Here is a 52,982-nt window from a genome sequence, read left to right as displayed (position 1 = left end):
CAACCTCTCCATACTTTGAAGCCGATGGATGCGCCGTAAAGCGGCATCCCTTGTGTTGGCGTGGAACCGCTTGGGCCTTCCAAAAAAGCCGCATCCATGGTAGTAGCCCGAGCTTCCCGCTCAGCGAAGGTCAGTGCGCTCGCCTTCCGGACGCAAGCTACAACCCCATTGCGACACGATCGCTCAGACCCTGAGTTGACGCGCACAACGCAATGTCGGCTATGGCATCGCGCCGAGGCTTCTTCATGTCGGAGTCATCGGTCCATCGCTTGAGTCGGATTGCCAGAACTTCCACCAGGGTCGCCTGGGGGTCGGAACCAGCGGGGCACGCAGGGTGATCATCTGGCTCGCGCGAATGCGCCCTCGCCTTTCGACTTCGAGCACGTGGGCGACTCCGAACGCGCCAGACTCACCACGCGCAGCGCGAGCCCGCCAGGCGTGCGCCAACTCGTCAAGCTCGGCATCTTCGAGCTGGGCCAGTTGAGATGGCGTTGGAACGGCAGTCATGTCCTCTTGAAGTGAGCCGAGTAGATCTTGGACGGGCGCAAGGCACCACCGAACGCTGTGGCAGTCGGCACGACCATTATCTACATAATTAGTAATTATGACGTGGCATCTGTCACGGCACTTTGAGTTGGGAAGCGCGGCGACGACAAGAATTTCTCCTTCTAGCCCCAGGCGCGGGTTATCAATTCGTCCATGGCATCGGTGATCTGTTGCCCGTGATCCGCGAGCGATTCGACGACAGCACCCAGCTGGTCACGGGCCACAGAGACGGTTTGAAGTGGATTGAGTACCACCTCGACGCCACCGACACTGAAGATCGGGTTCATTCGAGACCCGGATATGGACGCGCCGCTCGGGGCGTTCTGGCGGAGAACCAGCGGGACTACAGCGCGGCGACGATAGGCGTCAAATCGCGCGGACTGGATGACCACAACGAAGGGAATGCTGTCCTTCTGGCTGCCTTTGTTGCGATGGACGTCGAATTGCGCCATGGGCGGGTTAGAGCGTCGAGTGTTCGTCAGCGAACGAACCGAACTTGTTGTCGAATTCGTTCCAGGCTTCCGCGCTGGCTGTTGCCCAGTCACGTTGAGCCTTCTGTTGGGTGTCACCGCGCGCTCGCGCCTCCTGAAGCTCTTTCATGTCTTGAGGGGAGATCATGTATGCAGCTGGTCGCCCATGGCGCGTGATGATGATTGGCTCACGCTGTGCCTTGTCAAGAAGCTGTCCGAATCTGTTTTGCGCATCAACGGACGTGACAGTAATCATGGTTCAATCCCAATGAAAATAGCTAACCTGTACAGTTTAGCGCGGTCAGCTGCCCGACGTCCAGATGTGCCACGGACCGGAGCCGCCAACTGGTAGCTATGCGCTCGATCTGGCGCTCAAGCGAACAGCGCCGTCACCTGTGTCCGAGCGCTCACAATTCCACCTGGCTGGCCCGCAGGTGCGCCGGCGCGCTCTACTTCCGGCGCTGCGATGCCGAAGGCTTCCCGCTTGCCAAGATCGGCTGGAGAGCAAAACCCCGACGAGACGCTCGAGCTCGCGGCATCGCGTGGGAGAGCTGCGATGGCCTCGGAAGGGGCGATCCATGGCGTTGTATTGAGCCGATTAAAAGCTGGACAGTTGGCGGTCAGGCGTGTGGGAAAAACCGAGCGGCCCCTGCTCCTATCTGCCCGGTGAGTCCGCGAAGGCGAACGTCCGTCAAATGGAACGAAGTCGGAATTGCGGACGCAAGGCAAGCTTCCCTGGCCTGCAGGCGCGACTTGCACCTCAAGGTCGAATCCGTAGTCGTTCGGTCCCTCCCTCGAATCGATCTCCCAAGTCGAAGGGTGGCAGAGATCGACCAGATGCTTGGAAGCTGTGCTGATCCGATGATTGCGGTCAACGATTGGGAAGTCTGCGGACATGCCGAGTGTTGGTACAGGGTTCCCCCGCGGCGGCGCGATGACGTTGGAGCGGGAAGTTGCTTTTTGTCAGATGAGCTTGGAGGCTTTCGCGAGGTAGGCCGCCGTCTGCGGCAAGCCGCGCAGCTCGAGCGCCTTGACAAACTCCTCAGCGGAGCGCGCTGGATTTGTCCAACTCGCTCGCATCTCCTTGATGGCGCCAAGCGCCGTCAGGTCGTGGAGTTCGAGCTGGTTCATGATGAATTCGTCCGGATGCTGTGCCTCGATGTGGTGGATCGCCAGCACTTCGGCGGGGAAATCCTTCAGGTTGTACGTCACGATGGCATCTGCGTGCCCCGCGATGGCCGCGGCCAGAACATGGCGATCGTCTGATCCGGCAAGTCGAGCCCGGCGACCAGCTTTTCGTACCCGACGACCAGGCAGTCCGGCACCGCATCGCGCATGAGGCTGACGGTCCGTTCGATGGCTTGCGCCTGCTCGGGCCGCTTCTCAAGCAGGTTGCGCGTCCACTCTTCTTCAATGGTGGCGCTCCAGCGCGCGTGATAGAGGCCGGCGAACGTGAGCCGCATCAGCACGTCTCGTACGAGTTGCGGGTGCAGCACGCACGCGTCGAGGATCGCGGTGAACCGCGCGGAGCCCGCCATCGCCTAGAACTCGAACCCTGCCTCTTGGGATACGCGCGCCAGCTCGTCGAGCGCGGCGCGAGACTTCTCGCGCGACGCCGCCTGGTAGGCCAGCAGATCCTCGAACGCGATGCGCCGATGGCGGCCCACCTTCCAGTGCTTCAGCCTCCCCTCCTCAATCTCCTTGATCACGAACGGGCGCGAGACGTTCAGAATCGCGGCCGCCTCCTGCGTGGTCAACTCCGCCTGCTGCGGCACCAGCATCAGCGGCTGGCGCGCTGCCATGGTGCGCAGCACATGCGCGAGCAGATGCAGCGCCCGCGGCGGCAGCTTCAGAACTGGCGCCGCTTGGGTCGCATCGTCGAGGTCAAGGGTGACATCGATATGGTCAGCCTTGGAATGATCCAACGCCATCACCAGGCGCTGATGCGCAGCCGCCGCCATCTCCGCCTCGGCTTGCGTGGCAGGTTCCAGCACTTCGCTCGTCATTTCGCTTTCTCCTTGCAGTTGCTTCAACACGGCTTCCAGCCTCTTAAGGGGCCGTGGGGTGATGACGAGACCTAACGCAGTAGACGCAATATTCGTAATAATCGAAAAAACTATCACGTGTGGAAATCCGTTCGGCGCTGCCAGATAGCCAGCGCTCACTCTGGCGACGCCCCGGGCGTCTCAGGGACAGCAGGGCGTGCGACGCCGAGAGCGAATTGAGGCGGCGCCTCGAGCCGTTGTCATACACGCGCGCCACGCGTCGGTAGGGTTGAACGTCCTCCCGCGCTCTCCCCTTCAACCCCACCGGGCGGGCGTCTTCACGGGCCTCGAACTGCTCGGCCCGCGGGAGATTCTCCATGCTCTGCGGTCTGAATTTCTATTCCCGCCGCGCGGCCGCGCCCTGCGAACTCGGCGTCATCGACACGGGCGAGCTGCGGCGACGTCGGAAAGGAGGTCATGGCTTGTTGAAGTTGCTCGATCAAAAGCTGGACACTTCCGGCCATGGCGGCAAGACGTGTGAAAGAACCGCATGGCCCCTGCTGCCCTTCGCCAATGGCATGACGCCGAGTGGGCCAAGGATGATGGCGGCCGCAGCAATGCTCAGCATTCTTGGTGACAGCATGCCCATGCTTTGGGCGTTTTGAACGGATTCAGCACCCTGAGCCGAACGGCCGGTCCGGTCCTGACCATTCCGGTTGCGGCGGTTGAGCCCAATGAAGTGTCCGTCGTCGAAGACATCACGAGTCTCTCCATCCCGGGCCGTCCGTTGGCCTATTTCAGGATGCGGGAACTGTCAAAGGAATAGTGTCGCATCGGCTCAACTACTGTGTCGCGCATGACAGAAGGTTGTCGCGCGACAATAAAGGCCGATCTGCCGCGCTGAGCACGACGCGGACTTGCGCATCTTTCATGTCGCATGCTCTTGCCGGTTGCGACACCATTACCCGCTCGCGCTCCGATTTGCGTCACCTTTCCTGGTCCGACCTGGATTGGTGACGTCCGTGCTCAAACCAGCCTCGAGCGTCGGCTTTCCGGCACCATCGGCGTCCGCTGACCGGCAGGAGTGGGCCCGAAGCCGACGTACGGCTTCGCCCCGCTAGGGCTTGCCGAAGATTCAAACATAAGTGGAAACCGCACCCGAGAATCTGGCCCTCGAGCAACGGGCCTGATTCCCCGGCAGCCAGGGAGGCGACCGCCTCAGCGCGCCCCGATGTGCCCGTGCTCCAGCCGGCTCAGCCAGCGCACCAGCGGCCACAGCAGTGCGAGATACATCAACGCCGCCAGCACGATCGGCGCGTAGGCGTTGCGCTTGAGGTGGCTGGCCTGCACCTTCTGATGCGGATCGTTCATCATGCGATGACCTCCTGACGGGCGAACAGAGCCATGTTGGCCAAGATCGTCGCCACCTCTCTATGCAGTTCCACAGGGCAAGTCTGCTGGTCATCCGGCACCTGCGTCGGGACAGGCGGCGGCGCCGCCGCGCACTGGCTCCACGCCTGCATCCAGGCACTCATGCCGCGACGCATGAGCAGCGCCAAGCCATGCCCGTGCGCGCCATAGCGCCCGAGGACTTGACGTCGCAGTTCTTCGTAGCGACCGATCAGGCCATCGTTGCGTGGCGCGCGCGCCGGCGAAGTGCACGCTGAATTCAGCGCCGTTTTTTTTTGCGCAGCAACTGCCGTTCGATGCTGCGCGGATGGACCCGTGCCCCGAAGCGCTCGCGCACCCACTCGGCCAGGTCGACCGCGCGCACGCCGGGGTCGGCGGTACGCGCCTCGGTCACGAACTGCATGACTACCGGCGTGAGCTTGTGGGCGCCATGCGGTCCGGGCTTGTTCCGGATCAGGCCCGCCAGGCCGCCTTGCTCGAAGGCCGCCTGAGCCTGGTAGAACGCCGGGCGCGAAAAACCGCAGGCCTTGGCCGCCTCGCTGATCGGGCGCTTGTCGACACTGACCAGCCGCAGCATCTCGTACTTGACCTGCAGCAGGTCGTGGGGATCGAAGAATTCGACGGTCGCGAACAACGTGTGCGTGACGCCGTCCGGACGGGCGTTGAGCGTGGCGTGTTGTTGCAGGGCGGCCAGCTTGTCTTGCTTGCTTCGATCTTCCGGCATGGATATCCTGGGGTCGGGCAAAATGTGTAAGTACGATTATGTGACATATTGGGCCAATGTCAAGGAGCTTGAGCGCATTGCATAGCGAAAACGCGCCACGAAATAGCAGACGAATCCTTGCACGCCTCCAGCCAAGCAGCGCGGAGAACATAAACAAACTTACACTCTGAACACAATTGGCTTTACATCTGGCGCATCGACTCATGACTTCAGTCTCCTGATCATCTGTGCAAGATCGAGCAGTTCCCGGACTCGAAACGCGGCTCGACCGGCGGCCATCGCGTTGAAGGGATCCTCGGAGATCAAGTCGGTCCAGACCGCCGGCACCGAGCGCAAACGGCCCGTGGCGTCATGGAAGGTGGCCCTGTCCTCGTGCCAGTTCAAACCATGCATGACCAGGTCGAACTCCTGGCCGAACAATGGATGATGCGGGTGCGTTACCCGTACGGTTTGGTGTTCAACTGCACCATCGGGCGCGGTTGTCTGCTCACGCCAAGGCGGAGACGCAGTCGCCGATCCGGGCCTCGGCCTTGTCGGCCAGTTTCTCCCAGCGTTGGCCGACATCCACACCCAGGCGCTGCAGGCGAAAGAGCATCGACGCCGCGTTCTGCCCGTCGATGTAGACATCCGGCGAAGCGACTGTGAGCGGCGCGGCGAGGTTGCGAAAGCGCGTGTCGTCGAGCTCGAGCGTGGCGGCGGGGTCGCCGTGCTCGAGCTTGAACAGGGCACAGTGCCACCAGAGATGATGCTGCAGGTTGTGGCTGCCCTCCCAGTGGGGTGAGAGCGTGGTGAGCCAGTCAATGCCTTCGCTGCGGCGTGCCTGACTCTCCATCACACGAGCGATGGCATGTGCGGCCCAGAGGTCGCCGGGATCGAGCTCGATGGCGCGGCGCCCGACGGGCTCGGCCGCGAGGTAGTCGCCGGCTTCCTCGTGGGCAAAGGACTGGCAGGCGAGCATCGATGAGTAGCCGGGGGATGTCTTCCGACCAGGCCGGAATCACGCGCTCGACAGAGGAGACCATGTGCTGCGGGCGGCCGAGCCAGAAGTTGACGAAATGGGCCAGACGGAAAGCGACCGCATCCAGCGAATGGGTGCGCAGGATAATGACAGGTATCTGGCAAACGCGCGTAGTGCGCGGATCAGCATGCGCCTCTTGAGGCTATCCGATATTGACCAGCCTGCGCAGGCCTTGCTCGCCGAAGATCTCCACGTCGCCCAGCGATTGCGGAAGATGATCGTGACGTCCAGATCATCAAGGTGCTTGCTGTCATACGTGGTGTTGTCGGGCGGCCTCAAGTCTGAAAAGACGACCTTCAGGCGAGACTTTTGGCCATCAGCAACGCTGTCGACGAATCGTCGAATAAGCGCTCGAACCATGGCGAAGTCCGCTCCATGAGCGGTTCGTGAGTCCGGCGACGAAGCTCAGCCTCGCCCGGTGATCGACGCGTGCATTCAGACCACCGACTGGCGGGCGTTAGCGTGGTTCGACGGATCGGGCGCCGCATCATGGGTATTCTCCGGTCTGACTTACCGCACGGAATGTGCTGGCGCCTGTGTCGGGGCCCTGCTTGCGATCGACCCACCGACAGCACTGCACCATGACATCGTTTCGCCGCCACACTGAACGTCACCGCACTGACCGCCTCGGCTGGCTGCGCGCGGCCGTGCTGGGCGCCAACGATGGCATCGTCTCGACCGCCAGTCTCGTGGTCGGCGTCGCGGCTGCCGGTTCGAGCCACGGCAACATTCTGGTGACCGGCGTCGCGGGGCTGGTGGCCGGGGCCATGTCGATGGCCGCTGGTGAATATGTCTCGGTCCATTCGCAGGCGGACACTGAGAATGCCGACCTGTCACGCGAGCGAGCCGAGCTCGAAAAGGATCCTGCCGCGGAACGGCGTGAGCTGACGGCCATCTATGTCGGCCGAGGGCTCGAGCCGGGCCTGGCGCAGCAGGTGGCCGAGCAACTGATGACGCACGACGCCATCGGTGCCCATGGGCGCGACGAGCTCGGCATCTTCGAAGCCCGGATCGCGCGGCCGGTCACGGCCGCGCTGGCGTCGGCCGCCAGCTTCGCGGTCGGTGCGGCGCTGCCGCTGGCGGTGACGGCGTTGTCGCCCGCACAGAGCCTGATTCCATGGATATCAGGGACGGCACTCTTCTTCCTGGCCTTGTTGGGTGCCGTCGCCGCGCGCGCTGGCGGCGCCGGCGTTCTGATGGGCGCATGGCGGGTGACCTTCTGGGGCGCGCTCGCGATGGCGATCACCGCGGGTGTGGGCGCACTGTTCGGTGCGGTCGTTTGATGCCTGGTGCGCAAGCTTCTTGGACAGCAGCGGTTCGTACTCTTGACCGCTTGATAACACTCGCAGGTGCGTTTCTCCAGCCCCTTGCGGTCCGGCACCGAGATGTGGCCGCGCAGTAGCGAATCAGCCCGAGCTTCTGCAGCTTGAGCGCGCCCACTGTCACGCCTTCGCGGCGCAAGCCGAGTGTGTTGGCGATCACTTCCTGCGTCATCACGAGCTCATTGCCCCGCAGACGGTCCAGGCGCATCAGCAGCCAGCGGCACAGTTGCTGGTCGAGGGAATGATGTCGGTTGCGCACCGCCGTTTGCGCGATCTGCGTTACCAGCGCCTGACCGTAGCGCAGGAGCAGATGCAGCGCCGGACCGGCTCGCTCGACCTCGTTCTCTAGCGTCTGCGCCTTCATCAGAAGACCCCGGCCAGCGCTTTGCACCACCGCCCGGCCGGGCGTGGACCCGGCCTCCTTCCGGGGTGTGTTCGTTCTCAGCAGGGGCATTCGCCAGCCTATACTCGACCAAAGGCTCATCGTGCCTGCGATGGGCGACGTGTGGAGTTCGTTCATGGCGCGCATGGTCAGATGCATCAAGGTCGGGCGCGAGGCCGAGGGGCTTGATTTCCCGCCTTATCCGGGCGAACTCGGCAAGCGCGTCTTCGAGAACGTGTCGAAGGAAGCCTGGAAGCAGTGGCTCGAGCACCAGAAGATGCTGGTCAATGAGAACCAGCTCAACCTCGCCGACAAGAAGGCGCGCGACTACCTCGCGCAGCAGATGGAGAAATACTTCTTTGGCAGCGGCGCCGACGTTGCCGCCGGCTATACCCCGCCGTCGCAGAAGTAGGCCGCAGCGCCGCGCGAACAGACCCCTGATTCGCTCCATGGACACCAATACGCCACAACCGACCGAAATCAAGCTGCACCAAAAGTCGCGGCTCATGGAACTCGTGTTTTCCGACGGCAGCCGGTTCGAGTTGAGCTACGAGTTGCTGCGCGTGTATTCGCCTTCAGCCGAAGTGCGCGGGCACGGACCCGGCCAGGAAGTGCTGCAGGTCGGCAAAGGCGAGGTGGATATCTCGAATCTCGAGCCGGTCGGCAACTACGCAGTGCAGCCGACGTTTTCCGACGGGCACAGCACGGGCATCTACTCCTGGGACTATCTGTTCTGGCTGGGCACCAACCGCGATACGCTGTGGCGGCAATACCTTGAGCGCCTCGAAGAGGCCGGGGCTAGCCGCGAGCCGGGCCCCGCGCCTTTCGAGCAACGGCCGAAATCAAAATAGCTGAACCCCCCTCAGCTTTCGCCGTCCATGTTGTCCCAGGTTGCGCCATTGCCCGCAGCGACTGCCCCCTTCGAGGTCGTCCTCATAAGTCCCTATGAACTGGGGCGGCAGCCGTTTGCCCTGGCGGAGCCTGCCGCCTTGCTGAAGCGCGAGGGCTTTGCGGTGACTTGCCTCGATTTTTCGCTGCAGAAGCTCGATCCCGACATCCTGAAAAATGCGGGCCTGGTGGCCCTCTATGTGGGCATGCATACCGCCACCCGCATCGCGGTGGAGGCCCTGCCCCACATCGGACGGCTCGCGCCGAAGGCCCACCTCTGCGTCTACGGGCTCTACGCCCCCATGAATGAGGCGCTGCTGCGCGGACTGGGCGTGGGCACCGTGCTGGGCGGGGAGCTGGAGCTCGCGCTGGTGTCCCTTGGCCAGCGACTCCGGGCGAATGGAAGGGCGGTGACCCAAAGGGGGACGACGATGACCCAGAGCGAGCCGGTCATCAGCCTGGGCAGGATCCCGTTCGAAGTGCCGGACCGCAGCGGCCTGCCCAAGCTCTCTCGCTACGCCCACCTGGTGCTGCCGGACGGATCCGCCCGGGTCGCCGGGTTTGCCGAGGGAAGCCGGGGCTGCAAGCATCTCTGCAGGCACTGCCCGGTGGTCCCGGTGTATCAGGGAACATTCCGCATCGTCCCGGCAGACGTGGTGATGGAAGACATCCGGCAGCAGGTCCGGGAAGGGGCGACGCACATTTCCTTCGGCGACCCGGACTTCTTCAACGGTCCCACCCATGGCCTGAGGCTGGCGCGGGCGTTGCACGACGCGTTTCCCGAAGTCACGTTCGATGCCACCATCAAGATCCAGCACCTCATCGATCACGCCAAACTGCTGCCTGAGTTGCGGCGAAGCGGGTGCCTGTTCATCACCTCCGCTGTGGAGGCTGTGGACGACGACATCCTGCGCCTTCTCGCCAAGAACCATACGAGCCGCGACTTTGACCGGGCGGTGGCGCTCACCCGCGAAGCCGGCATTGCGCTCGCCCCGACCTTTGTAGCCTTCACCCCGTGGACGAGATTGGAAGGCTACATCGCCCTGCTGGAGCGGCTGCTGGAGCTGCAACTCGTGGAGAGCGTGCCCCCGGTGCAGCTCACCATCCGGCTGCTCGTTCCCAAAGGCTCGTATCTTCTGAAGCTCCCCGGCTTCAACGAGCACCTGAAGGCCTTCGATGCGAGGCTCCTGGGCTATCCGTGGGAGCATCCCGATCCCCGCGTCGACCAATTGCAGCGCGGCCTGCAGGCGCTGGTAGCCCGATGTGAGCGGCAGGGTCGATCACGCCGCGAAGTGTTCGCCGCCGTATGGCGCATGGCCCACGAGGCTGCGGAGCGCCCCGCGCCGAACGTCGCAGGGAACCTGGGATCTCCAATCCCCCGTCTATCGGAGCCGTGGTACTGCTGCGCCGAGCCCACCGACCAACAGCTCCAGTCTTTCTGAACCAGTCGATTCATGAAGCGCGTCCTCCTGCTTCTGCCCACCACCGGCTACCGTAACAACGACTTTGTTGCCGCTGCGAGAACGCTGGGCGTCGAGATCGTGGCTGCGGCCAACTACTGCCACCGACTGGCGCCATCCTGGGGCCTGCCTCCCATCATGGCGCTCCATTTCGACCAGCCGGAGCAGGCGGCGGACACCGTTCTCCGGGAGATCGATGGCACCCTGGATGCCGTGCTGGCGGTGGACGATTCGGGAGTCGAGCTTGCAGCGCTGCTCTCGGAACGTCTGGGCCTGCCGGGCAATCCCGCCCACGCGGTGCGCCGGGTGCGCGACAAGCTGGCGTTCCGCCGGCTGCTCCGGGAGCGGGAGTTCCCGTGTCCCGAGTTCCATCACCTGCCGACCGGCGAAGACCCCCGGAAGCTGGTTCCCGACTTGAAGTTCCCGGTGGTGGTGAAGGCCCGACGTTTATCGGGGAGCCGCGGCGTGATCCGTGCCGATGATCCCGAAGAGCTGTTTCGAGCCGTGAACCGGGTGCGGGCCATCCAGTCCCGGGCCGACCGGGACGCCCAGGAGCTGGGCTTGATCATCGAGGCCTTCATTCCCGGACGGGAGTACGCGCTGGAAGGCACCTTGGACCGTGGCGAGCTCACGACCCTCGCCCTGTTCGACAAGCCCGATCCCCTGGACGGGCCGTATTTCGAGGAAACCCTTTATGTCACGCCCTCCCGGCTGCCGGGGGCGCTCCAGGAACGCATCCATCACGAGGTGGCACGTGCCTGCTGCGTGGCCGGGCTCACAGCAGGGCCGGTCCACGCCGAAGTGCGGGTCAATAAGCAAGGCATCTGGCTGCTGGAGATCGCGGCCCGCTCCATCGGGGGCTTGTGCGGGCGGGTGCTTACCCATTCCCTGGGCATGAGCCTGGAGGAGCTGATCCTGCGCCCGTTGGTGGGCAAACCGCTGGCAAAACCGCTCGCCCTCGCCGGCAAGGGCGGCGCCGCGGGGGTCATGATGATCCCCATTCCGCGGCGCGGCATTTACCACGGCCTCGAAGGCCTGGCCGCCGCGCAGGCGGTACCCGGGGTCACGGGGGTCACCATTACGGCGGAGCCCGGCCAGATCGTCGCTCCGCCTCCCGACGGGGCGAGCTACCTTGGGTTCATCTTCGCCCGGGCTCTGATCCCCGCGGATGCTGAAACGGCGCTGCGAATCGCCCATCGCAGTTTGAACTTCGATATCCGCCCCGAGTATCCGGCGGTGGACGCGAGACGGGCACCTCACTGAGCTAGCCGTTTCTCTGCCGGTCCTCTCGAGCAAATGCCGTCATCAGGAACAAATCAGTACCAAATTGGTACTAATCGTCATGGGGTGATGCCAATGCTGAGACTAAGCAAGTTGACCGACTACGGCACCGTGGCGATGGCCCATATCGCGCGCGAGCCGGATCGGATTCACGCCGCGGCCGAACTGGCGGGGACGATTGGCGTGGCTGTGCCCACAGCCAGCAAGGTCCTGAAGATGCTGGCACGGGTCAACTTGCTGCGATCGGTGCGTGGCGTGAAGGGCGGGTACATGCTGTCGCGGCCCGCCGGCGAGATCTCGATTGCCGAGCTCATCGACGCCATGGAAGGCCCGATCGGCCTGACCGAATGCAGTGCCGTCGCCGGCCTCTGTGCGCTCGAAGGGTCGTGCTCGATCCGGACGAATTGGCAACGTATCAATCGCATGGTTCTGGATGCCCTGGGCCAGATGACGCTGGCGGACTTGGCGCAACCGACGTTCAAGCCCGTCCAACTGGACGCTCGGCGTGCACCGCGGCCGCGCGCGCTCGCATGAAGGAGCTCCACATGACTGCGCCGGCACACCAACTCGATGCTCTGATCAGCCGCGACTACCAGCACGGCTTCTTCACCGCCGTGGACACGGACACCGTGCCGCGCGGGCTGAGCGAGGCCGTGATCCGCGTGATTTCCGCCAAGAAGAACGAGCCGGAATTCATGCTGGCGTGGCGGCTGAACGCCTATCGCCATTGGCTGACCATGACCGAGCCGCAGTGGGCGACGGTCGAGCATCCGCCCATCGACTACCAGAACATCGCCTACTACTCCGCGCCGAAATCGCAGAAGAGCGGACCGCAGAGCCTGGACGAGGTCGATCCCGAGTTGCTGCGGATGTATGAAAAGCTCGGTGTGCCGCTCCAGGAGCGAGAACTGCTCGCGGGCGTCGCGGTGGATGCAGTGTTCGACAGCGTTTCAGTGGCCACGACCTACAAGGCGAAGCTGGCCGAACTCGGCATCGTGTTCTGTTCGTTCTCGGAGGCCGTGCAGAACCACCCCGATCTGGTCCGGCAATACCTCGGCTCGGTGGTGCCCTACACCGACAACTTCTTCGCGACGCTGAACTCGGCGGTCTTCACCGACGGTTCGTTCTGCTACATCCCGCCCGGCGTACGCTGCCCGATGGAGCTGTCGACGTACTTTCGCATCAACGCCAGCAACACCGGCCAGTTCGAGCGCACCCTGATCATCGCCGACCGCGGCGCGTACGTGAGCTACCTCGAAGGCTGCACGGCGCCGATGCGGGACGAGAACCAATTGCATGCCGCCGTCGTCGAGTTGATTGCGCTCGACGACGCGCAGATCAAGTACGCGACAGTGCAGAACTGGTATCCGGGTGACAAGGACGGCAAGGGCGGCATCTACAACTTCGTCACCAAGCGCGGCGACTGCCGCGGCGCGAACTCGAAAATTTCCTGGACCCAGGTGGAAACCGGCTCGGCGATCACCTGGAAGTATCCGAGCGTCATCTTGCAGGGCGACAACGCCGTGGGCGAGTTCCATTCGGTGGCGCTGACCAACCACTACCAGCAAGCGGATACCGGCACCAAGATGATCCACCTCGGCAGGAACACAAAAAGCACGATCCTCTCCAAGGGCATCTCGGCCGGCCATGGACGCAACGCCTACCGGGGGCAGGTGAAGGTCGCGAAGAGCGCCGTCGGCGCGCGCAACTACACGCAGTGCGACTCCTTGCTGCTGGGCGACAAGTGCGCCGCTCACACCTTCCCCTACATCGAGGTGAAGAACCCCACCGCCCGGGTCGAGCACGAGGCCTCCACGTCGCGCATCGGCGAAGACCAGCTCTATTACTGCCAGAGCCGCGGACTCTCGGCGGAGGACGCGGTGTCGATGATCGTGAACGGCTTCTGCAAGGAGGTGTTCAAGGAACTGCCGATGGAGTTCGCGGTGGAAGCGCAGAAGCTGCTCGGCGTAAGTCTCGAAGGGAGCATAGGTTGATGCTGTCCATCAAGAATCTGCACGTTTCGGTCGACGGCAAACCCATTCTCCGTGGCATCGACCTCACGGTGCATGCCGGCGAGGTCCACGCCATCATGGGGCCCAACGGTTCGGGCAAGAGCACGCTGGCGCATGTGCTGGCCGGGCGGGAGGACTATGTCGTGACGGCCGGAGAGGTGCTCTACGCCGGGAAGAACCTGCTCGACATGCCGCCCGAGGCGCGCGCTCGGGAAGGGATCTTCCTCGCCTTCCAGTACCCGGTGGAGATCCCCGGCGTGGCGAACATCTATCTGCTCAAGGCGGCACTCAATGCGATCCGCAAGCACCGCGGCGAGCAGGAACTGGATGCGATCGACTTCCTCGCCCTGGTGAAAGGCAAGTTGAAGTTGATGGACATGGACCAGGGCCTGCTTTACCGCTCGGTGAACGAAGGCTTCTCGGGCGGCGAGAAGAAGCGCAACGAGATCCTGCAGATGGCGGTGCTGGAGCCGAAGCTCGCGATCCTCGACGAGACCGACTCCGGCCTCGACATCGATGCGCTCAAGGTCGTCGCCCATGGTGTTGAAGCCATGCGCAGCCCGCAGCGCGCAATCATCCTGGTGACGCACTACCAGCGGCTGCTCAACTACATCGTGCCGGACCAGGTGCACGTCCTGGCGCAGGGGCGCATCGTCAAGTCCGGTGGTCCGGAGCTGGCATTGGAGCTGGAAAGCCGCGGCTATGGCTGGGTTGAGGCGCAGGCTCAGGCGCTGAATGAAACGGCACGGCCATGATGAATAAAGATCTCTACCACGCGCAATTCGCGCAGCTAGAGCCTCGCCTCGTGGGCGCACGGCTGCCGTGGTTGCAGCGCACGCGCGCGGTCGCGTTCGAGCGCTTCGCCGAGCTGGGCTTTCCGACCCTTCGAGACGAAGACTGGAAGTACACCAGCGTGGCAACCCTCGAAAAGCGCGCCTTCAAGTTCATGCCCGAATCGTTTGACGGCGTCGGCGCGGATCAGGTCGATGAGCTGGCCCTGGCCACAAGCCGCCTGCTGGTGTTCATCAACGGACGTCATGCGCCAGGGTTGTCGCGCCCAGGTTCCCTGCCGCGCGACGCCGAAGTCGGCAGCCTCGCAACGGCGATCGCGGACCGCCCGGATCGGTTCGAAGCCGTGTTCACCCGCGATGCCGTAGCGCTCGTCAACGGCTTCACGGCGCTCAATGCCGCGTTCTGGGCCGATGGGGCGCACATCGATCTCGCCGCAGGATGTGCGGTTGATGAGCCAATCCATCTGCTGTTCATCACGACGGACGCCGATCTTGCCGTTCACGCGCGCAACATCATCCGCGCCGGCGCCGGATCGCGGGCCGAGATCATCGAGCACTACGTCGGCACCAACGATGCCGCGTACCTCACCAACGCGGTCACGCACATCCAGGCCGACGCGGGCGCAACCATCATCCATACCAAGCTGCAGCAGGAGGGCCTGCGCGGCCATCACATCGCCGATATTCGCGCCGAGCAGGGGCCCGACACCCGCTTCACGTCGCAGTCCTTTGCGCTGGGCGGGCTGCTCTCGCGCAACGACATCGCCACTCGACTCGACGCGCCGCGCTGCGAAGCCACGCTGATCGGCCTGTACATGGCGAACGGCAGGCAGCACATGGACCATCACACCCGCATCGACCACCTGCGACCGCGCGGCACCAGCCGCGAGTTCTACAAGGGCGTGCTAGACGGCGCTTCGCGCGCGGTGTTCAACGGCAAGGTGATCGTGCATCCCGACGCGCAGCGCACCGACGCACAGCAATCCAACCGCAATCTGCTGCTGTCGGACAACGCCGAGGTCGATACCAAGCCGCAACTGGAGATCTATGCCGACGACGTGAAGTGCAGCCATGGCGCCACCGTCGGCCAGCTCGACGCCGAGCAGATTTACTACTTGCGTTCGCGCGGGATGGATGACGCGTCGGCGCGCGCGCTGCTGACCTTCGCCTTTGCCGAGGACGTCGCGACACGGGTGAGCTGCGTGCCCTTGCGCTCGCGCCTGGAGCAACTGCTGCGCGGCCGGCTGCCCGAGCAGGTGAAGGAGCTGCTGTGAAGAGCGCAGCGAGCGAACTGAGCACATTGCGCGGCGCGGCGCCGATTTTGGCCTTCGACGTGGCGCGGCTGCGCGAGGATTTCCCGATCCTGCACCGCAGCGTGCACGGTAAGCCCCTCGTCTACCTCGACAACGCCGCCACCAGCCAGAAGCCGCAGTGCGTGATCGATGCCGAGGCGCGCTACTACGCAGAGCTCAATGCCAACATTCACCGTGGCGTGCATGCCTTGAGCCAGCAGGCGACCGACGCCTACGAGGCCGCGCGCGATACCGTGAGGCGCGTCATCAACGCGGCACGGCGCGAGGAAATCGTGTTCGTGCGCGGCACCACGGAGGCCATCAACCTCGTAGCGGCGAGTTGGGGGCAGCGCTTGCAGCCGGGCGACGAGATTCTCATCACGGAGATGGAGCACCACTCGAACATCGTGCCATGGCAGATGCTGTGCGAGCGCAGCGGCGCCGTGCTGCGGGTTGCGCCGATCGACGACGACGGCGAACTGGTGCCGCGCGAGTTGGAGCGCTTGCTCGGTGCGCGCACCCGGTTCGTCGCGGTGACGCATTTGTCGAACGCGCTGGGAACCATCAATGCGGTGAAGCGCATCGTCGATCTTGCCCACGCCAAAGGCGCTGCGGTGCTCATCGACGGCGCCCAGGCGGCGCCCCACATCAAGATCGATGTGCAGGCGCTCGACTGCGATTTCTACGCCTTCTCGGGCCACAAGCTGTATGGCCCCACCGGCGTCGGCGTGCTCTACGGCAAGGCGGCGTTGCTGGAGGCGATGCCTCCGTACCAAGGTGGCGGCGACATGATTCGCGAGGTGACCTTCGCCAAGACCACCTTCAACGACCTGCCCTACAAGTTCGAGGCGGGTACTCCCCATATCGCCGGGGTGATCGGTCTGGGCACGGCGATCGATTACGTGAGCGAAATCGGACTCGACGCCATCGCTGCGCACGAGCACCAACTGCTCGCCTACGCCACCGAGCAGGCGCGCGCAGTTTCCGGCCTGCGCCTCATCGGCACCGCGAAGGACAAGGCGAGCATCCTGTCGTTCGTGCTCGACGGCGTGCATCCGCACGATGTCGGCACGATTCTCGATGGCGAGGGCGTGGCTGTGCGCACGGGACACCATTGCGCCATGCCGGTGATGGAGCACTTCCATGTGCCGGCCACGGTGCGCGCCTCGTTCGCCCTCTACAACACGCGCGCCGAAGTGGACGCGCTGTTCCGTGCCGTACGCAAGGTGCAGGAGGTCTTTGGCCATGCCCGCCCCACGTGATCTCTACCAGGAGGTCATCCTCGACCACAACCGCAGGCCCCGGAATTTCGGGCGCCTGGCGGGTGCGAACCGCAGCGCCGAAGGCTTCAATCCCTTGTGCGGCGACAAGCTGACGCTGTACCTGAAGCTGGTCGACGGAGTGATCGAGGACGTGAGCTTCGAGGGGGCAGGCTGCGCCATCTCCACCGCCTCGGCCTCGCTGATGACGGAAGCGCTGAAGGGCAAGACCGAGCAAGAGGCGCAGGCGCTGTTCGAGGGATTCCTTGCGCTGTTGACCACGGGCCATGGCGCGGACTCCGCAGTGCAGCTGGGCAAGCTGGAGGTGCTGTCCGGCGTGCACGAATTTCCGGTGCGGGTGAAGTGCGCCACGCTGGCCTGGCACACCTTGCACGCGGCGCTGCATGACGAGACCCGGCCGGTGTCCACGGAGTGAAGCAATGAGCATCGTCGATTGGTTGCACAAGGCCCAGCAACACGAGGCCACGCGCGAGGCCGAGCCGGAAGGGCTGGAGGGCCGCGTGATCGCCGCGCTGCGCACGGTGTACGACCCGGAGTTGCCGGTCAACATCTACGATCTGGGCCTGGTCTACAGGCTCGATGTCGATGAGGCTGCGGGAAAGGTGCAGGTCCGGATGACCTTGACCGCCCCGGGCTGTCCGGTGGCGCAGACCTTCCCCGCGACCGTGGAGGGCGCGGTGGAGGCGGTGCAGGGCGTCAACGAAGCACGGGTGGAACTGGTCTGGGATCCGCCCTGGTCGCGCGACCGGATGAGCGAAGCGGCGCGTTTGGATCTGGGGATGATCTGACATGGCCGAATGGGTCGCCGTCGCCCGGGTGGAGGACTTTTCGCCCGGCACCGTGCGCACACTGGAGATCGAAGGCACGCCGATCGCCGTGTTCAACCTGAACGGCCGCTACTACGCCATCGAGGACATCTGCAGCCACGAGGCCGAGACACTTTCGGGCGGGGAGGTGGCGGGCGAGGAGATCATTTGCCCGCGCCACGGCGCGCACTTTTCGATTCTTACCGGCGCGGCGCGCTCACCGCCCGCGTATGAACCGGTGGCAACATTCCCGGTCCGCGTCGAGGGCGGCATGGTCAGGGTGAAGGACGACCGCTGGGGCTGACTGTTGATGAGATGACGACCAGTCCCTCGATTCGCCGGAGACCACTCGACAGCGCGTTTCAGGCCTTCGCCAGGACTGCCATCGCCTTATTGGCGTCGTCCAATGAGTCCACCGCCACGTAGACCGCGCTCCGGGACACGGACGTCAGTTCTTCAGTGTGTTGAAGTACTCGACAGGTCTTTCCAAGACAACCTACTGCTGGGTCGTCCAATCCTTGTGGGTCTGTTGAACGACCGCGGCGCTCAATCGCGGGTGCTGTATGGCAGCAGTGGGCCCTGAGCGGCTGTACGCGAGTCCGAACTCGCCGCCAAATAGCGGTCGCTCAAACCCCGGCCGCACGACTTGAGTGCGGCTCAAGCGGAAGGTTACGTTGGACGGTCAACCGGCTTGATCTTCTGCTTTCCTGGGGTTCCCATTGGTCACTCTATCCGTTAGGTGAAAGTGTCAACTAAAACGAGGCAAGCTCCGGCGTGTCGATTGACCAGTTAGACCGGTCAACATTGGCGAATCGCATGCCTAGCGCTCCTCGGTCCAGCCCCAAACATTTTGCTCCGCGAAGATGAGCCCGCCGAGCGACCTGATTTGGGTGCTAGCCTCCTCAGTGAAGTCGTAGCCGATCGCGGCGAGCCGCATCGACGGTCTCTCGATGCCACTCAGCGCCTTCGCCAGGTCCTCTAAGGTCACCACGTGCCCCTCACCCGTCTCGAAAACGAGAAAGTCGATAAGGTCAGCACCCAATGCAGAGATGTCGACGATAGTGCGATAACGCCGCGGCAACCGCGACCAGACGGCAGCTGAATCCACACCGGGGTGAAGCGAAGCCTTTGTTCCCATCGCGAGTGGTCTAACCATTGAAGGTAACCGGCGCGCCGGCAAGATGCTAACCGAAGATCAAGCCCCGCATCAGCGCGACCGGTTGACCGTAGGGTTAGGCCACGATGGGCGTTAGAGTCCAACGTTAGGGACCGGTCCAGTCGAAGGGGATGTGTTTGCTCGAATTCGTCGTCCACTGGAATTTGTAGCCGAACGCGTCCACGGAGCAGATTGTGGACTTGCCCCAGGTAACGAGCTGCGGTCCAGGTCCGGTCTCGCAACCTGGCGCATTCATGAGTTGGGGATACTTCCCCGGTCGGCTCGTGGGTCCCGTCAACGCCTTCGCCCAAGCCTTCACCTTTCCAGCGATCTCGGTTCCCCAGTGCGCGCGGTCGGGCGCGATCTCGAACGTAATCTGTGCTCGCTCCACGCCACGAATCTGCCGGCCTCCAGTGAATAATGCAGCGAGTTGGGCGGGGAATCCTCCAGCACGGCCCCCGAGAATAAGTGGAAGCGCTTCGCTCTGGCGCTCGTCGGCTCGCTCATCGATAAATACGCCGGCAGCGCCGCTTGCCTTCCCCGCCCAGAGATCGCCTTCCCATCGGGAGACCCGGACGAAGCTGAGACCGTCAAGGTTGACATCGCCGTAGTGGCCGCGCTCTATGTGCCAGAAGAGAACCGACTCACAGAAGCCGTTGTCCGGTGGCTGACTGAACGTGCAGGGACAAGCGACTGCGCAGCTGCAGTTGTCGAACCAGTCCCCCACGATATGCCAAGAGGGAATTCCATTCATAAGACCTCCATTCACGGGCGAGACCGCAATGCTGTCGGTGGCCTAACTTGATGTCGGCGACGAAATATCCTGGCGATTCCAGGATATTTGACCGAATATCATCGTTGGCGGCCTGCCGCTCGGACGGCACACGCCAGCGAAGAACACGCTCTGGCGAACCAAAACGTCTTTGGAATACGGCGCGCGATAAGCTGGCGCGCAGCGCTGGGCTGGCATCTTCCTCTCCCAGGTCCGCGTCACTGCGAATCTCATCGCGATCCTACCGCTTCGTAGCAGATACGTACAAGTCAACAGCGCCAGGCGAGAATTGAGCTTGCCCCTAAGCGGTCCTTCGTGTGGGGCCGTTCATGGCCGATTGTGGCCTTCGCGGTTCAGGCGCCGTCTACAAGGTGCGCTACGTCACCGCTTGGAACGAATCCCGCCTCCGCGACGAGGCGTCCAACGCACCGAACCAGGTGATGGGAGATGTTGCTGTCCATGGTCTCCCCGTCGAGCGGCAGGCGAAGGAGGCTCTCAAGGTCGGGCGCGACCGCTCCAAGCGAGCCGATGGGCGCGAGGGAAACATAGTACGCGGCCTCCATGCGCGGGTCGTTCGTGTAGTCGTCGAACGGCTTGCAGACCTCGACGAGGTCGCGAACAAACGCCTGGTCGCCAAGCCGGCCGCTGATTCTTGACGCTACGGTCTGGTCGGAATGGAGCGACGCAATCAGTTCGTCACGGAGGCTGTTGAGGCTGCTACTCATTTGGCTTCAAAGTCGAATTGGACGTCATCGTCGAACGTCCGGTGCTGGCCGGCTGTTGCCTGTCATGCGGCTCGCCAACCTGTCGGTACTGTGAATATCTCCCATGGCTCGGAGAGTACCTGAGGGCGTAGGAAAAGGTCTTCCAGTCGCTCAATTTCCGGCAGCAAGAATTGCTTGCTGGCGCGAACCCTTCCGACCACTACCACGTCCCCAGGAACAACGACCGAACGTAGGTACGAATTCGTCCTTGCCAATCCTGGCAGGAAGGCTTCCAGCCTCAGATTTGATGTGATGTGCTTGTCGAAGGAACTCATCACTATTCCGTCGACCCACCCGTGCTCGAGCGCCGGCGCAACGTCACCCAACATAGACTGAACCCACCCCGGCGTGTCTGCTTCGCCTACAACCTCCCGCGTGAAAGCGGCGAACCACACCTCCGCCACTGCGTTGTGCATCCAGAAACTCTTGCCTCGAAAGGTCATCAACGAGCTTGACACATTGAGCCTCCACCTCTTTTGTATCAGAACCAAGAATTGGAGACCGGGCCGTCAACCGATTTGAAGGGCTGAGAAGCCGACGCGTGCTCTCCGCGCACCTTCTTCAAGGATGGCTCCCAGCCCATGGCCGCCTCAACCTCAACGACGCATCCCCAGCAATCGCCGCCGCAGTCAGGTCATCGTCTCGGTCGAGCAAGCGCCCACAAATCTGACAGTTCATACCTAGATTCGCGGTTGGATTGAAGGTCCGGTCCTGGCCGACTGTAGCCGCGAGGAGGTCATGCGCCGAAGTTAGCCGCGGGTCACCACGTCGTCAAATTCTTGGCCGTTTTCGAGGATCGATGACCTCGATGACAGGCGTCCCCGGCGTGGCCGGCCGGGCTGCTCCTGGTTCGCGCTGCATCTCCCTGTCCACGCCATCAAGGAGAGCCTCGCATGCCTACGCAGCCGGACATCCGCTACGTCAGCAGTCTCGACGGCACACGGCTCGCAATGGCGACGTGGGGCAGCGGGCCGGTGACGGTCTGCGTCTCGATGCACTTGGGCGACTGGATGGACGCACCGACCGTCGGCACCGAGCATTGGATCCGCCTGTTCGCACAGCACGGCCGTTTCGTTCGCTACGACGTGCGTGGGTGCGGCCTGTCGGCGCGCGAACCCGAGCGATTGAGCTTCGATGCCTGCATCGAGGACCTCGAAGCTGTGGTCGCTGCGCAGCCCTCTGCACCGGTGTCACTGTGTGCACTGACGCACGGTGCGCCGCTGGCGATCGCCTATGCGGCACGTCACCCGGAGCGCGTCAGCCGGCTGTTCGTCTACGGCGGCTACCTCCACGGCCGTCTGCGGCGCAATGAAGATGCCGCGCACCTCAAGGAAACACAGGCCGTGCTCGACGCGATCGAGGTCGTCTTCGGCGAACGGGTGCCCTACAGCACGGCTTTCCTTCGCGCTATGACCTCGCGCATCTATCCCCATGCCACAGCGCAGCAGATGGACCTGGTGGACGCCTCGGTCATCGATCGCATCGCCCGCGCAGCCGCGACGGCCTACACGCGCATGAGCTTCGACGCCGACGTCGAACAGCCCGCGCACGACCTTCGCTGTCCGGTGTTGGTGATGCACGCACGCAACGATCTCGTCGTGCCTTTCGAGCAGGGCAGCCGACTCGCCGCCGTGGCGCCGCAGGCGCGCTTCGTTCCCTTCGAAAGTGATCATCATCTACCGCTCGAAACCGACGCCAACTGGCCTGCGGTCGCGGCCGAACTCAGCGCGTTCTTCGGCTGGGGCGGAACGGAGGGCGTACACCCGGGCTCGCCGCTGCGCACCGCGCCGACCGCGACGCTGACGGCGCGCCAGATCGAGGTGCTGCGTCTGGTCAGCCATGGCCACACCGACAAGCAGGTCGCCAAGGCGCTCGGCCTGAGTCCGCGCACGGTCGAGATGCATGCCGCGCACGCAATGCAGTCGCTTGGATGCCGCTCGCGCGCTGAAGCCGTGCGGCAGGCCCTGCAACGCGGCATGCTGGAATGAGCCGGGTCTGCAAGGACCCTACCGTAGTTCTACGGGGGGGCCTGCGATCCCGGGCCCGTAGTGGACCGTCTTTCGCGACGAGCGCGCGTCGGTGAGACTGGCGGCGTCTTCAACGGATGGAGCAGCCGACATGAGCATCGCCCTCGACGCCTGGTTTTTCTTCGATCGCACCATGCATCGCCCATCGCGGGCGTCCGGGCGCGTCGCGTCCGCACAGCCGCCGACTACCCGGGCGCTCGCGCGACACGCAACCTGGACTATCGACGATCCGCGACCCTTCCGGGTCGAATGCCTCGTCGGCATCGTGTGGATCACGCAGGACGGCGATCCCCGCGACGTGATCCTCGTGGCCGGCGAGACGTACCGACCCGACCGCGTTGCGCGCATGCTCGTGCATGCACTGGATGAGGCGCAGGTGCGCTTGGCGCGCGGGTGATGAGGCGTCGGCGCGTCGATTTCGAGCGCACGGCCCAGTCCGGCCCAACACGGCGGATGCTCGATATTGAGGAGCATCCCATGTCGCAAGCTCAGCGACAGACTTGCTTGCAGCAGATCTCGAATGTCCGTTAGTGGCCGTGTGCCGTCTCAGCATACCGGCCCACGATTGGCCACTGAGACTTGTCCTCCCGACGGAAGGCTCAAGCCCTGGGGAGACGTTCAGAAAAGACCTTGCTGTGAGGTTGTCAGGGCCATGAAATTCTCCCCCATCGGCTGGAGGATGGCGTCGGCAATCGGCTGGAGCTGCTTGGTCAGGTAGTGTTCGTAGTCGATGCGGGAATGGCGCGTTTCCATTGGCTCCGGCCCGTTTTGAGTCATGACGTATCGAATCCAGCCACCCTTCTGATACTGCCGAGGTCGGTTGACCCGGCCGTTGTACTCGTCGGCGATGCGTGCGGCGCGGACCTGCGGTGGCACGTTGACCTGGTAGGCATCGAGGCGATGGCGCAGGCGCTTCCTGTAGATGAGAAGGTCATCCTTGCGGCCAGCCAACGTCGACTGCGCATAGTCGGTCACGAATTCCTTGTAAGGCTCGCCGTGGAAGATGCGCGAAAGCAGACCTTCCTGGAACTGGCGCGCCAACGGCGTCCAGTCGCTGCGGGCCATCTCCAAGCCGCGGTAGACCATTTCCTCCTTGCCCGTGGCATCCACGCTCAGGCCCGCGTAGCGCTTCTTGCTGCCAACGTCTGAGCCACGAATGGTGGGCATGAAGAACTTCTTGTAGTGGGTGTCGAACTCGATTTCGAGGAAGTTCTCCAGCCCGTGCTCCTCGCGGAGGGTACGCCTCCACCAATCGTTGATGTCTCTCACCAGGTTTGCCGCAATGGCTTGCGCTTCCTCATTGGTGTGAGTGCGCTTGAGCCAGATGAAGATGGAATCGGTGTCACCATAGATGACCTCGTACCCCCGGTTCTCCACGAATTTGCGCGTGAGCTTCATCATCTCGTGCCCGCGCAGGGTGACGGCTGAGACGACCTCTGGATTGAAGAATCGGCAGTCGGCCGCACCCAGCACTCCGGCGAAGGAGTTCATGAGGAGCTTCAGGGCCTGCGACAGCGACTCGTTCTTGGCCAGCTTGGCCTCGTCCCGAGCCCGCCAGAGGGTGGTCACGATTTCTGGCAGGCAATGCTTCTCGCGCGAGAACGAGGTCCCTCGCGGACCCTTGATGACCATTGCCGGGTCGCTGGCGTTCGAGCCTTCCACAAAGCCCACAGGGTCGACCAGGAACGTTCGAATAATCGAGGGGTAGAGGCTCTTGTAGTCCAGGACCACGACGGAATCGTAGAACCCTGGCTTCGAGTCCATCACGTACCCGCCAGGGAAGGCCTTGCCCGGAATATCGCCCACGTTCGGCGCCACGTAGCCCAGGCGATGCATCCGCGGCAGGTAGTGGTGGCTGAACGCGGCAATCGAGCCCCCGAAGTGGTCGGCCTGCAGGCCCGTGGTGTGGGCGCGTTCCATCATGAACTCCAGCAGCCTCGCCTTGTCGAAGATGCGCAGAACCAGCTCGCAGTCCCGGATGTTGTAGAGCGCGAGCGCGGGCTTGTCCTCCTGGTAACGCCGCTCAATCTCGGCCATCTTGTCGTACTCATCGCCAATGGCCTTGCCCTCGCCCAGCAGTTCCTGTGAAACGGCCTCCAGGCTGAAGGAAGGGAAGCTCCTCGACGCTGCTTTGAGTGCATCGATGCCGTCGATGACCACCCGGCCGGGCACGGCCGCGAACAGGTAGCCCTGCTTTCCCGGATGGGTTCGCCAATCGATGGGCCGACGCTCTCGGCCGAGAAGGAGCTGCGCCCCACACGCGTCGGCTGCCTTCTGCAGAACTCGCATGTCGAACTGAATGACGCTCCAACCGATGATGACGTCCGGGTCGTTCCTCTCGAACCAGTCGTGAAGCTTCTCGAGCATGGCCTTGCGGGTCGGGCAATAGATGAGCGAGAAGTCCAAGGGCTCGCTCGGCCCACGCGACGGCTCGCCCAGCATGAAGACCACACGGTCAACTGTCCCGTCCAGCGCAATCGAAAAGAGCTCCTCGTCCTGGCTCGTCTCGATGTCCAGCGACACCACTTTTAGCATCGGCCGGAAATCCGGCGCGGGCCTCAGCTTGCAGTCGACGATGGTGGAGCGGTCTACCCTCCCTCCTTCCATCAGCACGCCCACGGTGATGAACCGCTCCATCAGGTAGCGGTCGTGCGGGCGCACGTCTGCTTCCAGCAGGGGAATGCCCTGTGGCCGGAGGGCGCGTGCCAGCTGACCCAGTTGGCGGAAGTGCTTCGCATAGACACCAACGACAGGTTCCTGATGGAATGTCTTCAACTCGAGCTCCCGCAGTTGCATCCCTGGCATGGCGGCAAGGTGCGCTTCGACGGACGCCCTGTGCTTCGTTTCGACGAACGCCACAGAGGTCTGTGCGGTCAGGACCACTTTTCTCGGCCCCGCATCTGTTGCCAGCCAGTACTCGATTTCGGTGCCGGCCGTGACATCACGCCAGTGGCGAGTGAGGATGAAGCCCTTGAGTTCGGTGGGGGGCACGAGAGCTTAGGGAATCGGGTGGCAAAGAACGGCGGGCTTGCGCATGACCGATTTTCGCCCGGTTGGGGCCGCATTCCGCAGGCAGGCGAGCGGCGCGTTGTGGGCAGTAGGCCGATTGTGACGCGCTTCATGTTAAAACTAACCCGACCTCCCTGTGTTCGCATGCGGCAAGGGACAGTGGTCATGACGTAGTCGCAGTTATCCCCAGCCAGAATGAGTGCCGCAGATTTCCTCCTCGCTCCAGAAGTCCAGAAGTTGCTGAAGGTCGTTTTCGCAGCACCGACCACTAAGTTTTCCGTCGCAGAGCTCGCCAAGAAGGCCAAGTTGGATGCAGACGATGTTGAGCGGACACAGGAGCATCTCATCAAGAGCGGCATCCTGACCAGGCACAAGTCGGAGGCCGACGAACCCGGGACGGTCGAGGCGAACATGTCGTTCGTTTTCTACAACGAGCTGCGGTCTATCGCTCTCAAGTCGTTCGCTGCCGCGGAACCCCTCCGTACGATGCTGCGTTCAAAGTTCAAGGATTCTGTTCTGCGTGCCTACATCCTCGGAGAAGGCAAGGAGGCCACGATTGAACTGCTTGTGGTGCACGGCCAGCAGGTCCCTGATGAAGTGGCAATGTCAGCGGCTTGCCAGAAGGTCTCGGCAGCTATTGGCCGGCACCTCCAGGTGCACGTCATTTCTAGCAAGCGTCACGCCGCCCTCGCCATGCGCGACGACCTTGGCCGGAAACTGGCTGCTCCCACTGCGTTCGAAATTATTGCAGAAGGTGAAACCAAGGCGAGGCGTGGCGTTGAGCGCGGAGGCTTCCTGCAGAGTGCCAAGGAGAAGCTGGTGGCCCTGGCTAGGTAGCAACGGTCTCACTGGGCGGTGTTCGCGCCAGCGACCCGAACGGGCCCGAAGGCGTCTTTCCGGGGTTCTCCATCGCGGTCATCTGGTCCGGGCGTCACCCAAGTCGCCTGAGGTGCTCGGTCAGGCGAGCTGGCGGAACGTTCCCCGGCAGCTGCTTGCTCGCGTCTTCGAGCAGACCGGGTACTTGCTTGGCAACGTGACAGGTGCCCTTCGGAATGTCTTCCAGGTGTGCCCGGGAATTGGCATATGCGTCGAGGCGGGTCTGGGTGTCGAACTCGGAATACAACACGACGTGGCATGCGTAGTCGACGCGGCTGGTATCGACGCCGCTGGTATCGACGCCGATCTCCATCACCGGTATCTGGGGATCTGCCCGCAAAGGGGTTCGAACTGCGCTTTCAGCTTGCGGATGTGGTGTTCGCGCTCCTCGCCGCTTTCGCCCTCGATGTCCCACATCACGATGCGCTTGATCACGCGGCCGCCCCGGAAAGCACCCTGCCCAACACGAAGTCGCGTCGCAGTACGGGCATGGACGTCTCCACCGAAGCGTCGTAAGACGTCGTCCCCGGCGCGGCAGTGCCGAGCACTTCGATCAGCGAATCCTTGACGCCGAAAACCACATCCGAGTCGAGGTAGTCGCTGTCCGCCAAGAACAGATGGGTCACCAGCGTTTCGTGTCCGGGTGACGCCACCATGAAGTGCACGTGGGCCGGGCGGAAGGGGTGGCGGCCTTGTGCCTCGAGCATCTGCCCGACCGGCCCGTCATTGGGGATCGGATACGCGGCCGGCACCGCGCCAATCACCCAGAACTTCCCGTGGGCGTCAGTGCGGACCCTTGCGCGGCCACTCAGCTTCACGTCGTCCTTTTGCACGTCGTAGAAGCCGGCGTCATCTGCGTGCCAGATGTCCACGGTCGCGTTGGCCAGCGGCTGTCCGTCCACGCTGCGCACCGAGCCCTCGATCAGCAGCGCGGGCCCTTCAGCCAGCTCGGCGATGCGTGAGCCTCGGGGCACCTCGGGTGCATGCTGCACGTAGAACGGGCCCATCACCGTGGTTTCGGTTGCCGTACCCGGAAGCCGATGGTTGATCGCGTCCACCAGCATCGAGACGCCCAGCGCATCCGACAGCAGGATGAATTCCTGGCGCGTGGAACTGCACATCTGGCCGGTGCGCGTGAGGAAATCGATCGCCTGCTCCCATTCAGGCTACGATGGCTCGATCTCGCGCAAGAAGTCGTGCAGATGGCGGACCATCGAAGCGCTGATCTGTTTCGCACGGGGCGACGGGCTGTTTGCCAGACGCTCGATCACCGCATCGGTGATGTTCTTTTCGTCGAAGTTGCGCATGGTGTGTCAATCAAGGTGGGGAGCCGGCCGCGCCTTCGAAGGCACGCCGCAGTAGTCTTTGAAGAGACTCTGATTCCGTCGGGCGCGGATTGCAAGACGCCGTCTCCGGGATCAGAGCGGCTTGCCGGCGAGCCATGCCTTGCCGCGGGCGTACAGCTTTTCGACTTCGGCTCCCTCCAGCTGTGGCATGTCGAGCTTGACCTTGTAGCCGATCTGCGTCTGGATGTAGGCCAGGTGCCGATAGCCGGCCGGGAACTTCGAGATTGCGGCTTGGTCGAGTTCGAGCTTGGCGCTCGGGTCGATCGGATCCACGCGATCCTTCTCGTAGATCGGCTGGCGGATGACGACGCCCCAGCGGCCGTTGCGCTTCTCGACAAAGTCGTAGAAGCGTCCCGTGAAAACCACGTCGCAGGCGACGCCTTGCACATCGCCTCGCTGGGAGATGGTCATCTTCGTCTGCACGATGGCGCGATCGCCGGCCAGGTCGATCGAAGTCCCGCCCAGGAAGTGCAGGATGCTGACCCCCTTGGCCCAGCCCTCCTTCGTCACCCGGATGAATTCGGAAGCCGGGCCCTGGAACCACGTCGCGTGCATGACGCCGTCGTCGTGCCACACGGTGGCAAACCGCTCCCAGTCGCCTGCGTCGCGCCAGACGGCCCAGTTCTCGATGAGATCGCGGATGGCGAGGCGGTCGGTCAATTCGTTGGTCATTCGATACTCCTGTTCGTCGGACAAGGGCCGCCTCAGCGAGTTGGCGCTAAGCCGGCCTTGCCCGCTCGCAAGCGATAGATGTTGCCCACGCCGACGGTCGCGACGTAGAGCGTGCCCGCCTCGGGCCCGCGTCCGAAGCCGAGATTGACTGGGCTCTCGCGGTTCGGCAGCGGCAGCCGCGCGGCCAGTTCGCCATTCGGCGTCATCACATAGATACCGGGCCCCGACGGTGCGCTCGGCAATGCGAGATAAACATTGCCCTCGACGTCGGTGATCATGCCGTCTACGCAACCGGCTTTCTCCAGGTCGAGCAGCACGCGGGACGCACCGGTTGGCCTGCGGCGTCGAGCGGATAGGCTACCAGACCTCCCGTGCCCGCGCGGTCGAGGGCGGGCGTGCCCTGCTCGCCGAGCGCGTTGGTGCCGGGATCGCACAGGCCGACATGCAGCGTGCGCCCGTCGGGCGACAGTTCGACGCCGTTCATCTTCGCGTTGTCGCCGAGGATGCGTGTGCGCGGCCACAGGCCCTTGGCGCCTGTTGCGGGCGGGGTCGAGCCGGTAGACGGCGTTGATGCGCTGCTCGAGCGTCTCGGGGCCGAACAGGCGCAGGTCCGAGAAGTAGATGCGACCCGCGCGGTCTATGGCCACGTCGTTGGGGGCGTTGAACTGGCGGCTCTCGTGGAAATAGGCGACCACGCGGTAGCTGCCGCTGTGCAGGTCGGTGATCGACACGCGGCGCCCGCCGTAGTCGGCCCCTTCGGCCGTTACGAGGCGGTCCTGCGCGTCGATGGCGAGGCCAGCTGCCATGTTGCTGGGCTCGAGGAAGATGCGCGGCTTGCCGCCGGGCGGCACGACCCAGATCCGGCCGCCCTGCACGCCGGCCGCGTCGCTGCAGCCGACCGAGCGCGTGATCTCGGTGAAGTAAACGCTGCCGTCGGACGCGCTCGCGACGCCTTCCATCACGCCGCAGCCGCCCGAGTGCACAAGCTCGAAGGATGGCGCGGGAAAGAATTCCTGCTGGCGCGCAGGGACGGCGTCGCCCAAGTCGCTCAGGCGCAGGGGCGCGGGCTGCGCGTGGCTCTGCAGGGCGAGCAGCAGGCTCGCCAGGATCATCGGTCGTCGCATGGGTGTCTCCGTGGTTGTTCGTCAGGCGTGGCGTTGCAGGAAGGGCAGGAGCTGGGCCAATACTTCGTCGGGCGCTTCCTCGGCCAACAGGTGGCCGCAGTCGATGGTCCCGCCCTCGACCTGGTCGGCCCAGGTTCTCCAGATCTCCAGCGGATCCGGTGTTGTCGTGTTCGACGCACACCACAGCACCTGCAGCGGGCAGGCGATGCGGCGGCCTGCTGCGAGATCCTCGCGGTCGTGCTGCAAGTCGATCGAGGCGGCGGCGCGGTAGTCCTCGACCATCGCGTGGCGCACCGACTCCCTGGCGAAGGCCCGGTGGTATTCGGCGAGCGCCTCGGGCGTGACGGCGTCGAACTTGAGCACGGCATTGCGCAGCGACCAGTCCAGGTAATACGCTGGGTCGGCGCGCAGCATGCGTTCGGGCAGATCGAAGGGCTGAGCGAAGAGATACCAGTGAAAGGCCTTGAGTCCGAAGGCCATGCCGGCGCGCTGCCACATCGCCTCGGTCGGGATCACGGTGAGCGAGGTGAACGCGCTGACGGCCTCGGGCCGGTCGAGACACAGGCGGTAGCCGACGCGCGCGCCGCGGTCATGGCCGACGACGGCGAAGCGTTCGAACCCCAGCGCCTGCATCAGCCCGATCTGGTCGCCCGCGAGCGTGCGCTTGCAATGGTGGATGTGCAGCGGATCGCCGCCGGGCCCGGTGCTGTCGCCGTAGCCACGCAGGTCCGGCGCCACGACAGTGAAGTGGGCTGCGAGCACGGGCGCGATGCGGTGCCAGGCGACGTGGGTCTGCGGATAGCCGTGCAGCAACAGCAGCGGCGGCCCGCTGCCGCCGACCTCGGCGTGGATCGTCGCATCGCCGAGCGCGACCCGATGCACCGCGAAGCCGGGAAAGAAGGCCGCGCTCATCGCAGAGCACCGCCGAAGAAGAAGTCGGCCATCGCTTCGAGTTGCTCGTTCATCATGTGCCGGCCGTGCACGATGCGCGCACCCAGTTCTTGCCCACGCGCGAGAAGTGGCGTGGTAGCCGGCTCCATGATGACGTCGGCGACGGTGTGGCCAGGCCGGATGGCCGACAGTGCGACGGGCAGCGGGTCGCTCTTCTTCATGCCTGCGGGCGTGGCGTTCACGACGAGATCGCGTGGACTCGCGGCGTCCCAGCTGCCGGCTACGTGGCCGAGCGCGCGCAGACGCTCGACCAGTGCCGCGCGCTTCGCATCATCGACATCGTGCACATCGATCGACGCCGCGCCGGCCGCCGCCAGCGCCAAGGCGATCGCGTTGCCTGCCCCGCCCGCGCCCACCAGTCCGACGCTGCGCCCTTCTACGTCGAAGCCGTTGCGCACCAGCCCTGCGAGAAAGCCCGCGCCATCGAGCAGGTCGCCTTGCCAACCCTCGGTGGTACGCCGGATGACATTGACGGCCTGCGCTTCGCGCGCGGCGCGCAGCAGTTCGATCGGCAACCCGGCCACGCGCTGCTTGTGCGGCACTGTGACGACGATGCCCGCGACGTTGCACACCGCGTGCAATGCGCGCAGCAAACCCGCCAAGTCGCCACCTTGCACATGCAGCGGTACCAACACCGCGTTGATGCCGCGCGCTTGCAGCAGGCGCGTCAGCGGCAGTGGCGCTTTCACCTGCGCAATCGGGTCGCCGATGATGCCAAGCACGACGGTGTTGCCGTCGAGCCGCAGGCCGTCCCAGGATTCATTCGTTTCCATGGCCGTTTCCTTGCAAGAAGTGATGGGTTGCGCGGTAGGCTGCGGCGGCGCGCTCGTGCACGCCGAGCGTGGCCATGCGAATGGCGCTCGGCGCTTCAACCGAGAGGATGGCGCCGGCTGCCAGCTGCGGCAACAAGCGGTGCACCGGCAGCTCGCCCTCGCCTGGATAGAGCCGGTGCGCGCGCCCCTCTTCGCCCGCCGACAGGCCCGGATGGCGCTGCGCAGGGGCGTCGTTGATCTGTATGAAATGGCGATCGATGCGCGGGTCGGCCATGTCTTCGGGCGCGCAGCCTGCGCGAAAAAAATGCAGCGCATCGACGACCACGCGCACCGCATCGCTTCCCGATGCCTCGGCCAGTTCGCGCGCGACACGCAGCGAGCGCGCTGCCGTGTAGACCATGAACTCGAGGCCGAGGCTCAGGCCATGTGACTGCGCGTGAACGGCCAGCACGCCGATGTTCCGCGCCGCGCGGCCGAGGTCCGCGTCATCCACGTTGACCATGAGCCGCCGTGCGCCGAGCCTTTGGGCAGAGGTCAGCACGCCCGCGAGCGCCCGCACGTCGAAATCAGGCTTGATGCGCACGATCTCGATGTCGTGCACCGTCATGCCCAGATTGCGCAAGCGAGCGAGCGTTTCGCACATCATCTCGCCGCCATCTTCCATGGGGAACGGCTGTTCGCCGGGCCGAGCGGGATTCAGCCGGATCCCGACGCCGCGAAAACCCGCCGCATGCGCCGCCTCCACCAGCAGGGGCGGCGGCGCATCGAGCATGCCGAGGTGCGCGAGCGACAGCCTGAAACTCATGCGGGCACCGCGACGCTGGCCTGGCGCAATGGCACACCCTGCGCGCTCAGCAGCGCCTGCAGACGCTTCACGTCCACGTCGCGCGGCAGCACGCCGCTGTCGGCCGCGAGCGCCGCCGCCGTGCCGGCCGCCTGTCCCGTGAGCCAGCATTGCGGAATCTCGCGCAGGAAGCCGTGCGAGTTGGTGTCGCAGGCGATGTGCTTGCCGGCCGCGAGCACGCCGTCGAGCGTCTCGGGCACGAGTGCGCCGTACGGCACCGAGATGTTGGGGAAACGCGGCGATGGACTCGGGCTGATGCCGATCTCGTCATCCTCGACCGCGCCGGCGTCCCAGCCGCTGCGCAGCACGCGCTTCACGCCCACGAGCCGCCGGCCGTGTCGCGTGCCGATTTGCGGTGCCACTAGCATGATCCAGGCGTGCTCGAAGCCCGGCGCGTGGGCGCGATAGAAAGCCAGGTGCTCGGCCATGCTCTTGCGCGATTCCCATTCGACCTGCGTCATCTCGTCGACATCGAGCGCGCTGAAGCCCGACTTGCGTGGCCCGAGGAAAGTCGCGACGTCGTTGCGCCACGAGACGATGGGTTTTTCGAAACTTCCGATCTCCTCGCGGCCGCGTGCCATGAAGCCGGAGAAGGCCTCGGGCTGACGCGCGCGGAAATCGAGCCAGCGCTGCATGTCGACGCCCGCGAACAGCCAGGAGGTGTTGATGCAGTGGTGGATTTCGTGCGTGTCGATGTCGGAGTCGAAGGCCGCGCCCGCCGCCGCGTAGAGGTCGCCTTCGCCGGTGGTGTCGACCACGACCTTGGCGAGAATCGCGCGGCGGCCCTGCTTGCTTTCGAAGACAGCCCCTTTCACGCGACCGGCCTCGGCGATCGGCGCGACCATCCAGCCGTGCAGGATCAAGTCGACGCCGGCCTCGCGCGCCATTTGGTGGTAGACGCCCTTGAGGATTTCGGGGTCGATGGTCGGCGAGTGCGTGACCACGCCATGGAAGGCGGCCGTGCGCAGCCCCCAATGGGCGGCCGCGTCCGGGTCCTGCGACCCCCAGTCCTTGCGCGGCGGCCCGGCGATGGCATCGGCACCGAGGCGGTCCATGAACTCGGCCGCGAGGCCCTGGATCACCGGCTCGCCCTGCCAGTCGGTCATGCGGTCGATCCAGATCACGAGACCGCCGGTGGAAAGCCCGCCGAGGTGGTTGTAGCGTTCGAGCAGCACCACGCGCGCACCGGAACGCGCGGCGGCGACCGCAGCCGCCACGCCCGAGGGTCCGCCGCCCAGCACCAGCACGTCACAGCGCTCGTGCACGGGTATTTCGCGTGCGGCTTCGGTGATGTGGCCTTGCGGCGTACGTTGCTTGCGTTGGCTCTGGCGTGCGTTCACGTCGGAGCGGAAAAAATGACGTTCTTCGGCGGTAAGGGTTCCCATCGTGCAGCTTTCAAACAAAGAGGTTGGAGTCAGGCCGCGAGCTCGCGCAGCAGGTCGCTCAGCGGGCCAGGCGCGATGACCATCGCGTCATGGCCGGTTGCAAGCGTGCGTGTGCGCCAGCCCGCATCGGCGCGCACACGCGCCTTGGTCGGCTCGAGCGTCGCGATCGGGTCGGCCGTGCATTCGATGTACGTCTTGGGCAGGCTGTTGCCGAGCGGGGCCTTGAGTTGCAGCGGCTGCAGATAGGTGCCCACAGGCTGCGGCGTCATGTGGCGCTGCACCCAGGCCGCGTCGGTGGGGTCTTTGACGCCGAAGGCAGACGGCGGCAAGGCAGGTGCCGCGCCCACGCCGGCGCCGGTCTCGCGGATCGTCTTCAGGCGCTGGTCGACCACGGCCTGCGGGAAATCCGAGAACAGGCTCTTGCCGGGCTCGAGCAAGAGCGCGTCGAGGAACACCAGCTGGCGCAGCCGGGCGCGTGCACGGTCGGCCACGCCGGAGATCACGATGCCGGCATAGCTGTGGCCGACCAGCACCACGTTCTCGAGTTCTTCGAAGTCGAGGAGGTTGACGACGTCGTCGATGTGCGTGTCCAGATTGACCTGTGGCGACAGCAGATGCCGGCGCTCGCCGAGCCCGGTGAGCGTGGGCGTGTAGACCGCGTGCCCCGCGGCGCGCAGTTGCGACGCCACGCGCGTCCAGCACCAGCCGCCGTGCCAGGCGCCGTGGACGAGGACGAAGGCCGGCTTGTCCGCAGGGCCCGCTGCGCGCAATGGCTGCACAAGGCTCGCGGCAGCGATGCCTGCAGCGAAGAGATGTCTGCGTTGCATCGTGAGCCCCTACTCGCTGCGTGCGCCCGTAAGCTTGATCACGCCGCCCCACATCGCCGTGTCCTCGGCGATCTTGTGCGCGAGCGCATCGGGCGCGCTGCCGATGGCGAGCCAGCCCTGGTCGAGTAGGCGCTGTTTCACCTCGGGCGTCTGGAGGATGCGGGCGATCTCCTGCGACAGACGGTCGGCCACCGGAGCGGGCATGCTGGCGGGCCCGAAGATGGCGTTCCACGAGGCCACGTCGAAGCCCTGCTTGCCGAGCGCCCACTGGATCGGCGGCACATCGCCCGAGCCCGGGAAGGCCGTGGCCGTGCTGACGCCGTAGAGACGCAGCCGTCCACTCTTCGCCTGCGGCACGGCGATCGACGGGATCATGAACGACAGGTCGATCTGCCGGCCCATGAGTGCCGTCGCGACCTGCGGGAAGCCCTGGAACGGCACATGCACGGCCCGGATGCCGGTGTGGGTCTTGAGCAGCTCCATCGCCAGGTGGGAGCCCGAGCCCGGTCCGATCGAGCCATAGCTGAGCTTGTCGCCCTGCGCCTTCGCGAAGTCGAGGAAGCCGTGCAGGTCGGTGGCCGGCATGGCGGTGCTGCCCGCGAGCACGAACGGACTGCTGGCGACCAGCGAGATCGGCCGCAGGTCGCGCGCCACGTCATAGGGGGTGGAGGGCGTCAGCGCCTTGGCGGTGGTGAGCGGGCCGTTGCCCGTGAGGCCGATGGTGTAGCCGTCCGTCGCGCGCGCCACAGCCGCGACGCCGATGCTGCCGGCCGCGCCGACCTTGTTCTCGACGATCACCGGCTGCCCGAGAGCCTGGGCGAGCGGATCGGCGACCACGCGCGCCAGCGTGTCGGGCGACGAGCCCGGTGGGAAGCCGACGATCAGGCGCAGCGGCTTTTGCGGCCAGCCGGCGGCAGCCTGGGCGAAGGCCGGCACCAGCGACGCGGCAAGCGCACTCTGCAACAGGCGGCGCCGGCGTGATGAAAAGGCGGGTTCGGGGTGCATGGGTGTCTCCAGTCTTTGTCGTTGCCCTCATTGTTGGGTCGTGGTGCAGCTCGGAACGTGATACTTTCTGATTCGCTGCATCACGTTTCGTGATGCACTCGTCCCTGGAGCCCACCATGCCTGCACCCGCCGATCCGCGCGCGCCGCGCAGCCACACCGTCGACATCGACCTGCTGCGCGTGTTCGACACGCTGCTGCGCGTCGGCAGCTTCACCACGGCCGCCAAGGCGCTGTCGCGCACGCAATCGGCCGTCAGCATGCAGCTGCGGCGGCTCGAGGAGCAGCTCGGCGCGCAGCTGGTGATCCGCGGCACGCGCAAGCTGGGCCCGACGCTCGAGGGCCAGCAGTTGCTGCCGCTCGCGCGGCAGATGCTCGGCCTCAACGACCAGCTGTTCCACGATGTCGACGTCGCGGAGGTCTCGGGCAGCATCCGCATCGGCTCGATCGAGCACTACGCGACGCGCGTGCTGCCTGCGCTGATCGCAGAATTCTGCCGGCTCTATCCAAGGATCCACGTCGAGCTGCAGCATGGCGTGTCGTCGCTGATGCATGCGGAGCTCGGCTCACGCTACGACCTGGTGGTCGGCATCGGACCGGTGGGTTCGGGGGAGGGGCTGCGCCTGTCGAAGTCGCGCGTTGTCTGGGCTTCAACGCCGGGCTCGGCCACGCATCTTCAACGTCCGCTGCCGCTGGCGCTCAATCCCGAGGGCGCGATGCTGCGGGACTGGGCCACGCATGCGCTCGACAGCGCTGGCATCCCGTGGCGCATCGCCTACACAAGTACAACGGTCACGGGGTTGGAGGCGGCGGTGCGCGCGGGCATCGCGATCGGCGTGTTTCGCGAGGCGACGATCTCCAAGCGGCTCAAGGTGCTGGGCGCCAGGGAAGGCATGCCGGCGATGCCTGAATGCGAGGTGTGGCTCGCGGCTGTGCCGTTGCCGGGGCGCAAGGCCGTGGAGTTGCTGGAGGCCTTTCTGATTCACAAGCTGCGCAAGTCGCAGCGCTGACTCGACCCGGGCGCGCTGCTTCATGGCATGGCCGCGAGGCCGAACCTTGACCCTGGTCGTGGCACTCGACGCCCCCACGCCCCCGTCGGTTTCTATGCCGCACGCGTCATGCTGTGCGGCGATCAGTTTTCGGATTTCAGCGGCCGCTAACGCCGGCGACAGCTGTTGGCCGAGATGGGTATGGACACCGCTCCTTTTTCCGGTGGCGAGGCCCTTGGAACATCGAAGGGCTTCGATGTGACAGAGTGGAATTTCGATAACCCACTTTAGGAGCTCGAAATGTATGCCACGACGTATGGGCTGGACGTTGCAAAGCGCGTGTTTCAGATGCACTGGGTCGACGTTGAAACCGGTGAGATCGTCAATCGACGATGTGGCCGCGACGAGCTCATCAAGTTCTTATCGCAGCGAGTTGCAGGACGCGTGGCGTTGGAAGCGTGCGGCAGCGGACACTGGTGGGCCCGCAAGATCAGGGAGCTTGGACACGACGTTGTGCTGTTGCACGCGAAGTTCATTCGGCCCTTTGTCCTTGCTCGATTGTTGCTCGCGCGAGGGTCAGTGTGCGTGCTTTTATAAGCTGAGGTCGGAAGACCGCTTTTGGCCGACCACGGTCAGGGACGCCAAACGTCCACCGCGCCCGCGTTGGTCGCAGAAGCGAGGACCATTTGGCTGCGCCAATCAACAAGGATTGGGGCCAGCCGCTGCAGAGGGCTGCCTGATGTCAGCCCAGTCTGTGCCGCACGAAGTTGTCCATCTCGATTGCCAGCTTCGCGGCCGTGCGCTCGAGTTGCTCGACAGCATCGATCTCGGCGACCGAGGGGTCGGGTCCCGCCCCCTTGACGCACGCGAACTGCTTGCTGGTGAGTTCGGCCCGAAGGGCGAGCGCCCTCTCCTGGGTTTCCTGCCATTGGTCGTGCAGAGCACGCCACATCTTCAGTCCTTCCGGATCTTTCGGCATATCCGCCTCCATCAATCGGAGCACGCAGTATGAACCTGCCCGAAAACCCTTATCTTGCACGAGACCGCGCACGGCGCCGGCGTCAAGGGCGTGGCCTTCTGCCGGCTGCTCGACGGCCGCGAATGGAATGGGGTGCCGCCGTGATCTCAGCTGGTGTTCAGCTTGTCGATATTGGTCTGGTCGATCTGCGCGAGAACGCGCGCCACTATCAACGGCGTGGTCTCCGACGCGCTCTGCCCTTCCACAGTGCCGCCGCCGATCTCGTGCCACTTGCCATCCAATAATAGGATCCAAGCCTTGTAAACGGTGTCGACCGGACCGTGGGCGAGCGTGACACGGTAAGTTACCAACCTGTGCGTTGCCGGTTGAACGTGTTCGCCTTGAATCGTAGGCATCGCGCGCTCCTCATCGGAAGGGCCACAGTATGAAGGAATTTCCATCCTCTTCAGCCTCGTCCATGGTGCGCGCGATCCTGGCTGGCACGAAGATGCAGACGCGACGCGTGGTGAAGCCACGGCGCGATCGGTACACCCGTTGCGAGCTGGCGACTCACGAACCTTCAGTTCACCTTGACTTCGACGCAATCCTTGGCGAAGTTGCCGGGCCCTAATCTCGCGGAGCTGGAATTGAGAGGTCGGGTCGAGCGTCCGCTTGTGGCCGCATTTTGCGGCTGGCGCCCGACTCGCCCTGCGTCTGCGGCAGCCAGCCGCGTGTGTCGTCGCCAAGGCTCACGGGCTCGACTTGGTCACTTCGGCGCCCCAGCTCGCCCAGATACTGCCCGCACAACGGTCCAGCCAACACTTTGCTGAGATCGACGACTTTCAGGCCTTGCAAGGGCCGCACACACTGTCTCCTTATGGGGCGCGTTGCATTGCGAACCTTACGCCAGCGCGCTCGGGCGCTTCGATACCACGTCATACCAGCGCTTCAGCGCAGCATGCGTCTCGGGTACGGGGAGATTGATCGCCTTGGCGGCGAAGTCCACAGTGACCAGGGCCGTGACGTCGGCGGCAGAGTAGCGATCGCCGGCAACGAAGGGGAACTCCCTCAGGCGGGCATCGAGGTCGGCGAAGAAATTCTTCACCCGCAGCTTGCTGCGCTCCGCCAACTCGGGGATCTGTTCGTAGTCGTGCGGGCCGGCGATTGCGCGGCTCTTGAGGCCTGGCGCAGCGTTGCGGATGGCTTCCATGACCGCAGCGAAGCCCTCCAGCTCGGCGCGCCGCTCCCACATTGCGATCAGACCCTTGTCCTTGGGCGTGGTGCCCAGCAGGGGCTCTTCGGGAAAGGCTTCGTCGAGATAACGCATGATGGCCGGCACCTCGCCGATGAGGGTGCCATCCTCCAGCACCAGCGTCGGGACCACGAGGCGCGGATTGATCGCGCGGTAGGCTTCCGAGCGCTGCTCGCCCGTGCCGAGATCGACAGCGACAAGCGGGACCGTCAAGCCCTTTTCGGCCAAGAGAATTCGTACGCGCCGCGAATTCGGCGAGGTGGGGGAGTGGTAAAGCTTCAGGGTATCGGGGGTCATGCGAAAAACGGAATGAAATGATGAGCTCTACTCGGACAGGAAGTCCGAGACGTGGCGGACGAAGCGCTTCGGGTACTGATACTGCGAACCGTGGTTGGCGTCCGGGTAGATGATCAACTGAGCTTTGGGGATGTTCTGCTGCAGAATCCAGGAGTTGATGGAGTAGATGATCACGTCGTTGTCGCCGTTGATGATCAGCGTCGGTTGCAGGATGGTCTTGAGGTACTCATAGGAACCCTCACGCTGCACGCCCCACTTGCCGATGGCCTCGATCTGGGCGGGCGCCACCTTCTCGTTCACCTCGGGATCGCGGTTTTCAGTGCGGCGGAGGAAGCGCTTCAGGAAATCGCGGCCCGCGGCCTGGCTGGCTTCCGAATCGGTGAAGTGGACCTTCAGCCAGATCTCCTCCGGCACCTCGTAGGTGGCACCGAAGATCCGTTGCGCTTCCGGGGTGAGGGTCGCCATGTTCTGGCCCCCGCGCGGGCCGGTGCCGACCAGCACCAGGCGCCGGACCAGCGCAGGGGCCTGCAGCGTGATCTCCTGGGCGACGAAGCCGCCGATCGAGAAGCCGAGCACATCAACCTGCTTCAGTCCCAGCGCCTTGATGAAGGCGATGGCGTTGGCGCCCATTTCCTCGACCGTGGTAGGCACCTCGCCCGAACTGTTGGAAACGCCCGCGTTGTTGAACAGGATCACCTCTCGTGTCGCCGCGAGGCCGTCGGTCACCAGCGGGTCCCAGTGGTCCATCGTGCCGGTGAAGTGCATGTTGAAGACCAGCGGCACGCCACCCGGTTTGCCGAAGCGTCGGTAAGCGAACCGAACACCGGCCGCGTCAACGAACTGCGTCGGCGCGGTCTGGTGAGTATGCTGGGTCATTGAAACTCCTTCTGAAATATTCGCGTGCCAGGAACTCGATCTGTCAGCGGCTCTTGCCGCCATCGACGTTGATGACTTGGCCGGTGATGAATGAAGCTTGGTCCGACGCGACGAAGACAATCGCGTTGGCGAGCTCTTCCGAGAGACCGAGCCGAGCCATCGGAACAGTCGTCGCCAGAGCCGCCTTGTTCTCCGGCGTGCCCGTGAAACGGGTCAGCATGCCGGTGTCCGTAGGGCCAGGCGCCACGCTGTTCACGCGAATTCCCGACTTGGCGACCTCGAGTGCCACCGACTTGGTGATGCCTTCGACAGCGTGCTTGCTGCCAACATAGACAGAGGCCCCCGCCGCGCCCTCGTGCCCGTAGGTCGACGAGATGTTGACGATGCTGCCGCTGCCCTGTTCCTGCATGACGCGCACTTCGTGCTTCATGCTGAGGATCACGCCGAGAACATTCGTGTCGAACGTCGCGGCATAGCTTTCCGCGGTCTGGTCCGTGATCGGGCCCACCTGGCCCTCGGTGCCGGCGTTGTTCACCGCGACATCCAGACGGCCAAACCGTGCGACGGTCTTGTCGACCAGAGCGCGGACCTCATCCTCCTTGCGGACGTCGGCATTGATGAACTCGGCCTCCGAACCGAAAGCGCGCAGCTCCGTGACGAGCGCCTTGCCGGCCTCATCACGCCGGCCGGCAACGACCACCTTCGCGCCCTCCTTGGCAAAGGCGACGGCGGCGGCACGGCCGATGCCTGTGAGGGCTCCCGTGATCAAAACGACTGACTTGTTCATTGCGTGATTCCTGATGAAAAGATTGATGCCTATAACTTCCAAGTAGCAGGGACTTGTCTCGTCTGTCGACTACCCATGCGTCCATGCAGGCCACTGTAGGTTTCCGATGCGCGCTTGAAAAAGACCTCGTAAGCTGGGCGGCATACCTTTCAGGCATGGGATATGGAGTTGAGGCATCTGCGCTATTTCGTGGCCGTGGTCGAGGAAGGCAGCCTGACGACGGCCGCCGAGCACCGGCTCCACACCTCCCAGCCTTCGCTGAGCCGGCAGATTCGCGACCTGGAGTACCAGGTCGGTGCCGAGCTGCTGTCTCGCAGCGTGCATGGCGTGGAGCCGACAGCCGCGGGCAAGGCCTTTCTCGACCACGCCCGGCTGGCGCTGGCGCAGGTCGATGCGGCGGTGGAAGCGGCGCGCAGGGCCGCACAGCCTGCAAGAAGGACGTTCGCCATCGGCTTCCAGACCGGTCACGAGATGAACTGGCTGCCGAAGGCGCTGCATGTGTTGCGCGACGAGCTGAAGAGCATCCAGGTCACGATCACGAGCGACTACTCGCCGGACCTCGCCGAGGCGCTCGTCCGTGGCCGGCTTGACATGGCCTTCCTGCGCGCCGAGCCGACCTTCGACCTGGGCTACGAGGTGGTGGACCACGAGCCACTGATCGTCCTGATGCCGCGCGACCATCGCCTCGCCAGCCGCGAGGCGATTCACCCACGGGAATTCGTCGGCGAGGTCTTCATCGGCGGTTCGAACAAGGCCACAGTATTGCGCGCCGTGACCGAGGACTATCTGCGCCGTTCTGGGCTCGACATCAAGCTGGACCATGGGGTCGACAACATGGCGATGGCCATGTCCCTGGTCGCGTCCACCCGCGGACTGGCGCTCATGCCCGCCTATGCGAAGAATCTGCTGCCAGGGTCCGTGGTCGGCCGTCCGCTGGAGGGTGAGGCGCCAACGATCGATCTGGTGGTGGGTTTCAGCAAGGCAAACACTTCGCCGATTCTCAAGCTGTTCCTATCGCGCCTCGACGAACTGGTGGGGCCGAACCAGAAGCACTGACGCCGCGCCGACAACCCGACTCGGCGCGGTCGACGGCTTTCTGGCCACGAATCCACCGATGCGACCTACCGGTTTGGGTCGAGAGCGGCGTCGAGAGGCTGCTTTCTGGCATCCACATTGAATGGCTGGTGATGGGGCCGATTCCGGCTGTCGGCCGCATTCTGCCCCGCACTGCCCCGCCTGCTCTGCCCTTCCCATTGCCTACGCCTGTGCGGGCCTGGCGCCGATCCCGCAGATCCCCTTGGCCTGGGGTCGGCGCCTCGCCAGCGGGCCAGCCGTAGATGGTCCCGGCGCCCCAGACGGCCGCGAATTGGTTTGGCCAACGGCCCCGGTTCCGCAGTCGCCGATCCTCATCGCGCTCCCCCACTCATCAACCGAAGTTCGCGCGGCGCTCGCTGCATGGCGCTTGAGGGGCGTCCTCGAGGTGCCTACCAACTTTGGTAGGGGGACGTGACGCCTGACCTGCCGCCCTCCTGTGGTCTTCAGCGAGCGGGTCACGAAGCAGCAACAACGGCCAAGCCAGGGCGTCCCTCTACGCCACCGGCTGCTACGGAACGCAGCGCGTCACTCAATCGGCGATGGGCGCTTTCTGAAACGACCATCCGAGGTTCATCCCGGCGGCGGCGATCAGGATTGCGGCCGTGCCGACGAACTGCAACGCCTTGAGCGTGTGATCGAAAGCAACGAAGTCCACCACCATGGCAAAGATCGGATAGAGGAAGGACAGGGCGCCAACCGAGTGCGTTGGCAGCTTCTGGATCGCGCCGTACAGCAGCGCGAAGACCAGGCCGGTATACACCGCGCCCATCACCACGAAGTCGGCCCAGGCACGGGAAGGCTCGCCAAGTCTGCGAAGGGCGCGAGCATGACCGTGCCAACACCAACATGGATCAATGCGATGAGGTGCGGCGGCATATCGCCGAGCTTCTTCGTCACGATCGCCGCGATGGCGTAGAGGAACGCCGCGCCGAGCGCCATGAGGACGCCAGAAATGTAGGCGGCGTCTGCGCCGGCATAGGCCGCCGTCGATGGCCTCGCTTGGACAATGAGCAGCACGCCGGCGAAAGCGATGCCGAGCCACATGAGCTTCGTTGCAGTAATGCGCTCGGAGAAGAAGATCGCGCCGAGGGCGACCAGCATGAACGGCTGGGTGTTGTAGACCGCGATGGCCACCGAGATCGAGGCCCGGGAGAACGCCTCAAAGATCAGCAGCCAGTTGAGGACGATGGCGGCTCCGCCGAGGGTCGCCCAGCCGAGGTGTTCGAGGGTGAGCTTGCCCAACAGTGATCCAGTGATGGCACAGACTACCAGCAATGTCGCCGCCCCGAAGACACAGCGCCAGAACACAGCTCGATGACCGGCTGCCCGGAGCGCACGACGAACCAGCCGATGGTTCCCGAGATCAACATGGCCGCAATCATCTGGAGCGCGCCGATCGTTCTTTTGTTCATTGCCTCTGAGAGTGCCATGCAAGGGGGCCATCCGTTGCCATGCCCAAGATAGTTATCCGGCTGAACTGTTTACTTGTGCTCGCCTTGAGGGTTGAGTCCGCCGGCTCGCCGCTCGCGACTCGGAAACCGGGGGCATTTCTGTCCAGTTGAGGCACCCGGCATGAGGATGCAGGCCGGGGTGTTGCGCCCTGCCCATGCCAAGTGGTTGTGGCTGCCGCCGCCCAGGTCGTTCCGCCCTCCCCTCCTCACCATGGGGAGGCCCTCGCCGACGCTGCGCTTGCGAAACGACTGCTGAAGTGGAGAATCGATTCGCCGGTGCTCTAAATAAGAACGCTCAAACGGACGGAGGGATCGTGCCAAACAAGCCCAAACCCCTGGTAGACGAGAAGCCGACTGTGGTGCAGAAAAGGTGGTGGGAAATCGCGTCGGACCTGATTACTAAGGCCGATGGATTGACCAAAGCGCTGGCCACATTGTTAAGTGCAGCCATTTTGGCGTGGGGTCTGATCGCTTCGCGCTCATCACCTACGCCGCCTGCAGTTCCTACGACCGCTCAGGCCACCACCGCCGATCAAGCATCTGCCCTCGCTCCAGCCGCCCAGTCGAATGCCGGAAGCGTGGAGGCTCCTGATGAGCAAAAGCCCCCTTCGCCTCCTCCACGCGTTATCGGCGAAGTGGGTTGGATCTACGTTGGATCGCGAAAGGACGGGCAATGGTGGAGGGACAACCGGGAGGTAGCGAAGACATTGGCCACCGCGGATGTTCCGCTGCTCGGCTCGGCATATGTGGCGACCGGCCAGATTTATCTGCGAAAAGCTCCCCCTACCGAGCTACCTGATGGCCGCCGTCCCCCAATGGAGCCGATCGTCGTTCGCGATGGCGAAGAGCTCGTTGTTCAAATAGGGATGCGCGTGAAGGTTGACAATGTCCGCGAGGTGTTCGTAAACGAAATGCCCAGTGTTCCGCGCACGTGGGTTTGGGCGCACGTGACCGTTCTCCACCCGTAACAGCGACTCCCGCGTAGCCGGGCGGGCTGTCGTGCTTTGCATCTTGAGCCGCCTTCGGCGGTACGTGGGCCTCCGGCACTTCCTCGACGACATCTAGGGTTCGGCGACATCGAGGAACGCCAGGAGCTGTTCCATGGTGAAGCTGCAACTCCTACCAACAAGAAAAGTTCGGGCGTATCGATCGAGCAGGGCTTGACTCGGCTTCAGGCCCGTCTTCAACTTCGCCCGGATCACCTTCCGATTGGCCTGGGTGTTCTCCATTCCCTGCATGAACACCTCGGTCATCAGCCGCTCGCGCCGCTCAGCCACAGGTTTGCCTTTGCAGGCCGCCTTGATATACCGGGCCACCACGATGAACAGCATCTTCTCGCAGTGAAGTACTTGAGAAGGCCTCGCGGCTGTATGCGTCGTCGAGGCTTCCATGAGTGAACAAGCGTTCGACGAACGCCGGAACGTTGAGCTCCAGGAACCCAACTTTGACCTCTTGCTCTGGGGCCAGCAGAACGAAGAAGGGTGCGGCCTGGTCCAGCTTGGTCGGCGCGATGGCGTGAAGGCTGAAACACGCCGCACCGATCACGCAGAGATTGTTGAGGGTCGAAACGTTGATCTGCTGCAGCAACGCGCCGAGCTCGGTCCATGTCATCGCCTCCCCAGGCTCGCCTAGCACCAGGCCATCCCCACGGTTCCCGTGAGCGTCTAACACCAAGATAGGACGGAGCCCATGTTCCCTGGCGTGGTGATTGATGTCGTTGAGGACTACGACCAATTCCGATCGACGCTTAACGTCGAGCCTGGAAAAGTGGAAACCAATACGATTGGAGTGCGCCGCGACGTCCTCCGTCATTCGTCGGGATGGACCGAACTCAGCCTCGGGCAGGCTGACGATCCACACGACGGAGTTGCAGGAGAAACCGCTGTCGAGTTGCTTAGCACCGCGGTTGTTGAACAGGATCGGATGCTACGGCACGCGGCTGTGGTTCTGTGCTGCTGTCCGGGGTCAGGGACACTGCCGGCGTTCCGTGACTAGGCTTGCCATCACGGAAACAGCCTGCGGGGTTAGCGGTCGGTCACAGCCGTCAGCTCCTGGTCGGTTCCGGCTGTCGGCCGAATTCTGCCCGCCCCGCCCTGGCCTGTCCTTCCCACTGCCGGCGCCTGTGCGGGCCTGCAGCGCATCTCAGCCGATCCCCTCGCCCGGCGTCGCGCCTGCGGGCCAGGCGCTTCGAGGTGGCCTACCAACTTGGTAGGGGACGTGACGCTTGACGTCACGGACATCACTGCTCGCAGCCGGTAGATGGCGCACGGCCGCGCCGCTGGCGGGGGCAATCGGCTCGCCGACAACTGCCACGGTCGGCCAAGCACTCAGTCGGCGGCCGGCGCTTTTTGAAACCGGGGTCAAAGAACGCTGCTACCAACGGTCAAGATCCGGTGCAGGGTGTTCGCCCTTTGCCTCGACGAGTTCCGTCAAGCTCACGCTCCGCAAATGGAGGGCGCAGTGAGAGCAACGCAAGAACCTACCGACATCGTCGTATTCGTCAAGTTCTCCTGTGCAACTGGGGCACCAAAGCCAGCGGCCGAGCCCGGGTTCTCGAGGTTCATTCTTCGGCGGGTCGACGCCATATACCGCTGCGCGAATCGAGCCCTGCAGTTGCGGGCTGAAGCCGCCCCACTCTTGGCAGTGCACGTGGTGCCCCATTGTCTGCTCGCATTCGCTTGCGCATATCGGGCAATAGATCGGGCGAACGTGACGAGGTGAGCTACGCGGCGAATCTGGCATCAGGCTGGTCCAAATGAAAGGTCACCAAGAAGGTCTGGTGGTCCAGGCGCGCACGCGCTTCAGAGGCCAGGTTCGACGGTCCGCTCGACCGCCGCTACCGCCTTGTGACGGCATTCTGCCTTGCCCGCGATAGATGCGAAGGCCCCGCGGCGCCTCGGTCGGTTGTACACAGCTGCGCGTTGGCAGGCGATATCCACTCCATTTCACCATCCGAGAAATAGAGAACAAACAGTGTCGCATCGGCTCAACTACTGTGTCGCATGACACGCTGTCATGCGACACCGATCCTTCAACTGGCTCGCAAAACGCGGCAAGGACTTACCCGGCTTTGGTGACGCGGGTCAGACGTGATTGCGACAGCATTTGTCCGCCCACCACGGGTTTGCGACACTAAAGGCGCCTCAGGCTCCTCGGCTACAACATGCTGACAATAAATTCGTAAAGATGCTTCGGATAGCCATGGGGCGACGGGTGGGACTGCGGGTCGCAACTGGGCTCCGGGAAGTGATGAAGAGAATCGGGCAGGCTTGCTGCGGTAGAGGGCGAATCGGCGTGGTTTATTCCATCGGGACGCAAATTCGACGCCTCACCCCAGCAGTGCCGGCACCCAGCGGTTGATCAGCGCGCCGCCGGCGACCAGCCAGGCAAACAGGATCAACGCCAGCAGCAGCGGCTTTGCACCGGCCTTGCGGATGGCACCCAGGTGCGTGGCCAGGCCGAGTGCGGCCATCGCCATCGCCAGCAGCGCGGTGTCGAGTTCGGTCGTGGCAGCGACGACCGAGGTGGGCAGCCAGCGCAGCGAGTTGAACAGCACCACGCCGACGAAGCCAAACGCGAACCAGGGCACGGCGAGCTTGCCTTTGCCGCCGGCTTGCCCCGGCTCGGGAGCTGCGTGCCGCATCGCATCGCGCGACAGCCAGGCCGACAGCATCACCAGGAAGGGTGCGAGCATCATCACCCGCACCATCTTCGCGATCACGGCGGTGTCGGCCGCGTCCGGCCCCACGGAGCGCGCCGCAGCCGCCACCTGGGCCACCTCGTGGATGGTCGAGCCGGCGTAGATGCCGAAGCCGTTGGCGCCGCCCGGGATCAGCCGCAAGTGCTGGTTCAGCTCGAACAGCAGCGGGTACAGGAAGATCGCCAGCGTGCCGAACACCACCACGGTGGCAACGGCGACCGCGACCTGCTCGGCACGTGCCTTGACCACCGGCTCAGCCGCCATCACTGCCGCGGCGCCGCAGATCGAGCTGCCGGCGCCGATCAGCATCGCGGTCTTGCGATCCATGCCCAGCCAACGGGTGCCGATCCAGCAGGCGAGCGCGAAGGTCGAGCTCAGGACCAGCGCATCGATCGCGACGCCGGCGATGCCGACATGGCCGATGTCCTGCACCGTCAGGCGCAGGCCGTAGAGCACCACGCCCAGACGGAGCAGGTTCTGCTTCGAGAAATTCACGCCCGCGTCGCTGGCCGCCGCGAAGCGCGGGTAGACAGTGTTGCCGACCAGCATGCCCAGCACGATGGCCAGCGTCAGCGCGCTGAAGCCATGGTCCTGCAACCAGGCGATGCGGCCCAGCGCCATGCCGGCAGCAGCCAGCGCAGCGCTGAGTGCCAGGCCGGGCAGCAGGCGGGGCCAGGTGTCACCACCGCGAGAAGGCGGCTTCGGCGACGTGCGCCCGACAGTGGTGGTCTGGACAGCGGTTGTCATGGCGGATCCGTTCGATGTGGCAATGAAGCGCAGTCTGGATCGCCTCGTTCGACCCGTCCAACGGGTTGTCTGCGTAAGATGTACCTGTTGAGTCGCTATAAACGGGAGAACCTCATGGATGTGCTCCGCCTGACGCTGCGGCAGCTTCAGATCTTCGTCGCCGTCGCGCAGAGCGGCAGCACGACGGCTGCGAGCACCGCGATCGCGCTGTCGCAGTCGGCCACCAGCGCAGCGGTCAACGAGCTCGAACGGCTGCTGTCCTTGCGCCTGTTCGACCGCACCGGCAAGCGGCTGCTGCTCAACGACAACGGCCGTGCGCTGCTGCCGCGCGCCCAGGCGCTGCTGCATGGCGCCAGCGGCGTCGAGCGCATGGCGCGTGATGGCAGTGCGCAATTGCAGGCGCTGCGCATCGGTGCCAGCACGACGATCGGCAACCATGTGCTGCCGGCCCTGCTGGCAGGATTTCTGGACGGCCACCAGCACGCCGCGGCGGACTGGCGCTCGAGTGTCGCCATCGGCAATACAGGCGACATCTGCGCCCGTGTCGCGGCCTTTGACCTCGACATCGGCCTGATTGAGGGCGCCTGCCACGAGCCGTCTCTGGAGGTGCACCCCTGGCTGCGCGACGAGATGGTCGTGGTGGCGGCGCCGGCGAAAGCACGCCGCAGCGATCCGGCGGAGCGGTGGCCCGTGAAGGCCTTGCGCGACGTGGTCTGGTTGCTGCGCGAGCCGGGCTCTGGAACGCGCGAGGCGACCGACCAGGCGCTGCTGCCCCACCTGCGCTCCTACCGTCGCAGCATCGAGCTGGGCAGCTCCGAGGCCATCAAGCATGCCGCGGCCGCCGGGCTCGGCGTGGCCTGCCTGTCACGCTGGGTGGTGGACGATCTGGTTCGGGCCGGATACCTGCGCAAACTCGCGACGACCCTGCCTGCCATCACCCGCCAATGTCATTGGGTCGTTCACAGAGAAAAGCAGATCACGCCGGCTTTGCGCCGACTTGTTGGGCAGCTTCCTGATGCTGGAAGTCGAGTTCTCAGATGGGACGCGTCTCTTCGTGGACTGTCGTGACGGTGGACAAAACTCGTAGTAAAGCAGCCCCTTTCGGCTTTGAGTGTTGTCCTATGAATAAAGTCGTAAAGAGCGCCACTGCATGTTTCGCGGCGCTGCCGCCGCAACTGCATCAGCTCCCTCCAATGACTCAACGCCTCCAATAGCCTAGGCGCGCGACCGCGGTCGCTCTGAGGTCGGGAACGACCCAGATCGAACTTGATCCTGCCTCTGCGCAGCACAACGGCCACGGCTTGCATCTGCTGGATAACCACTACTAAATTTCTCTTGCGTAGCGGCCAGAGTCGAACTAGAGTAATACATCTTAGGATAACCTAGTACAACACAAGATAACTCACCATGCGAAAGTCAAAGGCGCCAAGTCGGCCGCTCATCGACGCGGCGAGCTCTGAGCCGCTCTATCTGCAGATAGCACATCGACTTGCTCAAGACATTACGAGCGGGCGGCTTGCGCAGGGGGCGAGGGTACCGAGCGAAGCGGAGCTCATGGAAAGCTACAACGTTAGCCGCGTCACCGTCCGTCAAGCCATCCAACTGCTGACGCGCAATGGACAAGTCGTGCCGAGGCGAGGAAAGGGGACCTACGTGGCCCGCTCCGAGTTCCAGCACGATCTGAGCACGCTTCAGGGTTTTCAGGACGCTTTGCGGAACCAAGGCGTCGATCCAGAGACCACGTTGCTCGAGTTTTCTGTTTCGGCGGGCCGTGTCGATCCGACGCTTCCCCAGGGACTCGATTTGCCGGTGAGGTTGCGGCGACTCTACTGCGTGGATGGTGCTCCCTTCGCAGTCGTCGAAGGATACCTGCCCGGCTCGGCCGCTCAACTTGGAGAGCAGCGTGCTCGGCACCTCTCGGTCTACGACATCCTGCAGCAATTCTTAGGGCTTCGAATCGCGCGGGCGGATGTCGAAATACGCTGCGCGCAACCGAGCCCCCAGGTAGCGCGCGAACTTGGACTCTCTAGTAGCGCGAACGTACTGGTGATGCAGCGGACCTCGTTCACGCTGCCTGGCGTGGCTTGCGAGTACGTGCGAATCCATATCGTTCCTGAGCGCTACAAATTCAAGCTGAGCCTGCCCGGCCCCCTGGAGATCGTTCGATCGCTGGTGCCGACACAGGATGCACGCCTGCGCCCCAATGACCGCGCAACTTCATCTGCTAACGACAGGAGGTAGCTCTGTGGCCCAGTTCACGTTCAATCGTCGTCTGTTCATCGGCGCAAGCATCGGCTCGCTCCTGGTTGGAAGAAGCTTCGCCCAGCAATACCCTTCGAAGCCGATTCGTCTCGTCGTGCCTTTTCCGGCTGGTGGGCCGACCGACATCGTCGCGCGGCCCATCGCGCAGCTTCTCGGGAGCGCCTTGGGACAACAGGTCTTCGTGGACAACCGCGGTGGTGCTGGCGGCGTGATTGGCGCGGACGCGATAGCAAAGGCGCCGCCGGATGGCTATGCACTTCTGATGGGGACAGTTGGCACGAGCGCCATCAACGCCTCGCTTTACAAGAAGCTGCCGCACGACCCAGTCAGAGATTTCACGCCCGTCGCGACAGTCGCAAGCGCGCCGGTCGGAATCGCTGTCCATCCGCGAGCGGGCTTCGCCTCGCTCAGTGCTCTGGTTGCGACGGCAAAGGAAAAGCCCGACTCGATTCAATTCGGTTCCGCTGGCAACGGTACGCCAGGACATCTCGCCGGCGCCATGTTCTGTGATGCCGCCGGCATCAAGATGCAGCACATCCCGTACAAGGGGAGCGCGCCAGCGATTACGGACCTGCTGGGCGGGCAGATCACGGTCATGTTCGATCCTCTGCAGTCGATACTGCCGCACGTGCAGGCCGGAAAGCTGAAGGTGCTGGCCGTCACGAGCTCCCGACGTTCCTCGTTGCTCCCGGACGTGCCCACCGTGGCCGAGTCCGGCTGGGCCAACTTCGAGACCACCGCCTGGTGGGCGGTGTTCGGACCCGCTCATCTTCCGCCTGACATATCCAAACGCCTGGCAAGAGAACTCGATCAGATTGTGCGATCGGCCGAGTACCGCCAGCGCCTTGGCAACGTTGGCGTTCAGCCGTTGAGCGTGCCGCTCGACGAGTTCCAGAAGTCAGAAACCGCCAAATGGGGCGCCGCTGTGCGCAACGCGGGCATCACCCTCGAGTAAATATCATGATCCTCAACGATGAAGAGCAAGCAATGTTGAACGGCGACGCCGGGTTTGTCGTGCAAACCGCAATCAGGCATCAGATCGCCGTGGGTGATTTTTTTGGCGCTAAGGATTTTGTGCGAGTGAGCCAGGCGCACATCATGGCGGACACCGAAAGTCTGGGGCAGGCCGGTGTGCAATGGTTGGAGCGACTCGCCGATGCGGAGGAAGGCGGTGTCCGCATCCCGACCATCACTGATCCTCGCGGCACCGACTTCAGCAAGGCCAGCAATCTCGGTCAGGCCGATTGGATGCTTGAACTTGAGCGTCGTGCGATCGCAGCTTTCGAGAGACTCGGTGTCAGCATGACCGACACCTGCATCAATTATCAAACCGTGCTCGCTGCCACGCGTGGGGAGCACGTGGCATTCGGCGACACGGGCGTCGTTATCTATTCCAACTCTGTCGGGGGCGCTCGCTCCAACTTTGAAGGCGGCCCCTCCGCCTTGTCCGCAGGTTTGACAGGACGTACACCGCGCTACGGCTATCACCTTGACGCGCACCGCCAAGCGACCGTGCGGATCCAAGTCGACTGGACGCCTAGGGAGCTGAGCGACTGGGGCGCGTTGGGCGGCGTCATAGGTCGCCTCGCCGGAAACTACTGGGCAGTGCCGGTGGTCGAGGGGCTGGCCGGCGCCCCCACATCCGATGAGTTGAAGCATTTCGGTGCAGCCATGGCGAGCTTTGGTTCCACGGCGCTGGTCCACTTGGTAGGGATTACGCCGGAGGCTTACACGCTCAAGGATGTCGGCGGCGATCGTCTTCCAGTTGCACACCGTATCGGAGAGGCCGACATCAAGGCGCTGAGAAGCAGCTACGCGACAGAGAAGAGTGTCGACGTGGTCGTGTTTTCGGCGCCGCAGTTGAGCCTGTACGAGTTGAGGCAACTGTCTGGACTCTGCGAGGGTAGAACGTTCCGCCGCCCTCTGCTCGCGGTTACGAGCCCGCAGGTCAAACCTGATTGCGACCGCTTTGGCTACACCAAGTTGATCGAGGCAGCGGGCGGGACGGTGCTGTCGGGGATGTGTTTCTATCAGTCATATGCCCGTGAAATCAGTGAAGCCAAGGGATGGAAGCGCTTGGCGACGAACAGTGCGAAGCTGGTCAATATCTTGGGAGGCTATGGCTATACGCCTATGTTGGCAACGATGCAGGAATGCGTGAGTGCCGCTGTATCTGGAGAACTGCAATGATCGAATTTGTCGCCCGCCATGCGATGGGTGCGAAGGTATCTGGCGTCGCCTTGGTGGCCCATGATGGTCTGTCGGCGCGCTATGACTTGAACCGGTTGACTGGCGTGTTCTCTCGTCCGACCCACAAGTTGGTCGGGCTGTCCTATGTTGACCGAATCCTGATCCTCGATACCGCAAAGGGCGGCGTCGCCTCGGCTTGGATGCTGCACGAGATGAAGTCGCGGAATATGGTTCCCAAAGCGATCATCTTCAACACCGTCAACACGATCTTGGCGCAGGGCGCCGCGCTGGGAGGCATCACGATGCTGGCAGGATTCGATGTGGACGTGACGGCGCAGATTCCGCATGGTTCCACGGTAGAAGTGGATCCTGGAACTCGCACGCTGCGTGTTCTCAGCGCTGGGAGCGGGACGGTGGCTCTTGCGGAGGTCGATCATCGACCCAATCCCGTCGTGCACATGCACGAGCGCTGATCGGCTGGTGACTCCTTGCTTCATAGAGATCGAACTTTCCCGGTGGCTTCATTTGCCCAAGGTATCGCCCTCCCCTCCGGGAGTGCTCCCCGGGTAGCGGAGATGATGTGATCGCGGTGGACTCGCTCGATCGAGCCGTTCCGGCGAATCTGACCGAACGCCAGTCGCAGGTGGTGCGCGCGCTGCAGGCCCACCTGCCGGCGCACGCGCTGATCTGGAACGCCGAGGACACCACGCCCTACGAGTGCGATGGCCTCACCGCCTATCGCCAGCGCCCGCTGGCCGTGGCCTTGCCGGAGACCGAGGCGCAGGTTGCGGCCGTGCTCAAGACCTGCCACGCGCTCGGCGTGCCGGTCGTGGCGCGCGGCGCGGGCACCGGGCTCTCGGGCGGTGCGATGCCCAACGCCGTCGGCGTCACGCTCTCGCTGGCCAAGTTCAACAACATCCTGAAGATCGATCCTGTCAGCCGCACCGCGGTGGTCCAGTGCGGGGTGCGCAACCTCGCGATCAGCGAGGCGGCCGCGCCTTTCAACCTCTACTACGCGCCCGACCCCTCGAGCCAGATCGCCTGCACCATCGGCGGCAACGTGGCCGAGAACTCGGGCGGGGTGCACTGCCTCAAGTACGGCCTCACGCTGCACAACGTGCTGCGCGTGCGCGGCTTCACCGCCGAAGGTGAGGCGATCGAGTTCGGCAGCGAGGCACTCGAC

Annotated in this window: 61 protein-coding genes and 5 pseudogenes; 27 read left to right on the top strand and 39 right to left on the bottom strand. The window is 64.2% G+C overall.

The genetic code is table 11. The features are described 5' to 3' along the window. Positions 1-668: 668 nt before the first annotated feature. The 5 genes from ACSQ9I_RS30965 to ACSQ9I_RS30945 all read right to left on the bottom strand — a co-directional run bounded on the left by ACSQ9I_RS30965 (position 669) and on the right by ACSQ9I_RS30945 (position 3,049). Positions 669-998 carry a CcdB family protein gene (locus ACSQ9I_RS30965; RefSeq protein ID WP_436315913.1) on the bottom strand — a complete coding sequence of 110 codons (330 nt, stop codon included), beginning with the start codon at positions 996-998 and terminating at the stop codon, positions 669-671. Between the two features lie 7 nt (positions 999-1,005). After that, positions 1,006-1,272 carry a type II toxin-antitoxin system Phd/YefM family antitoxin gene (locus ACSQ9I_RS30960; RefSeq protein WP_093111842.1) on the bottom strand — a complete coding sequence of 89 codons (267 nt, stop codon included), beginning with the start codon at positions 1,270-1,272 and terminating at the stop codon, positions 1,006-1,008. 707 nt (positions 1,273-1,979) lie between these two features. Continuing rightward, positions 1,980-2,228 carry a hypothetical protein gene (locus tag ACSQ9I_RS30955; RefSeq protein WP_436315912.1) on the bottom strand — a complete coding sequence of 83 codons (249 nt, stop codon included), beginning with the start codon at positions 2,226-2,228 and terminating at the stop codon, positions 1,980-1,982. Beyond that, positions 2,225-2,554 (bottom strand): hypothetical protein, encoded by a 330-nt coding sequence (locus tag ACSQ9I_RS30950; protein WP_436315911.1) that lies wholly within the window; start codon positions 2,552-2,554, stop codon positions 2,225-2,227. The genes ACSQ9I_RS30955 and ACSQ9I_RS30950 overlap by 4 nt, the downstream gene beginning before the upstream one ends. Before the next feature lie 3 nt (positions 2,555-2,557). Then, positions 2,558-3,049, bottom strand: coding sequence for a helix-turn-helix domain-containing protein (locus ACSQ9I_RS30945; RefSeq protein ID WP_436315910.1), 492 nt, complete (start codon positions 3,047-3,049; stop codon positions 2,558-2,560). A 329-nt stretch (positions 3,050-3,378) separates the two neighbouring features. On the opposite strand from ACSQ9I_RS30945, the gene ACSQ9I_RS30940 reads away from it, so the two are divergent. Then, the gene (locus tag ACSQ9I_RS30940; RefSeq protein ID WP_436315909.1) at positions 3,379-3,666 is read left to right on the top strand and encodes a hypothetical protein; all 288 of its coding nucleotides are present in this window, start codon (positions 3,379-3,381) and stop codon (positions 3,664-3,666) included. A gap of 553 nt (positions 3,667-4,219) precedes the next feature. Here the strand turns inward: ACSQ9I_RS30940 and ACSQ9I_RS30935 are convergent. The 5 genes from ACSQ9I_RS30935 to ACSQ9I_RS30915 all read right to left on the bottom strand — a co-directional run bounded on the left by ACSQ9I_RS30935 (position 4,220) and on the right by ACSQ9I_RS30915 (position 6,093). Next, the gene (locus tag ACSQ9I_RS30935) at positions 4,220-4,375 is read right to left on the bottom strand and encodes a hypothetical protein (RefSeq protein WP_436315908.1); all 156 of its coding nucleotides are present in this window, start codon (positions 4,373-4,375) and stop codon (positions 4,220-4,222) included. After that, positions 4,372-4,560 (bottom strand): hypothetical protein, encoded by a 189-nt coding sequence (locus ACSQ9I_RS30930; protein ID WP_436315907.1) that lies wholly within the window; start codon positions 4,558-4,560, stop codon positions 4,372-4,374. Before ACSQ9I_RS30930 ends, ACSQ9I_RS30935 begins: the two co-directional genes overlap by 4 nt. 110 nt (positions 4,561-4,670) lie before the next feature. Then, positions 4,671-5,135 carry a helix-turn-helix domain-containing protein gene (locus tag ACSQ9I_RS30925; RefSeq protein WP_436315906.1) on the bottom strand — a complete coding sequence of 155 codons (465 nt, stop codon included), beginning with the start codon at positions 5,133-5,135 and terminating at the stop codon, positions 4,671-4,673. Positions 5,136-5,336: 201 nt separating this feature from the next. Beyond that, positions 5,337-5,699 (bottom strand): DUF5372 family protein, encoded by a 363-nt coding sequence (locus tag ACSQ9I_RS30920; protein ID WP_436315905.1) that lies wholly within the window; start codon positions 5,697-5,699, stop codon positions 5,337-5,339. Beyond that, complete coding sequence (locus tag ACSQ9I_RS30915; RefSeq protein ID WP_436315904.1) at positions 5,623-6,093, bottom strand: hypothetical protein; 471 nt, start codon at positions 6,091-6,093, stop codon at positions 5,623-5,625. The genes ACSQ9I_RS30920 and ACSQ9I_RS30915 overlap by 77 nt, the downstream gene beginning before the upstream one ends. Positions 6,094-6,734: 641 nt before the next feature. On the opposite strand from ACSQ9I_RS30915, the gene ACSQ9I_RS30910 reads away from it, so the two are divergent. Next, a complete protein-coding gene (locus ACSQ9I_RS30910) occupies positions 6,735-7,436 on the top strand; it encodes a VIT1/CCC1 transporter family protein (protein ID WP_436315903.1) in 702 nt (233 codons plus the stop codon). Between the two features lie 11 nt (positions 7,437-7,447). Here ACSQ9I_RS30910 and ACSQ9I_RS30905 read toward each other — a convergent pair. Next, positions 7,448-7,890 (bottom strand): annotated as a pseudogene (locus tag ACSQ9I_RS30905) (Crp/Fnr family transcriptional regulator); the annotation flags it as partial. 103 nt (positions 7,891-7,993) lie between these two features. Here ACSQ9I_RS30905 and ACSQ9I_RS30900 point away from each other — a divergent pair. Genes ACSQ9I_RS30900 through ACSQ9I_RS30845 form a run of 12 tightly spaced genes read left to right on the top strand, consistent with a single transcriptional unit; the run spans position 7,994 to position 17,971 of the window. After that, on the top strand, positions 7,994-8,269 hold the full coding sequence (locus tag ACSQ9I_RS30900) for an oxidative damage protection protein (protein ID WP_436315902.1): 276 nt from the start codon (positions 7,994-7,996) through the stop codon (positions 8,267-8,269). Positions 8,270-8,297: 28 nt separating this feature from the next. Then, positions 8,298-8,708 carry a gamma-butyrobetaine hydroxylase-like domain-containing protein gene (locus ACSQ9I_RS30895; protein WP_436317077.1) on the top strand — a complete coding sequence of 137 codons (411 nt, stop codon included), beginning with the start codon at positions 8,298-8,300 and terminating at the stop codon, positions 8,706-8,708. Between the two features lie 27 nt (positions 8,709-8,735). After that, positions 8,736-10,187, top strand: a complete 1,452-nt coding sequence (locus ACSQ9I_RS30890) for a CUAEP/CCAEP-tail radical SAM (seleno)protein (RefSeq protein WP_436315901.1) — start codon at positions 8,736-8,738, stop codon at positions 10,185-10,187. A 12-nt stretch (positions 10,188-10,199) separates the two neighbouring features. Continuing rightward, entirely contained in the window at positions 10,200-11,468 is a 1,269-nt protein-coding gene (locus ACSQ9I_RS30885; protein WP_436315900.1) for an ATP-grasp domain-containing protein, read from the top strand. 33 nt (positions 11,469-11,501) lie between these two features. Next, positions 11,502-12,020: an SUF system Fe-S cluster assembly regulator gene (locus tag ACSQ9I_RS30880; RefSeq protein ID WP_436315899.1), complete on the top strand. Its 519-nt coding sequence runs from the start codon at positions 11,502-11,504 to the stop codon at positions 12,018-12,020. Between the two features lie 11 nt (positions 12,021-12,031). Next, positions 12,032-13,480 (top strand): Fe-S cluster assembly protein SufB, encoded by a 1,449-nt coding sequence (gene sufB / locus ACSQ9I_RS30875; protein ID WP_436315898.1) that lies wholly within the window; start codon positions 12,032-12,034, stop codon positions 13,478-13,480. Continuing rightward, a complete protein-coding gene (gene sufC, locus ACSQ9I_RS30870) occupies positions 13,480-14,253 on the top strand; it encodes a Fe-S cluster assembly ATPase SufC (RefSeq protein ID WP_436315897.1) in 774 nt (257 codons plus the stop codon). The genes sufB and sufC overlap by 1 nt, the downstream gene beginning before the upstream one ends. After that, positions 14,250-15,563 (top strand): Fe-S cluster assembly protein SufD, encoded by a 1,314-nt coding sequence (gene sufD, locus ACSQ9I_RS30865; protein WP_436315896.1) that lies wholly within the window; start codon positions 14,250-14,252, stop codon positions 15,561-15,563. The genes sufC and sufD overlap by 4 nt, the downstream gene beginning before the upstream one ends. Further along, positions 15,560-16,843 (top strand): SufS family cysteine desulfurase, encoded by a 1,284-nt coding sequence (locus ACSQ9I_RS30860; protein WP_436315895.1) that lies wholly within the window; start codon positions 15,560-15,562, stop codon positions 16,841-16,843. The genes sufD and ACSQ9I_RS30860 overlap by 4 nt, the downstream gene beginning before the upstream one ends. Continuing rightward, on the top strand, positions 16,827-17,276 hold the full coding sequence (gene sufU / locus ACSQ9I_RS30855) for a Fe-S cluster assembly sulfur transfer protein SufU (RefSeq protein WP_436315894.1): 450 nt from the start codon (positions 16,827-16,829) through the stop codon (positions 17,274-17,276). The genes ACSQ9I_RS30860 and sufU overlap by 17 nt, the downstream gene beginning before the upstream one ends. Positions 17,277-17,280: 4 nt before the next feature. Further along, entirely contained in the window at positions 17,281-17,649 is a 369-nt protein-coding gene (locus tag ACSQ9I_RS30850; RefSeq protein WP_436315893.1) for an SUF system Fe-S cluster assembly protein, read from the top strand. A gap of 1 nt (position 17,650) precedes the next feature. Beyond that, on the top strand, positions 17,651-17,971 hold the full coding sequence (locus tag ACSQ9I_RS30845; protein WP_436315892.1) for a Rieske (2Fe-2S) protein: 321 nt from the start codon (positions 17,651-17,653) through the stop codon (positions 17,969-17,971). 516 nt (positions 17,972-18,487) lie between these two features. Here ACSQ9I_RS30845 and ACSQ9I_RS30840 read toward each other — a convergent pair. The 4 genes from ACSQ9I_RS30840 to ACSQ9I_RS30825 all read right to left on the bottom strand — a co-directional run bounded on the left by ACSQ9I_RS30840 (position 18,488) and on the right by ACSQ9I_RS30825 (position 20,775). Continuing rightward, positions 18,488-18,805 (bottom strand): hypothetical protein, encoded by a 318-nt coding sequence (locus ACSQ9I_RS30840; protein ID WP_436315890.1) that lies wholly within the window; start codon positions 18,803-18,805, stop codon positions 18,488-18,490. 124 nt (positions 18,806-18,929) lie between these two features. Next, positions 18,930-19,577: a DUF1326 domain-containing protein gene (locus ACSQ9I_RS30835; RefSeq protein WP_436315889.1), complete on the bottom strand. Its 648-nt coding sequence runs from the start codon at positions 19,575-19,577 to the stop codon at positions 18,930-18,932. Between the two features lie 371 nt (positions 19,578-19,948). Continuing rightward, positions 19,949-20,320: a hypothetical protein gene (locus ACSQ9I_RS30830; protein ID WP_436315888.1), complete on the bottom strand. Its 372-nt coding sequence runs from the start codon at positions 20,318-20,320 to the stop codon at positions 19,949-19,951. 62 nt (positions 20,321-20,382) lie between these two features. Next, positions 20,383-20,775 carry a hypothetical protein gene (locus ACSQ9I_RS30825; RefSeq protein WP_436315887.1) on the bottom strand — a complete coding sequence of 131 codons (393 nt, stop codon included), beginning with the start codon at positions 20,773-20,775 and terminating at the stop codon, positions 20,383-20,385. A 477-nt stretch (positions 20,776-21,252) separates the two neighbouring features. On the opposite strand from ACSQ9I_RS30825, the gene ACSQ9I_RS30820 reads away from it, so the two are divergent. Continuing rightward, on the top strand, positions 21,253-22,347 hold the full coding sequence (locus ACSQ9I_RS30820) for an alpha/beta fold hydrolase (protein ID WP_436297550.1): 1,095 nt from the start codon (positions 21,253-21,255) through the stop codon (positions 22,345-22,347). Between the two features lie 130 nt (positions 22,348-22,477). Beyond that, the gene (locus tag ACSQ9I_RS30815) at positions 22,478-22,783 is read left to right on the top strand and encodes a DUF2917 domain-containing protein (RefSeq protein WP_436315886.1); all 306 of its coding nucleotides are present in this window, start codon (positions 22,478-22,480) and stop codon (positions 22,781-22,783) included. A gap of 221 nt (positions 22,784-23,004) precedes the next feature. Here the strand turns inward: ACSQ9I_RS30815 and ACSQ9I_RS30810 are convergent, their stop codons facing one another. Beyond that, positions 23,005-25,377, bottom strand: a complete 2,373-nt coding sequence (locus tag ACSQ9I_RS30810; protein WP_436315885.1) for a DNA polymerase II — start codon at positions 25,375-25,377, stop codon at positions 23,005-23,007. Between the two features lie 213 nt (positions 25,378-25,590). Here ACSQ9I_RS30810 and ACSQ9I_RS30805 point away from each other — a divergent pair, with 213 nt between their 5' ends. Beyond that, complete coding sequence (locus ACSQ9I_RS30805; protein WP_436315884.1) at positions 25,591-26,232, top strand: hypothetical protein; 642 nt, start codon at positions 25,591-25,593, stop codon at positions 26,230-26,232. Positions 26,233-26,326: 94 nt separating this feature from the next. On the opposite strand, the gene ACSQ9I_RS30800 is transcribed toward ACSQ9I_RS30805, so the two are convergent. From ACSQ9I_RS30800 to ACSQ9I_RS30740, 13 genes and pseudogenes are all read right to left on the bottom strand, one after another. Then, the gene (locus ACSQ9I_RS30800; protein WP_436315883.1) at positions 26,327-26,584 is read right to left on the bottom strand and encodes a hypothetical protein; all 258 of its coding nucleotides are present in this window, start codon (positions 26,582-26,584) and stop codon (positions 26,327-26,329) included. Then, on the bottom strand, positions 26,584-26,706 hold the full coding sequence (locus tag ACSQ9I_RS30795; protein ID WP_436315882.1) for a hypothetical protein: 123 nt from the start codon (positions 26,704-26,706) through the stop codon (positions 26,584-26,586). The genes ACSQ9I_RS30800 and ACSQ9I_RS30795 overlap by 1 nt, the downstream gene beginning before the upstream one ends. Further along, a complete protein-coding gene (locus tag ACSQ9I_RS30790; RefSeq protein ID WP_436317076.1) occupies positions 26,703-27,278 on the bottom strand; it encodes a hypothetical protein in 576 nt (191 codons plus the stop codon). Before ACSQ9I_RS30790 ends, ACSQ9I_RS30795 begins: the two co-directional genes overlap by 4 nt. Before the next feature lie 33 nt (positions 27,279-27,311). Next, positions 27,312-27,422 (bottom strand): annotated as a pseudogene (locus ACSQ9I_RS30785) (dioxygenase); the annotation flags it as partial. A 15-nt stretch (positions 27,423-27,437) separates the two neighbouring features. Next, positions 27,438-27,578, bottom strand: a complete 141-nt coding sequence (locus ACSQ9I_RS30780) for a hypothetical protein (RefSeq protein WP_436315881.1) — start codon at positions 27,576-27,578, stop codon at positions 27,438-27,440. A gap of 111 nt (positions 27,579-27,689) precedes the next feature. Continuing rightward, on the bottom strand, positions 27,690-28,289 hold the full coding sequence (locus ACSQ9I_RS30775; RefSeq protein WP_436315880.1) for a nuclear transport factor 2 family protein: 600 nt from the start codon (positions 28,287-28,289) through the stop codon (positions 27,690-27,692). A gap of 32 nt (positions 28,290-28,321) precedes the next feature. Continuing rightward, entirely contained in the window at positions 28,322-29,413 is a 1,092-nt protein-coding gene (locus tag ACSQ9I_RS30770; RefSeq protein WP_436315879.1) for an SMP-30/gluconolactonase/LRE family protein, read from the bottom strand. 21 nt (positions 29,414-29,434) lie between these two features. Next, positions 29,435-30,325 carry an alpha/beta fold hydrolase gene (locus ACSQ9I_RS30765; protein ID WP_436315878.1) on the bottom strand — a complete coding sequence of 297 codons (891 nt, stop codon included), beginning with the start codon at positions 30,323-30,325 and terminating at the stop codon, positions 29,435-29,437. Next, positions 30,322-31,137 (bottom strand): shikimate dehydrogenase family protein, encoded by an 816-nt coding sequence (locus tag ACSQ9I_RS30760; RefSeq protein WP_436315877.1) that lies wholly within the window; start codon positions 31,135-31,137, stop codon positions 30,322-30,324. Before ACSQ9I_RS30760 ends, ACSQ9I_RS30765 begins: the two co-directional genes overlap by 4 nt. Next, entirely contained in the window at positions 31,124-31,942 is an 819-nt protein-coding gene (locus ACSQ9I_RS30755; RefSeq protein ID WP_436315876.1) for a sugar phosphate isomerase/epimerase family protein, read from the bottom strand. The genes ACSQ9I_RS30760 and ACSQ9I_RS30755 overlap by 14 nt, the downstream gene beginning before the upstream one ends. Then, positions 31,939-33,366 (bottom strand): FAD-dependent oxidoreductase, encoded by a 1,428-nt coding sequence (locus ACSQ9I_RS30750; RefSeq protein WP_436315875.1) that lies wholly within the window; start codon positions 33,364-33,366, stop codon positions 31,939-31,941. The genes ACSQ9I_RS30755 and ACSQ9I_RS30750 overlap by 4 nt, the downstream gene beginning before the upstream one ends. A 29-nt stretch (positions 33,367-33,395) precedes the next feature. Further along, complete coding sequence (locus ACSQ9I_RS30745) at positions 33,396-34,193, bottom strand: alpha/beta fold hydrolase (RefSeq protein WP_436315874.1); 798 nt, start codon at positions 34,191-34,193, stop codon at positions 33,396-33,398. Between the two features lie 9 nt (positions 34,194-34,202). After that, positions 34,203-35,198 carry a Bug family tripartite tricarboxylate transporter substrate binding protein gene (locus ACSQ9I_RS30740; protein WP_436315872.1) on the bottom strand — a complete coding sequence of 332 codons (996 nt, stop codon included), beginning with the start codon at positions 35,196-35,198 and terminating at the stop codon, positions 34,203-34,205. Positions 35,199-35,314: 116 nt separating this feature from the next. On the opposite strand from ACSQ9I_RS30740, the gene ACSQ9I_RS30735 reads away from it, so the two are divergent. After that, the gene (locus tag ACSQ9I_RS30735; protein WP_436315871.1) at positions 35,315-36,205 is read left to right on the top strand and encodes a LysR substrate-binding domain-containing protein; all 891 of its coding nucleotides are present in this window, start codon (positions 35,315-35,317) and stop codon (positions 36,203-36,205) included. Between the two features lie 279 nt (positions 36,206-36,484). Next, a pseudogene (locus tag ACSQ9I_RS30730) lies at positions 36,485-36,733 on the top strand (IS110 family transposase); the annotation flags it as partial. A 193-nt stretch (positions 36,734-36,926) separates the two neighbouring features. On the opposite strand, the gene ACSQ9I_RS30725 reads toward ACSQ9I_RS30730, so the two are convergent. From ACSQ9I_RS30725 to ACSQ9I_RS30700, 6 genes and pseudogenes are all read right to left on the bottom strand, one after another. Continuing rightward, a complete protein-coding gene (locus ACSQ9I_RS30725; protein ID WP_436315870.1) occupies positions 36,927-37,163 on the bottom strand; it encodes a hypothetical protein in 237 nt (78 codons plus the stop codon). Between the two features lie 146 nt (positions 37,164-37,309). Further along, complete coding sequence (locus ACSQ9I_RS30720; protein ID WP_436315869.1) at positions 37,310-37,558, bottom strand: hypothetical protein; 249 nt, start codon at positions 37,556-37,558, stop codon at positions 37,310-37,312. Positions 37,559-37,841: 283 nt separating this feature from the next. Beyond that, a pseudogene (locus tag ACSQ9I_RS30715) lies at positions 37,842-38,006 on the bottom strand (CoA transferase); the annotation flags it as partial. A gap of 37 nt (positions 38,007-38,043) precedes the next feature. After that, positions 38,044-38,691 (bottom strand): glutathione S-transferase family protein, encoded by a 648-nt coding sequence (locus tag ACSQ9I_RS30710; protein WP_436315868.1) that lies wholly within the window; start codon positions 38,689-38,691, stop codon positions 38,044-38,046. Between the two features lie 27 nt (positions 38,692-38,718). Continuing rightward, a complete protein-coding gene (locus tag ACSQ9I_RS30705) occupies positions 38,719-39,567 on the bottom strand; it encodes an alpha/beta fold hydrolase (RefSeq protein WP_436315867.1) in 849 nt (282 codons plus the stop codon). 43 nt (positions 39,568-39,610) lie between these two features. Further along, positions 39,611-40,354 (bottom strand): SDR family NAD(P)-dependent oxidoreductase, encoded by a 744-nt coding sequence (locus tag ACSQ9I_RS30700; protein WP_436315866.1) that lies wholly within the window; start codon positions 40,352-40,354, stop codon positions 39,611-39,613. Positions 40,355-40,516: 162 nt separating this feature from the next. Between ACSQ9I_RS30700 and ACSQ9I_RS30695 the strand changes: the two genes are divergently transcribed. Then, positions 40,517-41,410: a LysR family transcriptional regulator gene (locus ACSQ9I_RS30695; RefSeq protein ID WP_436315865.1), complete on the top strand. Its 894-nt coding sequence runs from the start codon at positions 40,517-40,519 to the stop codon at positions 41,408-41,410. 568 nt (positions 41,411-41,978) lie between these two features. Here the strand turns inward: ACSQ9I_RS30695 and ACSQ9I_RS30690 are convergent. Continuing rightward, positions 41,979-42,861, bottom strand: a pseudogene (locus ACSQ9I_RS30690) (DMT family transporter). A 353-nt stretch (positions 42,862-43,214) separates the two neighbouring features. On the opposite strand from ACSQ9I_RS30690, the gene ACSQ9I_RS30685 reads away from it, so the two are divergent. Next, a complete protein-coding gene (locus tag ACSQ9I_RS30685) occupies positions 43,215-43,868 on the top strand; it encodes a hypothetical protein (protein WP_436315864.1) in 654 nt (217 codons plus the stop codon). Between the two features lie 93 nt (positions 43,869-43,961). Here ACSQ9I_RS30685 and ACSQ9I_RS30680 read toward each other — a convergent pair whose 3' ends face one another. The 3 genes from ACSQ9I_RS30680 to ACSQ9I_RS30670 all read right to left on the bottom strand — a co-directional run bounded on the left by ACSQ9I_RS30680 (position 43,962) and on the right by ACSQ9I_RS30670 (position 47,347). After that, positions 43,962-44,231: a hypothetical protein gene (locus ACSQ9I_RS30680; protein WP_436315863.1), complete on the bottom strand. Its 270-nt coding sequence runs from the start codon at positions 44,229-44,231 to the stop codon at positions 43,962-43,964. Further along, complete coding sequence (locus tag ACSQ9I_RS30675) at positions 44,170-44,760, bottom strand: hypothetical protein (RefSeq protein WP_436315862.1); 591 nt, start codon at positions 44,758-44,760, stop codon at positions 44,170-44,172. The genes ACSQ9I_RS30680 and ACSQ9I_RS30675 overlap by 62 nt, the downstream gene beginning before the upstream one ends. 1,468 nt (positions 44,761-46,228) lie before the next feature. Then, positions 46,229-47,347: a YeiH family putative sulfate export transporter gene (locus ACSQ9I_RS30670; RefSeq protein WP_436297148.1), complete on the bottom strand. Its 1,119-nt coding sequence runs from the start codon at positions 47,345-47,347 to the stop codon at positions 46,229-46,231. Positions 47,348-47,425: 78 nt separating this feature from the next. On the opposite strand from ACSQ9I_RS30670, the gene ACSQ9I_RS30665 reads away from it, so the two are divergent. The 6 genes from ACSQ9I_RS30665 to ACSQ9I_RS30640 all read left to right on the top strand — a co-directional run. Further along, a complete protein-coding gene (locus tag ACSQ9I_RS30665; protein ID WP_436297149.1) occupies positions 47,426-48,415 on the top strand; it encodes a LysR family transcriptional regulator in 990 nt (329 codons plus the stop codon). Positions 48,416-48,754: 339 nt separating this feature from the next. Beyond that, positions 48,755-49,588 carry a GntR family transcriptional regulator gene (locus tag ACSQ9I_RS30660; RefSeq protein WP_436297150.1) on the top strand — a complete coding sequence of 278 codons (834 nt, stop codon included), beginning with the start codon at positions 48,755-48,757 and terminating at the stop codon, positions 49,586-49,588. A gap of 4 nt (positions 49,589-49,592) precedes the next feature. Further along, the gene (locus ACSQ9I_RS30655) at positions 49,593-50,564 is read left to right on the top strand and encodes a Bug family tripartite tricarboxylate transporter substrate binding protein (RefSeq protein WP_436297151.1); all 972 of its coding nucleotides are present in this window, start codon (positions 49,593-49,595) and stop codon (positions 50,562-50,564) included. A gap of 5 nt (positions 50,565-50,569) precedes the next feature. Then, positions 50,570-51,799 carry an aconitase X gene (locus tag ACSQ9I_RS30650; RefSeq protein ID WP_436297152.1) on the top strand — a complete coding sequence of 410 codons (1,230 nt, stop codon included), beginning with the start codon at positions 50,570-50,572 and terminating at the stop codon, positions 51,797-51,799. Further along, complete coding sequence (locus tag ACSQ9I_RS30645; protein WP_436297153.1) at positions 51,796-52,272, top strand: aconitase X swivel domain-containing protein; 477 nt, start codon at positions 51,796-51,798, stop codon at positions 52,270-52,272. Before ACSQ9I_RS30650 ends, ACSQ9I_RS30645 begins: the two co-directional genes overlap by 4 nt. 107 nt (positions 52,273-52,379) lie before the next feature. After that, a partial coding sequence (locus ACSQ9I_RS30640; RefSeq protein ID WP_436315861.1) for an FAD-binding protein occupies positions 52,380-52,982 on the top strand: 603 nt, incomplete at its 3' end.

The sequence above is a fragment of the Variovorax sp. LjRoot84 genome (assembly GCF_964254305.1).
Taxonomy (GTDB): Bacteria; Pseudomonadota; Gammaproteobacteria; order Burkholderiales; family Burkholderiaceae_C; genus Variovorax.
Note: the sequence above shows the minus strand (reverse complement) of the source record. Positions and strands in the feature narration are given on the sequence as shown.

Coding starts and splice junctions, on each gene's coding strand:
- ACSQ9I_RS30965 (WP_436315913.1), bottom strand. CDS start 998: ATGGCGCAATTCGACGTCCATCGCAACAAAGGCAGCCAGAAGGACAGC.
- ACSQ9I_RS30960 (WP_093111842.1), bottom strand. CDS start 1,272: ATGATTACTGTCACGTCCGTTGATGCGCAAAACAGATTCGGACAGCTT.
- ACSQ9I_RS30950 (WP_436315911.1), bottom strand. CDS start 2,554: ATGGCGGGCTCCGCGCGGTTCACCGCGATCCTCGACGCGTGCGTGCTG.
- ACSQ9I_RS30940 (WP_436315909.1), top strand. CDS start 3,379: ATGCTCTGCGGTCTGAATTTCTATTCCCGCCGCGCGGCCGCGCCCTGC.
- ACSQ9I_RS30935 (WP_436315908.1), bottom strand. CDS start 4,375: ATGATGAACGATCCGCATCAGAAGGTGCAGGCCAGCCACCTCAAGCGC.
- ACSQ9I_RS30925 (WP_436315906.1), bottom strand. CDS start 5,135: ATGCCGGAAGATCGAAGCAAGCAAGACAAGCTGGCCGCCCTGCAACAA.
- ACSQ9I_RS30920 (WP_436315905.1), bottom strand. CDS start 5,699: ATGTCGGCCAACGCTGGGAGAAACTGGCCGACAAGGCCGAGGCCCGGA.
- ACSQ9I_RS30915 (WP_436315904.1), bottom strand. CDS start 6,093: ATGCTCGCCTGCCAGTCCTTTGCCCACGAGGAAGCCGGCGACTACCTC.
- ACSQ9I_RS30910 (WP_436315903.1), top strand. CDS start 6,735: ATGACATCGTTTCGCCGCCACACTGAACGTCACCGCACTGACCGCCTC.
- ACSQ9I_RS30900 (WP_436315902.1), top strand. CDS start 7,994: ATGGCGCGCATGGTCAGATGCATCAAGGTCGGGCGCGAGGCCGAGGGG.
- ACSQ9I_RS30890 (WP_436315901.1), top strand. CDS start 8,736: ATGTTGTCCCAGGTTGCGCCATTGCCCGCAGCGACTGCCCCCTTCGAG.
- ACSQ9I_RS30885 (WP_436315900.1), top strand. CDS start 10,200: ATGAAGCGCGTCCTCCTGCTTCTGCCCACCACCGGCTACCGTAACAAC.
- ACSQ9I_RS30880 (WP_436315899.1), top strand. CDS start 11,502: ATGCCGTCATCAGGAACAAATCAGTACCAAATTGGTACTAATCGTCAT.
- sufB (WP_436315898.1), top strand. CDS start 12,032: ATGACTGCGCCGGCACACCAACTCGATGCTCTGATCAGCCGCGACTAC.
- sufC (WP_436315897.1), top strand. CDS start 13,480: ATGCTGTCCATCAAGAATCTGCACGTTTCGGTCGACGGCAAACCCATT.
- sufD (WP_436315896.1), top strand. CDS start 14,250: ATGATGAATAAAGATCTCTACCACGCGCAATTCGCGCAGCTAGAGCCT.
- sufU (WP_436315894.1), top strand. CDS start 16,827: ATGCCCGCCCCACGTGATCTCTACCAGGAGGTCATCCTCGACCACAAC.
- ACSQ9I_RS30850 (WP_436315893.1), top strand. CDS start 17,281: ATGAGCATCGTCGATTGGTTGCACAAGGCCCAGCAACACGAGGCCACG.
- ACSQ9I_RS30845 (WP_436315892.1), top strand. CDS start 17,651: ATGGCCGAATGGGTCGCCGTCGCCCGGGTGGAGGACTTTTCGCCCGGC.
- ACSQ9I_RS30840 (WP_436315890.1), bottom strand. CDS start 18,805: ATGGGAACAAAGGCTTCGCTTCACCCCGGTGTGGATTCAGCTGCCGTC.
- ACSQ9I_RS30835 (WP_436315889.1), bottom strand. CDS start 19,577: ATGAATGGAATTCCCTCTTGGCATATCGTGGGGGACTGGTTCGACAAC.
- ACSQ9I_RS30830 (WP_436315888.1), bottom strand. CDS start 20,320: ATGAGTAGCAGCCTCAACAGCCTCCGTGACGAACTGATTGCGTCGCTC.
- ACSQ9I_RS30825 (WP_436315887.1), bottom strand. CDS start 20,775: ATGCACAACGCAGTGGCGGAGGTGTGGTTCGCCGCTTTCACGCGGGAG.
- ACSQ9I_RS30820 (WP_436297550.1), top strand. CDS start 21,253: ATGCCTACGCAGCCGGACATCCGCTACGTCAGCAGTCTCGACGGCACA.
- ACSQ9I_RS30815 (WP_436315886.1), top strand. CDS start 22,478: ATGAGCATCGCCCTCGACGCCTGGTTTTTCTTCGATCGCACCATGCAT.
- ACSQ9I_RS30805 (WP_436315884.1), top strand. CDS start 25,591: ATGAGTGCCGCAGATTTCCTCCTCGCTCCAGAAGTCCAGAAGTTGCTG.
- ACSQ9I_RS30800 (WP_436315883.1), bottom strand. CDS start 26,584: ATGGAGATCGGCGTCGATACCAGCGGCGTCGATACCAGCCGCGTCGAC.
- ACSQ9I_RS30790 (WP_436317076.1), bottom strand. CDS start 27,278: ATGGGCCCGTTCTACGTGCAGCATGCACCCGAGGTGCCCCGAGGCTCA.
- ACSQ9I_RS30780 (WP_436315881.1), bottom strand. CDS start 27,578: ATGCGCAACTTCGACGAAAAGAACATCACCGATGCGGTGATCGAGCGT.
- ACSQ9I_RS30775 (WP_436315880.1), bottom strand. CDS start 28,289: ATGACCAACGAATTGACCGACCGCCTCGCCATCCGCGATCTCATCGAG.
- ACSQ9I_RS30770 (WP_436315879.1), bottom strand. CDS start 29,413: ATGCGACGACCGATGATCCTGGCGAGCCTGCTGCTCGCCCTGCAGAGC.
- ACSQ9I_RS30765 (WP_436315878.1), bottom strand. CDS start 30,325: ATGAGCGCGGCCTTCTTTCCCGGCTTCGCGGTGCATCGGGTCGCGCTC.
- ACSQ9I_RS30760 (WP_436315877.1), bottom strand. CDS start 31,137: ATGGAAACGAATGAATCCTGGGACGGCCTGCGGCTCGACGGCAACACC.
- ACSQ9I_RS30755 (WP_436315876.1), bottom strand. CDS start 31,942: ATGAGTTTCAGGCTGTCGCTCGCGCACCTCGGCATGCTCGATGCGCCG.
- ACSQ9I_RS30750 (WP_436315875.1), bottom strand. CDS start 33,366: ATGGGAACCCTTACCGCCGAAGAACGTCATTTTTTCCGCTCCGACGTG.
- ACSQ9I_RS30745 (WP_436315874.1), bottom strand. CDS start 34,193: ATGCAACGCAGACATCTCTTCGCTGCAGGCATCGCTGCCGCGAGCCTT.
- ACSQ9I_RS30740 (WP_436315872.1), bottom strand. CDS start 35,198: ATGCACCCCGAACCCGCCTTTTCATCACGCCGGCGCCGCCTGTTGCAG.
- ACSQ9I_RS30735 (WP_436315871.1), top strand. CDS start 35,315: ATGCCTGCACCCGCCGATCCGCGCGCGCCGCGCAGCCACACCGTCGAC.
- ACSQ9I_RS30725 (WP_436315870.1), bottom strand. CDS start 37,163: ATGCCGAAAGATCCGGAAGGACTGAAGATGTGGCGTGCTCTGCACGAC.
- ACSQ9I_RS30720 (WP_436315869.1), bottom strand. CDS start 37,558: ATGCCTACGATTCAAGGCGAACACGTTCAACCGGCAACGCACAGGTTG.
- ACSQ9I_RS30710 (WP_436315868.1), bottom strand. CDS start 38,691: ATGACCCCCGATACCCTGAAGCTTTACCACTCCCCCACCTCGCCGAAT.
- ACSQ9I_RS30705 (WP_436315867.1), bottom strand. CDS start 39,567: ATGACCCAGCATACTCACCAGACCGCGCCGACGCAGTTCGTTGACGCG.
- ACSQ9I_RS30700 (WP_436315866.1), bottom strand. CDS start 40,354: ATGAACAAGTCAGTCGTTTTGATCACGGGAGCCCTCACAGGCATCGGC.
- ACSQ9I_RS30695 (WP_436315865.1), top strand. CDS start 40,517: ATGGAGTTGAGGCATCTGCGCTATTTCGTGGCCGTGGTCGAGGAAGGC.
- ACSQ9I_RS30680 (WP_436315863.1), bottom strand. CDS start 44,231: ATGCTGTTCATCGTGGTGGCCCGGTATATCAAGGCGGCCTGCAAAGGC.
- ACSQ9I_RS30670 (WP_436297148.1), bottom strand. CDS start 47,347: ATGACAACCGCTGTCCAGACCACCACTGTCGGGCGCACGTCGCCGAAG.
- ACSQ9I_RS30665 (WP_436297149.1), top strand. CDS start 47,426: ATGTACCTGTTGAGTCGCTATAAACGGGAGAACCTCATGGATGTGCTC.
- ACSQ9I_RS30660 (WP_436297150.1), top strand. CDS start 48,755: ATGCGAAAGTCAAAGGCGCCAAGTCGGCCGCTCATCGACGCGGCGAGC.
- ACSQ9I_RS30650 (WP_436297152.1), top strand. CDS start 50,570: ATGATCCTCAACGATGAAGAGCAAGCAATGTTGAACGGCGACGCCGGG.
- ACSQ9I_RS30645 (WP_436297153.1), top strand. CDS start 51,796: ATGATCGAATTTGTCGCCCGCCATGCGATGGGTGCGAAGGTATCTGGC.